This window comes from Longispora albida DSM 44784, assembly GCF_000379825.1.
GTDB lineage: Bacteria > Actinomycetota > Actinomycetes > Mycobacteriales > Micromonosporaceae > Longispora > Longispora albida.
On sequence record NZ_KB903835.1, the window covers coordinates 282,297 to 337,834 of the forward strand.

Consider the following 55,538-nt stretch of genomic DNA (forward strand, 5'->3'; position numbering starts at 1 on the left):
AGGCCGACTACGTGCTGGCCTCGACCTCGCTCGGCATCCGCAAGCCACGGATCGTGCTGTCCCACATCGTGCCCAACTCGCTGGCCCCGGTGATCGTGCAGGTCACGCTGCTGCTCGGCATCGCGATCATCGAGGCGGCCGGCCTGTCGTACCTGGGGCTGGGCAACGCGGACACCACGTTCCCCGAGTGGGGCGTGATGCTCACGGACGCCCAGCGGTACCTGTCGTCCGCGCCCCGGTTCGCCGTCTTCCCTGCGGTGGCGATCATCATCACCGCGCTCGGCTTCACCCTGCTGGGCGAGGCGTTGCGCGAGGCCCTCGACCCGAAGCTGCGGCGGTAGACCATGACTCTGCTTGATGTGCAGGACCTGTCGGTGGCGTTCGTCCGCCGGGGCGAGGCCGCCGTGCGCGCGGTCGACGGGGTCAGTTTCACCGTCGACGCCGGCCAGGTCGTCGGCCTGGTCGGCGAGTCGGGCTGCGGCAAGAGCGTGACCTCGCTGGCGATCATGGGGCTGCTGCCCCGGCGCGGCGTGGAACTCGGCGGCAAGGCGGTGTTCGACGGCACGGACCTGTTCGGCCTCGCGCCACGCGACATGCGCGACGTCCGGGGCAAGGACGTCGCCATGATCTTCCAGGACCCGCTGTCCTCGCTGAACCCGGTGATCCCGATCGGCCTCCAGGTCACGGAGGTGCTCAAACGGCACCGGGGCATGAAGGGCGACGCCGCCGGACGGGAGGCCGCCGACCTGCTCGACCGGGTCGGGATCCCCGATCCCAAGCGCAGGCTCAAGGAGTACCCGCACCAGCTCTCCGGCGGCATGCGGCAGCGGGCACTGATCGCGATGGCCGTGGCGTGCCGGCCACGCCTCCTGATCGCCGACGAGCCGACGACCGCGCTCGACGTGACGATCCAGGCCCAGATCCTCGAACTGCTCAAGGACCTGGTGCACGAGTTCGGCACCGCCCTGATCATGATCACGCACGACCTGGGCGTCGTTGCCGGGATGTGCGACACGGTCAACGTGCTCTACTCGGGACGGATCATCGAGACAGCCGCCCGGCGGCCGTTGTTCGCGGCTCCGCTGCACCCGTACACGCACGGGCTGCTCGGGTCGATTCCGCGGCTCGACGCGCTGGAGTCCGAGCCGCTGACCCCGATCCGCGGCTCGGTACGTGACGCGCTGCCCTGGGCGTCCGGCTGCGCCTTCCAGCCGAGGTGCGACCGGCCGGTGGAGGCGTGCGTCGGAGCCCCGCCCGAGCTGGACGCCACGTTCACCGGGCACGAGTACCGCTGCGTGAATCCGGTGAGGCACAGCAATGACTGACGTACAGGAGAACGGGATGCCGGAGACGCTGCTGTCCGTGCGCGGCCTCAAGGTGCACTTCCCGATCCGCCGTGGCGTGATCTTCGACCGGACGGTCGGGCACGTGTACGCGGTGGACGGCGTGGACCTCGACGTGCCACGCGGCGGCACGTACGGCCTGGTCGGCGAGTCCGGCTGCGGCAAGTCGACGCTGGGCCGGGCGCTGCTCCGGCTGAATCCGGTGACCGACGGGCAGGTCGTCTTCGACGGTGTCGACGTGGCAGCCCTGAAGGGCGAGACGCTGCGCAAGGCCCGCCGCCGGATGCAGATGATCTTCCAGGACCCGATGTCCAGCCTGGACCCCCGGCAGAACGTCGAGTCGATCCTCACCGAGGGCCTGGTCGCGCACGGGATCGGCGACTCGGCCGCCGAGCGCCGCAACCGGGTGGTGGAGACGCTCGACGCTGTCGGCCTGCCCCGCTGGGCGATGAGCCGCTACCCGCACGAGTTCTCCGGCGGGCAGCGCCAGCGGATCGGCATCGCCAGGGCCCTGGTGCTCGGGCCGGACCTGATCGTGGCCGACGAGCCGGTCTCGGCGCTGGACGTGTCGATCCAGGCCCAGGTGATCAACCTGCTGGCCGACCTCCAGCGCGAGCTCGGCCTGACCTACCTGGTCATCGCCCACGACCTGGCCGTCGTCCGGCACATCTCCGACACCGTCGGCGTGATGTACCTGGGCGGCCTGGTCGAGGAGGCCTCCTCCCGGGCCCTGTACGCCGAGCCGCTGCACCCCTACACCCGGGCGCTGATGTCCGCCGTCCCGGTACCGGACCCGGAGGTGGAGGACCGCAGGGAGCGCATCCTGCTCCGTGGCGACCTGCCGTCCCCGGCGAACCCGCCGACCGGCTGCCGCTTCCGGACCCGCTGCCCGTGGGTGCAGGCGACCCGGTGCGACACCGAGCGCCCCGCGCTGACGGAGATCAAGCCGGGGCACAAGGTGGCCTGCCACTGGACCAAGGAGATCGCCTCCGGGGAGATCACGGTCAACCGCTAACCAGCAGGGCGGTCCAGCAGCGCGACGGCCGCGGCGTGCACAGCCGCGGCTGGGTCGGCGAGTGGTACCCGGCACGCCGTGTACCACTCGTCTGCGTCCTTGTACTGCACCTTCACGGTCGCCTTGCCGTCCTCGGCGACCGTCCACAGTGTCAGCTCCCCGGTGACCACGCCGACCTCTTCGGTCATCACGCCACCCGGCCCGGCCACGATGTCAGTCTTCATGGCCTCAGCTTGGCACGAAAGTTCCGGCTACGAGGCCAGCCCGTCCAGCAGGTTCAGCTCTGTCTCGCTGAGCTGGATCGCGCCGGCCGCGACGTTGGCGAGCAGGTTCGACGGCTTGCTCGTACCGGGGATCGCCAGCACGTGCGAGCCCTGGTGCAGCGTCCACGCGAGCCGGATCTGGTGTGCCGTCACGCCGTGCCCGCGCGCGATGTCCTCGACCACGCTGGACTGCTTCTGCGCGGCACCCGATTCCTTCCCGGCCCCCGCGATCGCGAAGAACGGCACGAACGCGATGCCCTGCTCGCCGCACGAGCGCGCGAAGGCGTCGTTGCGGTCCCGCCGGAAGTCCACGCCGTACGGGTTCTGCACGCAGACGACCGGCGCGATGGCCTGGGCGGCGGCCAGCTGCTCGGCGTTCACGGCCGACACGCCGAGGTGGCGGATCAGGCCGGCTTCGCGCAGTTCCGCCAGTACAGCGAATCGGTCTTCGATCGGGACCGGGAAGCCCATCCGGAGATTGACCACGTCGAGGTGGTCGCGGCCCAGCTCACGGAGGTTGACCTCGACCTGGTGGCGGAGCTGGTCCGGCTCGGCGAAGTAGAACGAGCCGTCGGCGGCGAAGCCCGGCCCGACCTTCGTCGTGACGACCACGTCCTCGTCCCCGGCGAAGGCCTCCCGGATCAGTTCGTTGGCCGACAGGCGCGGCCCGTTGCCGATCTCCAGGACGCCGCCGGGGGAGAAGTAGAAGGAGGCGGTGTCGAAGTGGTTGACGCCCAGTTCACGGGCCTGCCGGAGCAATGAGACCGCCTCCGCCCGGTCCATTGCGCTGCCGTCGCTCCGCGTGGTGATCCGCATGGCGCCGAAGCCCATCCGGTTGACGGTGAGGTCGCCGAGTTTCCAGGTCCCTGCGGCACTTGCTGAGATGTCATGAGGCACGAGCAGACCGTAGCCAGGGCGCGGGTGACCCGCAGCCGGCTCGTCGCCCGATACCGTCCGTAGGGGATCTCTGTTAACTTTTACGTACAAGCCGAGAGCATGTCCTTGAGCGCGTCTCGCTCAGCGCTCGTCACCGACAGCGCCCAGTGCTTCTTCACCGCGATCCAGTTCACCGCGTACTCGCACCAGTAGGACCGGTTCGGCGGCTTCCACTGTGACGGGTCCTGGTCGCCTTTCGCCCTGTTCACGCTGTTGGTCACGGCGAACAGCTGCGGCCGGTCGAGGTCGTTGGCGAACTCGCCGCGCCGGTCGTTGTCCCACTCGTTCGCGCCGGACCGCCAGGCGTTCGCCAGCGGCACCATGTGGTCGATGTCCAGGTCGGACGCTGCGGTGTGCTGCTTGTCGTCGTACGGCGAGCGCCACCGGCCAGCCGTGACCTTGCAGTTCTTGTCGGTCTTGATCCCGGTGCCCTCGCGCTTCAGGACGAATTCCCTGGTGTCGCAGCCATTGGCCACAGCCGACCAGTGCGGGAACTTCTCCCTGCTGTACCCGGCCATCCCGCCGGCAGGCCGGACGGTGAGCTGCGAGAGCTGGTTCGTGGCCGCCTCGGCCCGCGAGGGCGAACCGGTGGCCGGCGGGGTGCTGCATCCCCCGAGCAGCACGAGCGTGACACCCGCGACGAGCGGGAGAATTCGGGGAGACACGCCCCAGAATGCCTTGCCGGTCGCAGACAGCGCAACCGTGCCACAATTTCCTGACGCACCCCGCTCGCTCGCCTGAGGACGGTTTTGTGCGCATCAAGGAAGCAGCCGGCCGGGGCACGCTGACCGCCACGGTCCTGGCCTCCGGTATGGCCCTGCTCGACTCCACTGTCGTCAACGTCGCCCTGCCGCACCTCGGCCGAGATCTCGGCGCCGGGCTCGACGGGCTCCAGTGGACGGTCAACGGCTACACGCTCACCCTGGCGGCGTTCGTGCTGCTCGGCGGGGCGCTGGGCGACCGGTACGGCCGTCGTCTGATCTTTCTCGTCGGCGTCGTGTGGTTCACGGTCGCCTCGGTGATGTGCGGGTTCGCCGGTTCGGTTGGCCTGCTGGTCGCTGCCCGCATCCTCCAGGGGATTGGCGCGGCGCTGCTCACTCCCGGTTCCCTGGCCCTGATCCAGTCGTCGTTCGCGCCGGAGGACCGTGGCCGCGCGATCGGCCTGTGGGCGGGGCTGGGCGGCGTGGCCGCGGCTGTCGGGCCGTTCGTCGGCGGCTGGCTGGTCGACGCGCTCAGCTGGCGCTGGGTGTTCTTCCTGAACATCCCGCTGGCCGTCGTGGTCCTGGTCTGCATCTTCCTGTACGTCCCGGAGAGCCGCACCCCCGGCAAGGCCGCCAGGTTCGACGTGCCCGGTGCCGCGATCGGTGCGATCTCACTGGGTGCGATCACCTACGCGCTGATCGACGGAAGCTGGCTGGCCGGGTTGGCCGGCGTGCTGGCCGGGATCGGCTTCGTGCTGATCGAGCGCCGCTCCACGGCACCGATGCTGCCACCGGGCCTGTTCGCGTGCCGCGACTTCGCGGTGATCAACGTGGTCACGTTCTTCGTGTACGCCGCGCTCTCCGGTGCCCTCTTCTTCCTCATCCTCTACCTGCAGATCTCGGCCGGCTATTCGGCCATCGGCGCCGGCCTCACCCTGCTGCCGTTCACGCTGATCCTGCTGGTGTTCTCGCCCCGGGCCGGGGTGCTCGGCCAGAAGATCGGTGCGCGGCTGCCCCTGATCCTCGGCCCGCTGCTCAGCGCCCTCGGCCTGCTCATGCTCCTCGGCGCCGGCCCGTCATACGTGCTGGAGGTCCTGCCAGGTGTCCTCGTCCTCGGGGCAGGCATGACCCTGCTCGTCGTGCCGTTGACGTCCTCGGTGCTCGCGGCGGCCCCGCAGGAGTTCATCGGCGTCGCGAGCGGGGTGAACAATGCCGTGGCCCGGGCGGCCGGTCTGATCGCGGTGGCCGCCCTGCCGCTGCTCGCCGGCCTCGGTAAGGACTCCTACACCGACGCGGCGGCTTTCGCCGACGGCTACCGCTCCGCGATCTGGTACTGCGTCGCGCTCATGGTGCTCGGCGCGGCGGTGACGGCCGGACTCCTGCCCGCCCGCCCCGCCGCGACCTCCCCAGATCAAACCCCAAACCCATGATGGGTTACCTGCTGCGCACAGCACCCCAGGCCGCCGGGTAAGCCCACCCAGCCCGCACAGCTGGCCCGGCCCCGGGCGACCCCGGCCCGACCCTTACCCCGCCCGGTTCACCGCGCTCGCGACAGCGCGGAGCGAAGCCGTGACGATGTTGCTGGACAGGCCCACGCCCCAGTACGTCTGGCCGTTCACCGCGCACTCCACATAGGCGGCGGCCTTCGCGTCGGCGCTGGCCGTCAGGGCGTGCTCGGCGTAGTCCAGCACGGTCACCGAGATGTCCACATCGGACAGCGCGGCGACGAGCGCGGCGATCGGGCCGTTGCCGACGCCCGAGATGGTGCCGAGGGTCGTCGACGCGGTGACCTCGACCTTGCCGTCGAGCGTCTGCGTGCCGTAGGAGTCGATCCGCAGCCTGCCCGGCGTCAGGTACTCGGCCTGGAAGATGTCCCACATCTGGCCCGGGGTGACCTCGCCGCCCTCACCGTCGGTGTGGCGCTGGACGACCCCGGAGAACTCGATCTGCAGCCTGCGCGGGAGGACGAGATGATGCTCGCTCTCCATGACGTACGCGACGCCGCCCTTGCCGGACTGCGAGTTGACCCGGATGACGGCCTCGTAGGACCTGCCGACGTCCTGCGGGTCGATCGGCAGGTACGGCACCTCCCACAGCCGGGGGTCGACAGCGGTCAGCCCCTTCTTGATCGCGTCCTGGTGCGAGCCGGAGAAGGCGGTGTAGACCAGGTCGCCGGCGTAGGGGTGCCGCTCGTGCACCGGCAGCTGGTTGCAGTACTCGACGGTCCGCTTCACCTCGTCGATCCCGGTGAAGTCGATGCACGGGTCGATGCCCTGCGAGAACATGTTCAGGCCCAGGGTCACCAGGTCCACGTTGCCGGTACGTTCGCCGTTGCCGAACAGGCAGCCCTCGACCCGGTCCGCGCCGGCCTGCAGGCCCAGCTCGGCTGCCGCCACCCCGGTACCCCGGTCGTTGTGCGGGTGCAGGCTCAGGATCAGCGACTCACGCCTCGGCAGGCGGCGGTGCATCCACTCGATCGAGTCGGCGTACACGTTCGGGGTGGCCATCTCCACCGTGGCCGGCAGGTTGATGATCATCGGACGGTCTGGCGTGGGCTGGATGACGTCGATGACGGCCGAGCAGACCTCCAGCGCGTACTCCAGCTCGGTGCCCGTGTAGGACTCCGGCGAGTACTCGTAGTAGATCTCGGTGTCCGGGGTCAGCATCTCGGCGTACTTCTGGCACAGCCGCGCGCCCGTCGTCGCGATGTCGGTGATCCCGTCCTTCTCCAGCCCGAACACGACCCGCCGCTGGAGCACGGACGTGGAGTTGTAGAAGTGGACGATGGCCTGCTTCGCCCCGCGCAGCGCCTCGAACGTCCGCTCGATCAGCGGCTCCCGGCACTGCACCAGCACCTGGATGATCACGTCGTCCGGGATCAGCCCGTCCTCGATCAGCATCCGCAGGAAGTCGAAGTCCGTCTGGCTGGCCGAGGGGAAACCGACCTCGATCTGCTTGTACCCCATCGCCACCAGCAGCTGGAACATCCGCCGCTTGCGCTCCGGCGACATCGGGTCGATCAGTGCCTGGTTACCGTCACGCAGGTCTACGGCGCACCACTGCGGCGCCTGTTCGATCCTGCGCCCGGGCCATTGCCGGTCCGGCAGCTCCACGGCGAACGGGTACGGCTGGTAGCGGCCGTAGGGCATCTGGCTGGGCTGCTGCGTGGCGAACGGGGACCGCGCGGGAAAAGGGGACATCGTGCACCTTCCGGAAGTCTGCTGGTGAGAAGAACGACCGGGCGGGCGGACCCTTGACGCAGGGACGCGCTAACTCCGCGACGGGGTGCCGGTCTGACGGGCCCTGCCGCGGCAGCTAAGAAGATGCGCGTGCCACATGACAGGCTCACCGTACGTGACGGTGACCGGCCACGACAATTCGTCTCATCGGCTGAGACATGAATAACTGTTTCCCCAGCTCAACAGCCTGAACGACCCCTCAGGCGCCGCCTAGTCGGTGATCTTCGGATGGCCGGTTCCGGCGAAGGTTAGCCAGACGGTGAGACTCTCCTCGTCAACGAGGTACCAGATCCGGCCGGCGCTGGTCACCTCGTACTGCCATTGCTCGAGTGCCCGCCCGCCGTGGTTTCCCCACTTCAGCGAACCCTTGAGGCGATGATGCCGGTCCGTAGGTGGCGTGGGCCTGGGGTTGGCGGATATCGCGTCGTAGGCCGCACGTGTGTTCTCCGGGACCTGACTACGCAGGTCCTCCCAGCCCTTGGCTGCCGCGTTGTTCGCGAATCTCGGCTCGTACTCGCCCGGGCGTGGCGGTGGCGCTGCCCGGTCACCCCGCTTCGGGCTCACTCGCCGTCACCTGGCCGCGGCACGGGGCCGAAGTCTCCGTCGAGCGGCCGGGTGAGGATCGCGAGGAGTTCAGGATCCGCGTACACCTCTGCCGTGTGCCGCCACTGGGTGAGCAGGACAGAAATGGGAGCGACGTTGTTGATCGACGCGGCGGCCTCCGCAGTGTCGACGAACTCGGCCGCGAACTCCGACTTGTCGTCGTCAGGCAGGAACCGTACCCAGTGCAGGACATCGGGCAGCACCCGAGCCACCACTTCGGCTCCCCCTTTTTCCCTGATCACGGCCGCGAGCAGACGGGCAGTCAGATCGACGACCTCGCCCTCCTGGTCAGCGCGCTCTGCCGACATCAGCACCAGGTCGAAGGCGTCGCGGCGGCGGAGCTTGAGGGCGCGCCGCCCGGCCAGCCGCCCGGTTGTCCGGACTGGCTGCTGGATGAGTTCAGTGAACGGGACTTCTTCCAGCGGGCTGCTCATGACCTCAAAGGTACCTCAAAGGTCTTCTTGATCGGTACGCCTAAGGCTTCTTCGTCGGGGTGGCTGAGGCGCCCACGGCGGCGAGTTGCATCGGGTTCGTGCCGGTCAGCGGGCCCGGGGCCGGGACGCTGGCCGGGGGTGGGGCCGGGGTGCCAGCGAGGACCAGGGTGCCGGTGCCGATCCGGGCGCCGGTCAGGGTTCCGGAGTCGGAGTAGCAGTAGACGCCCGGGTCGACGGGCGCGCCGACCGAGGCTGAGGTCGACTCGACGGAGAAACACGCGCCGGTGCTGCCAGCGAGCTGCTGCGTCGCGGAGACGGACAGCGCGGACGTCGGCTTGGTGAGCGGGGGCAGCCAGTCGGTGAAGAGGTGCTGGATGCGCGGGTCGTACTTGGCCGGCAGCGGCGACGGCAGCTTCGCGCACGTGACGGGCAGCGTGGACGGCGCGGCTGTCGCGCCCGGCGTCGCGGAACCAGTCGGCGCCGGTGCCGGGGCTGCCCCGCACTGGTACACGCCGTCCTTCAGCCCGAGCATCGAGATGTTCGCGGCTCCGCCCAGCGCTCCGCCGGGGATGTCGACGCGCCACGTGCCGTCGGCGCCGAGGCTCACCGACACCGTCCGGGCGGTCCCGCTTCTCGGCGTGTACGTGTAGTTCGCCGTGTACTTCGCGTCGAGCGCGGCGGCGGCCAGCCCGCCCAGCCGGGCCCGTGGCTCCTGCGACGGCGCGGGCTTGGTACCGGTGGCCGTCGGTTTGGCCTGCGGTGGTGTCCCCGAGCACGCCGCGAGCAGTGCGGCGGCGGTACCGAGCAGGACAAGGGTGCTGGCAGCGCGCATCCGATGATTGTGCCCGATTCCACAGCCACACTCTGGGACGCGTTCTCTGGCCACATCGCGCTCACCGGTACGCTGCTGGTCAGGATCTTCGGTTAGGAGCCATCAGTGGCACTCATCGTGCAGAAGTATGGCGGTTCCTCGGTCGCGAACGCCGAGCGGATCAAGCGGGTCGCGGAGCGGATCGTCGCCACTCGCAAGGCAGGCCACGACGTCGTCGTGGTGGTTTCCGCGATGGGCGACACGACGGACGAACTGCTCGACCTGGCCAACCAGGTCAGCCCGCTGCCCGCGGGTCGTGAGCTGGACATGCTGCTCACCGCCGGCGAGCGGATCTCGATGGCCCTGCTGGCTATGGCGATCCACAACCTGGGCTACGAGGCGAAGTCCTACACGGGCTCGCAGGCCGGCGTGATCACGACTTCGGCGCACGGCAAGGCCCGGATCATCGACGTGACGCCCGGACGGCTCCAGGCAGCCGTCGACGAGGGCGCCGTGGTGATCGTGGCCGGCTTCCAGGGCGTGTCACAGGACACCAAGGACATCACCACCCTCGGGCGTGGCGGCTCCGACACGACAGCCGTCGCGCTGGCCGCAGCCCTGCGCGCAGACGTGTGTGAGATCTACACGGACGTGGACGGCGTGTTCAGCGCCGACCCGCGGATCGTGCCGGACGCGCGGAAGCTCGACCGGATCACGTACGAGGAAATGCTGGAGATGGCGGCGACGGGCGCGAAGGTGCTGATGCTGCGCTGCGTGGAGTACGCCCGGCGGTTCAACCTGCCGATCCACGTCCGCTCGTCGTACTCGAACAAGCCCGGCACGATCGTCGCCGGGTCAATGGAGGATCTTCCCGTGGAGCAGGCACTCATCAGCGGCGTCGCGCACGACCGCAGCGAAGCCAAGATCACGATTGTCGGCGCGCCGGACGAGCCGGGCACCTCGGCCGCGATCTTCCGCGCGGTGGCCGACGCCGAGATGAACATCGACATGATCGTCCAGAACAACTCCACGGAGGGCACCGGGCGGACGGACATCTCGTTCACCCTGCCGAAGGACGACGGCCCGGCCGCGATGGCCGCCCTCCAGCGGATCCAGGAGAAGGTCGGCTTCAAGGGCCTGCTCTACGACGACCACGTCGGCAAGGTCTCCCTGGTCGGCGCCGGCATGCGCTCGCACCCGGGTGTCACGGCGATCTTCTGCGAGGCCCTGGCCAGCGCCGGGGTCAACATCGAGATCATCTCCACCTCGGAGATCCGGATCTCGGTGGTCTGCCGGGACACCGATCTCGACGCCGCGGTCCGCGCGATCCACGAGGCTTTCGAGCTCGGCGGCGAGGAAGAGGCGGTCGTCTACGCCGGGACTGGCCGGTAACAAGCGCTCGGCCGATTGCATCAGTACCGCCATCCAGTGGTATTGATGCAATCGGTGCGTCCGGCTGACCAGCCAAACCCTTCGGCGTTAGAGGTGAATCAACATGGGCAAGCTCCCCACGCTGGCCGTGGTCGGCGCTACCGGCGCCGTCGGTACCGTGATGCTGGAGCTGCTGAGCAGCCGTAAGAACGTCTGGGGTGAGATCAGGCTGGTGGCCTCGCCCCGGTCGGCCGGGCGCAAGCTGAGCTGCCGTGGCGAGCAGGTCGAGGTGCTGCCGCTGTCGGCGGAGGTCTTCGACGGGGTCGACGTCGCGATGTTCGACGTGCCGGACGAGGTCTCGCGCGAGTGGGCGCCGATCGCCGTGTCCAAGGGCGCGATCGCCGTGGACAACTCCGGGGCGTTCCGGATGGATCCCGACGTGCCGCTGGTCGTGCCGGAGATCAACCCCGACCACGTCCGGAACAGGCCGCGCGGCATCATCGCCAACGCCAACTGCACGACGCTTGCCATGATCATCGCCGTGGCCCCGCTCCACCGCGAGTTCGGGCTCCGGGAGCTGATGATCTCCTCGTACCAGGCTGCCTCCGGCGCGGGCCAGTCCGGTGTGGACACCCTGCACGACCAGCTCGCGAAGCTGGCCGGCGACCGCTCCGCCGGTACGCGGACCGGGGACGTCCGCCAGGCGATCGGCGAGGACCTCGGCCCCTTCCCTGCCCCGCTCGCCCTGAACGTCGTGCCGTGGACGGGCTCGCTCCGCGACGCCGGCTGGTCGAGCGAGGAACTCAAGCTCCGCAACGAGTCCCGCAAGATCCTGGGCCTGCCGGACCTGAAGGTGTCGGCGACCTGTGTCCGGGTACCGGTGATCACCGGCCACTCCGCTGTCGTGCACGCCATCTTCGGGTCCGAAGTGGAGGCTGGTAAGGCGCGCGAGGTGCTGGAGGCCGCACCGGGCGTCGTGGTCGTCGACGATCCGGCCGCCGGTGAGTTCCCGACGCCGACCGACGCGGTGGGCACCGACCCGACCTGGGTCGGCCGGATCCGCCGTTCGCTGGACGACCCGCGCGCCCTGGACTTCTTCCTGGTCGGCGACAATCTCCGCAAGGGCGCTGCCCTGAACACCGCCCAGATCGCTGAGCTGCTGTCGGCGGAGCTGTCGGCCCGCTAGGAGTCACGCACGTACACCGGACGCCGCCTCGTTCTTCTGACGCGGCGTCCGGTGCGTTCTCAGGTCAGAGGACTGCCCGGATGCCCGTGGTGCTGGCCGGTGTCCAACGCGTCCACGGGCCGGTGTAGGTGCCCTGGGCCGTGGGCGTGAGCGTGGTCAGAACCGCCTTGCCGTTGCCGTAGTTGTAGTAGACGCCCAGCTCGTCCAGCCCCGGGGCGGCCGAGGTGAAGCGGCCGGACGTGAGGAACTGGGTGCCGCTGCCCCAGGCCGGGTTGTCCCAGAGCACGGACGGTCCGGCGAATCCGCCGGACTTTGGGGCCAGCACGAAGGTCGCGACGTGCCCGTTGCCGTAGTCATAGAACAGGGCCAGGTCGTCGACGGAGTCCTTCGTGAAGTGGCCGGCTGTCATGAACCTGGTCCCAGTGCCCCAGCGGGGCGCGTCCCACACCTTTCCCCAGGTGTAGATCCCGCTTTTCTTGGTCCAGCTCAGCGGCCAGACCGCTACGTGGCCGTTGCCGTAGTCGTAGAGAAGAGCGATGTTGCCGCTCGTGGCATTGGTGGGGGTGTCCCGGAAGTCGCCGCCGACCACGGCCCTCGTTCCCGGACCCCAGTTCGGCAGGTCGTGCGGATCCATCGCGAACTTGCCGGACATGGTCACCACCAGCTTGAACAACGCGGCGTGCTGGTTGTCGTACTGGTAGAACAGCACCACGTTGTTCCCGCTCCAGTCACCGATACTGGTGGTGGCCATGAACCGGGTGCCGGTGCCCCAGTTCGGGGCCTCCCAGATCGCCACAGGATCAGCGAAGGTGTTGCCGGCGGTGAAGGCCAGGAAGTAGATGGCCGCACGGCCGCTGGGTTCCTCGTAGAAGAAGGCGAGTTCCGGGCTGGTGCCCGCGTTGTCGTAGTCGCCGCCCGTCACGAACTTGATCCGGTCCACCCACTGCGCGCCGCCCGTCCAGGCCGCCGGGACGACCGTGAAGCCGCCAGCACCGCCCAGCAGCAGATCCACCTGTACGCCGCTCGCGGATGTCTTCCACACCGCGACGTCGTCGAAGCTGTCGCCGTTGAAGTCGGCTTTGAACTGGCTGCCGTCCGGCTGGAACGCCGTCTGCCCCGTCAGGTTCGACGCGGCACGGGCCGGTGCGGCCGGGCTGGTCCCGGGTGTCGCGTGGGCAGTGCTCGCCGGTACCGGCGTCAGGCTCGCGACGGCGAGAGCCGCCACGGTCACGAACTTTGTCAGTCTCATCTCGATGGTCACCCCGTGTGTGATCGCGGATCGGTGGAGAGCTGGACCCGCATCGGTAGACGCTTGCTCTGCCCGAGAGGGTTGCCGGTACCAGGAAACACAATCGACCGCCAGATCCGCAGCGGAATCTGGCGGCCGATCATGGTAGATCCGGATCAGATGCCGGACCTCAGGATGGACATGTCGTGCGTGGACCACCGGGCAACCGGCGTGGTGTTACCGGGTGTGAGGCCCCACAGGGTGACGTTGCCACTGCCGTAGTTGTAGACCAGGCCGAGCTCGGAACGCCCGTCCTTGGCGGTGTAGCGGCCCGCCGTGAGGAACGCCGTGTCCCAGCCCCACTGTGGCCACGACGCCAGCGTCTCCAGGGTGCTGACCGGGTTGGTGCCGGAGGTCAGGCTGAACGAGGCGGCGGCACCGTTTCCGTAGTCGTAGAACAGCGCCAGGTCGGCCTTCTTGTCGCCGGTGAAGTCGCCGGCCTGCACGAACAACGTGCCCGGTCCCCACTGCTCAGAGCCCCAGGGGGTGACCAGCCCGCCAAGCTCGCCGCTGGCGTTCGCTGTCATGGTGAACACGGCGACGGTGCTGGACGTGTACTCGTAGAACATCGCCAGGTCGGCGCGCCCGTCGCCTGTGTAGTCCCCGGCGGCCATGAACGTCGTGCCGCCGCCCCAGAACGGGGCCCGCAACTGGGACCGCAGCCCGCCGAGCGAGCCGTCGGCGTTGCCCTGGAGCGTGAAGAGCCCGACATCGGTGGTGCTGTACTGGTAGAACATGGCCAGGTCCGTCCGGCCGTCCCCGTTGAAGTCGCCGGCGGAGACGTGCCGGGTGTCGACGCCCCAGTTCGGGGCCTCCCACCGCAGCACGGCCTCACCGAACGTGCCCTTGGCCGTGTCGAAGGTGAGCGTGTAGAACGCGACGTATCCGGTCAGCTGCTGGAAGAAGATGCCCAGCTCCGCGCGCCCGTCGCCGTTGAAGTCACCGGCCGTCAGGTGCCTGATCCGGCTGTGCCACTGCGAGGGGCCCGTCCAGGTCACCTGGTCAGGGGCGAATCCGCCGGCGCCGCCCTGGAGCAGCCGGAAGCGGAACGCGAACGAGGTCTCCTCCAGCAGGGCGACGTCGTCGTACCCGTCGCCGTTGAAGTCGGCCCTCGCCTGCCCGCCGTCCTTCTTGATCGCGGGCCGCAGGTAGAGGTCGAGCGCCGGAGCCGAGAATAGCCCCGACGTCCCGCCGGACACCTCGGGGTGATCGGCGAGCTTGACTTCCACCGTGGGCCGGTACGCGTCCGGGCGCTGGTACCGGTGGGTCTCCGGGCTCAGCTGGCCGCTGAACGGGCCGTTGCCGGCGGGCAGGTCGATGTTCCGGACGGTCGAGGTGCCGTCGCCCCAGGTGTACGTGACGACGAGCCGGGTGGCCGGCCACGCCAGGTCATAGTGGACGTCCTTCCACAGTGCCGTCATGCCGTCCGCCGAGCCGTTGTAGCCGATCTGGCCGCCGGAGACGGACAGCTGCGGGCGGCGCTCGTAGGCGCCCCGGTCGTGGTACGGCGCCTGCCCGGCCTTGCCCGGGTACTGGACGCGCTTGCCGCCCAGCACATCGGTGCCGAGCTGGCCGGGCGCGCCGCTGTCCGCCGAGTCGATCAGCTCGGCCGGCAGCGCGGACTGGCTACGGTCCCTGTCGGCCGGGCTGTTCTCGGTGAGGTCGGCCGTACCCTGACCGGTCGCCGCCTGGAAAGCGGTGACGGTCGGGTAGTTGGTGCCTGCCCACCGGTACAACGTCGGAGGGTTGCTCACAGTGCCGAAGGCGCTGTAGCTGGCCTTGGTGCCAGCCGTGCTGTCGCTCTCGACCTCGATCGAAGGCTTGGTGAGGTCGTAGGGCACCTGCACGGGCGAGTAGGGGTACTTCGGCGGGAAGTAGTTGTTGGTGATCCGGGTGTTCGCGGCAGACCCCTTCACCGCGATGCCGGCGTGGTTCCGCGAGATGGTGTTGCTGGTGATGGTGGTGTTCTGAGCGCCGTCGACGAGGATGATCGGCTGGGTGCTCTGCCACATCGAGGTCATGAGGTTGGTCGAGAGGGTGATGTCGCTGGCCCCCGCGCCAGCCTTGACCGGGTTGGTGATCTCGGTCCGCGAGACGGTGACCTTGCTGGCCCCGGTCAGGTCGAGAGCCGCGTTGATCTTGCCGGAATCGAAGTGGATCGAGCTGGTGCCGGCCAGGCGGAGCGTCTGGGCCGGCTCGTTGTAGGCCAGCGAGACGGCGAGGCCGCTGATCCGCACGTCGTGCAGCCCCGGCGCCAGGCTGACCTCGTTGCCGTTCCGGAACGACACGGAGTACTGGCTCGTGTCCAGCCTCTCGAACCGGATCGGTGCGGCCGGCGTCCCCGACCGCGTGAGCCTCATGCTGCCGTAGGGAGCGGCGTTCCCGCCGCCGATCCGGACCGTCTGTCCGGGCTGGACGATGTCCGCAGCCTTCTGGATCGTGCAGAACGGCTGGCTCGCCGTGCCCGGACCGCTGTCCGAGCAGGACTGGACCCCGCTGTTGACGTAGTAGATCCCGCCGGGCGTCTCGGCCTGGGCGGCGGCCGGTGTGAGCCCGGCCCCCGCTGCGACAGCCGCCGCGAGAAGGACCCTGTGTGTTCTCACAGTGATACCCCCGTATCGATGAGTGTTGGCTTGCGGGAGCCGACGCTACGAAACGATGGTCACGGATCGATAACGCACTATCTGTCGCCTGCTGTACTCGCGGTCCATCTACCAGGGCGAATGCGAAACGCTTACCGCCGGGCAGGCTCCCGGCGGTAAGCGTTTCGTCATAGGTCAGGCGCGCTGCGGGCCTCAGATACCCGTTTTCCCGTACTGGGCGCGGCTCGACGTCCATCGCACCCACGGCCCGTTGTAGCCGCCGGGTACCGGTGCGAGCGTCGTCATCGCCGCTGTCCCGTTGCCGTAGTTGTAGTACATACCCAGCTCGTCGCGTTCGTTCAGGGCGACGTAGTTGCCGACCGTGAGGAACTGGGTGCCGCCACCCCACGTGGGCCCGTTCCACAGCAGCGTCGGTGGGGTGTACGCCTGCCCGGTGGCGGTGAGAACGAACGCGGCGACGTGCCCGCCGCCGTAGTTGTAGAACAGCAGCAGATCGGCGACGGTGTCCCCGGCGAAGTTCCCGGCCCGCACGAACCGCGTACCCCCGCCCCACACCGGCCCGTCCCACGGCATCGCCCAGGACGTGAGGCTCAGCGCGTCCCAGTGCAGCGTCCACAGTGCTATGTGCCCGCCGCCGTAGTCGTACTGGAGAGCGATATTGCTGATGTTGGCGGAACTGGTGCCGACAGCGACCATCGCCTTAGTACCCGGGCCCCAGGACGCCAGTTCCGGACCGGCGGTCCACACGAAACCACCGCCGATATCGCTCAACAGCCGGAAGATTCCGATCCGGTTGTTGTCGTACTGGTAGAACATGACGATGTCGGCGCGGTTCTCACTGATACCGGAGAAGTATCCGGAAGCCAGGAATCGGGTACCGACGCCCCAGGACGGCGCCTCCCATTTCAGTACCGGAGCGTTGAAGGAATTGTTGCCAGTATTGAAAGTCATCGTGTAGACGGCCGAGTACCCGTCCGTCTGCTCGTAGAAGAAAGCGAGTTCGGACTTGCCGTCGCCGTTGTAGTCGCCCGCCGTCACGTGCTTGACGCGGTTCAGCCACAGCGACGAGCCGGACCACGCGGTCACGAAAGCGCCCATGCCGCCGGCGCCACCCTTGCTGAGCTGGACGAACGTGAACGCGTTCGCGACTTCCCACACAGCGATGTCGTTGAAGCCGTCGCCGTCGAAGTCGGCGTTCAGCTGACTGCCGTCCGGCTGGTACATCCCCTGGCCGGGAATGACGACGACGCATTCCTGTACCGCTCCGGCAGCGGCGGCGGCCGGGCACCTGGCTGGCCCTGACTGGGCCGGGCTTGTCAAAGACGTCAGGCTCACGGCGAAGACCGTGGCCGCGAGCGCGAGTGTGAGCGTTCTCATCAGATCCCCGTCTCATGAATCGAGCCTCGAAATCAAGCCTCCCACTGGCACAACGGAGCAGGCGTGACCGAGACGCGGTACCGAGGCCGTGTCGCGGAGAAAGAGCCCGGGGAAACAATCCGGCCCCTGTCTCCGCGCGGAGACAGGGGCCGGAATCGCTGACTATTGCTGGCTGGCTACGCGCCGGTCTTCACTCCCGGGGCCTGTGCGGTCCACCGGGTGTACGGGCCGCTGTATGCGCCGCCCTGCGCGGGGCTGAGCGTCATCAGGGTCACGGTGTAGTTGCCGTAGTCGTAGAACATGCCGAGCTCGGTGCGCTCGTCCTTGGCGGTGTAGTTGCCGGAGGTGAGGAACCGCGTGCCGCCGCCCCACACCGGGCCGTCCCAGATCGTGCCGAGTCCACTGAGGACGCCGCTCGGGCCCGACAGCAGGCTGAACGCGGTGACGTGCCCGTTGCCGTAGTCGTAGAACAGCGCCAGGTCGGCCTTCTTGTCGCCACCGAAGTTGCCGGCCTGCACGAGCTTGGTGCCGCCACCCCAGTACGGGGCGTTCCACCGGGTGGTCAGCGCCCCGCCGTCCAGAGTGAACGCCGCGACGTGCGTACCGCCGTAGTGGTAGAACAGGGCCAGCTCGGCCTTGCCGTCACCGTTGAAGTCACCGGCGGTCATGGACTGCGTGCCGGTACCCCACAGCGGAGCGTTCCACTCCTGCTTGAACGAGCCGAGCGACCCGTCGGAGTTACCCTTCAGCGTGAAGACCGCGGCATGCGAACCGCTGTACTGGTAGTACAGCGCCAGGTCCGCCCGGCCGTCGGCGTTGAAGTCACCCGAGGCGACGTACCGCGTGCCGGTGCCCCACTGCGGAGCCTCCCACTTCACCGTCGGCTCGCTGAACCGGCCGGTCGAAGCGTCGTAGCTCAGCGTGTACAGCGCGACGTAGCCGTTGGCCCGCTCGAAGAAGATGCCCAGCTCGGCCTTGCCGTCGCCGTTGAAGTCCCCGGCGGTCAGGCTCTTGATGGTCCCGTACCAGGGGCTGCCGCCCCACCAGGCATCGGTCGTCTCCTGGAAGCCGGCCGCCCCGCCCTTGAGCAGGCGAGCCTGGAACGACATCGGGATCGACTCCAGCAGCACGACGTCGTCGTACCCGTCACCGGTGAAGTCGGCCTTGATCTGGCTGCCGTCCTTCTTGTAGTCCGAGTTGCCCCACGTCGTCATCGGTGCCGAGACCCAGGCGTTGGAAGGGAGCCCGTCCGAGGGTGCGGGAGCGCCCTCGATCATCAGCTCCACCTTCGGCTGGTAGCCGCCGGGCCGGGTGAACCGGTGCCGCTGGGCCGGCAGGGAGCCGTACTGGTACTCGAGGTCGGTCAGCAGCGGCAGGTCCACCGAGGACTCGGTCGTCGTGCCGTCGCCCCAGATGTACGTGGCGGTCAGCTTCCCGCCGCCCCACTCAGCCCTGTACTGGATACGGGTCACCTCGGCGGTCATGCCGTCCGGGGTGTCGAGCATCGAGATGGCCCCCAGGGTGGTCGCGTACACGTTCGGGATGCGCTCGATGGCGCCCCGGTCGTGGTGGCTGGGGTCCGCGGCCGGCTTGCTCGGGAAGCGCAGCCGCTGCCGGCCGTACATGTCCGTGCCGAGCTGGCCGGGCGCGGTGGCGTCGGCGGAGTCGATCACCACGGCTGGCAGGCTGAACGGGTTCCTTGACCTGTTCCGGGCCCAGTTCTCCGTCAGGTCAGCGGTGCCCTGCCCGGTCGCGGCCTGGAACGCGGCGACCGTCTTGTAGTCCACGCCGGCCCACCGGTACAGCGGACCGGTCTTGTCAGCGGTACCGAAGGCGGTGTGGCTGATCTTGGTGCTCGGCGCGCTCGCGCTGTCCACGGTGACGTACGGCTTCGACAGGTCCGCGGTGGTCGACGAGTGGTAGAAGTAGTTGTTGGTCAGCCGGGTGTCCGTCGCGCCGATGATCTCCACACCGTCCGGGTGCGGCACGAACGTGTTGCTGGTGATGGTCGTCCCGCTGGCGTCACCGACCACGACGGGCTTCACCCCCGACGCGCGGAACTTGTTGGTCGACACGACCACGCCCGTGGACTTCCCGTCCACGGTGACAGTCCTGCCGATGTCGTTCCGCTGGATCGTGACCTTGCCGGAGCCGGAGACCGAGACCGGCGAGTACAGGATCGAGTCGTCGATGACGATCGACTGGGCCTGCGTGATCTTGATCGCCGAGCCGCCGCCGATGTACAGGCCAGTGACCTGGACATCGTGCACGCCGGGCTCGAAGCTGACCGGCTTGTCGGGGACGGTGTTGACGGTGAAGTAGCCGGTGGAGTCCGGCGAGTCGACGACGAACCGGATCGGCGCCTCCGCCGTGCCGGACTTCGTGAACCTCAGGCCGTTCTTCTCGACGACACTGGGCCGGATCCTGACGGTCTGCCCGGGGCCTGCGACGTCCGCGGCCTTCTGGATCGTGCAGAACGGCTGTCCCTGCGAGCCGCCGCCCTGGTCGGAGCACAGCCCGGGATCGTCGTTGACGTAGAGGGTGGTGGCTCCGGCCGGCTGCGCCTGGGCTGCCGCTGGCACCAGGCCAGTGGCGAAGACAGCAGCCACCAGAGAGATCTTGAGCGCTTTCATAGCACCTCATGCCCCGTAGTGACGTGCAAACGCCAACAGACTGTAGAGAGCCGTGATCACGGAACGGTCACGGAAAATGATCACTGAGGACAGTACCCGGACGATCGCCCTGCTTGTGGTCGTGATGTCGCGCCGCTTCGCGTGAACGGACATCAACTTTCGTCCAAACGTCTGGCCCGGGAATGAGGCCTGCGCCACAGCCGGGGCAGCCGCCGGGACAGCGGGACTGGCGGGACTCCAGGACACTGGATCTTGTGCTGATCAATCGCAACTACCGTTACCTGTGGATCGGCCAGGCCGTTTCGCTGATCGGGGACATGGTCTTCCACACCACGCTCCTGCTGTGGGTGGCGACGGTACTGCTGAAGGGCAAGTCCTACGCACCCCTCGCGAGTACGGCGGTCCTCATCGTCGCGTCGGTTTCCACCGTCCTCGTCGCGCCCGTCGCCGGCGTCTACGTCGACCGGTGGAACAAGAAGCGCACGATGCTCCGGGCCGACCTGCTGCGGGCCGGGCTGATCGCGATGCTGGCCGGTATGGCGTTCCTGCCGTCCGGTACCGTGCCCGTCCCGGTGATCCTCCTGGTCACGGGCCTGATCGTCGCGCTGACCACTGCCGTGTCGCAGTTCTTCAACCCGGCCCGCGCCGTGCTGATCGGGGACGTGGTTCCGGACGAGCAGCGGGGCCAGGCCACCGGGTACGGGCAGGCCACGGGGGCGCTGGCGACGATCGTGGGCCCGCCGATGGCCGCGCCGCTGCTGTTCGCCGCTGGTCCACAGTGGGCGCTGGCGATCAACGCGCTGTCGTTCCTGGTCTCGTACGTCGCGATCAGGGCTGTCCAGCCGCCGGTCGCCGAGGTGGTCCGCGAGCCGGAGCCCGGGTCGAGCGTGCGCAGCGAGTTCGTGGCGGGCCTGCAACTGATCCGCAGGAGCCGGGCGCTGGTCGCGATGCTGGTCGTGATGGTGCTGTGCATGCTGGGCGTCGGCTCGCTCAACGCGCTGGACGTGTACTTCGTCCAGGAGAACCTGCACGTCGACGCGCGGTGGCTCGGCCTGCTCGGTGCGGCACTGGGCGCCGGGTTCCTGATCGGCTCGCTGGCCGGGGGCAAGCTGGGCGACCGCTTCGGCCACAGCCTGGTCTACCGGTGGGGCATCGCGGTCTTCGCCGTGCTCTTCCTCTGCTACGCCCGGTCCGCCAGCCTGGTCTTCGGCATGATCGTGCTCCTGGCGCTCGGCACCGCGGTGGGCATGGTCAACACGGTCATGACCCCCATCGTGCTCAAGGTGGTGCCCCGGGAGTTCCAGGGCAGGTTCTGGGCCACCCTGATGCCCTTGAACAGCGCCGCGACGATCGGCTCGATGGGCATCGCCGGCACGGTGGCCGGTTCGCTGCCGGTGGGCTTCCGGCTGGACCTCGGCTGGATCACCTTCGGCCGGATGGATCTGGTCTTCACCGGCGGGGCGCTGCTCGCCATCGCCGGCGCCGTCTACGCCCTCTTCGCCATGCGCGACGCCGACAATGCCCAGCCGGCCGAGGAGAAATCCGAGCCCGAGCCGGCCCTGGACGGTTCCCGGGCGTGAGCGGGTGGCCTGGCACCAAAGGCCGGCCGCCTGCTCACCCAGTCAGAGCGCGGCTCTGATCGCCGAACCCGGATAGTCACTCGACCACCTGGTCCCCGGCCCGGAGTATCCGCCGCCGGTCACGGGCGTGAGCGTGAACATCCGCATCACGTTGCTGGTGTACAGGTAGAACAACCCCAGCTCGGTCCGCTCGTCCTTCACCGTGTAGTTACCGGCCGTCACGAAGGTGGTCCCGCCACCCCAGACCGGCCCGTCCCAGAGCACGGCCGGCCCGGTGAGCCTGATGTCCCCCTGCCCCTGGGCGGCGGTCATGGTGAACGCGGTGGTGTGCCCGAGGCCGTAGTCGTAGAACAGTGCGATGTCTTCTCGCGTGTCACCAGCGAAGTTGCCGGTGTGCGCGAACCTGGTCCCGGTGCCCCATCGGGGTGCGTCCCACTGCCGGGTGATCTTCGGCGTCGAGTACTTGTCACGCTGCAGGATGTACGTCCACAGCGAAACGTGGCCATCACCGTACGAGTAGAGCAACGCGATGTCGGCCTTGCCGTCGCCGTAGAACTGGCCAGCGAGCATCGCCTGGGTACCGCTGCCCCAGTGCGGCAGGTCCGGCAGGTTGAAGGTCCATCTGCTCAGCGGGCCGGTGAGGTAGTCGTGCCACAGCTGGAACACCACGACGTGGCTGGAGTCGTACTGGTAGAACAGCGCGAGATCGGTCCCACCGCTGGCGTCGAAGTTACCGGCCGCGACGAACCTGGTTCCCGTGCCCCACTCCGGAGCCTCCCAGTACAGCTTCGGCTGGCCGAACATGCCGGTGGCCGGGTCGTACACGATTCCGTACACCGCCGCGTACCCGCTGGGCTGCTCGAAGAAGAGCGCCAGGTCGCCACGCTTGTCGTTGTCGAAGTCCCCGGCGGACACGTGCTTGATCCGGCCGTGCCAGCCGGCTGGGGCGGCCCATGCCTGCCGCTTCTCGCTGAGCGTTCCGCTCGCGCTGCCCATGAGCAGCGCCAGCTGAGGCCCGTCGGTGGAGTTCTCGCTCCACAGTGCGACATCGTGGTAGCCGTCGTTGTCGAAGTCCGCCCTGAAACTGCTGCTGTCCGGCCTCAGCGGCGAGGAAGACGACTCCACCACCGGGGCGGGCACCTTGGCCGCTGTGCCGCGGCTGGGCTCCGCGCTGGCCCCAGCCGGGGCGAGGCTCGCCGCCAGCACCGCGGCGCTCAGCACCACCTTGACCATTCTCATGAGACCCCCGTCTGTCCGCGCGGGCGCATGCGGGTGCACACGCGGCACGTTCTCCAAGACGCTAGCCTCGCCGCGGATGGTTGCCGGTAGCAATGGGGAAACCGGAAACCCGGGTACGGCTACGCCTGAGCCAGCCCCGGACGGTTCCGGAGTGTGAGCACGTAGGCGCCGACTGCCGCTGCGGACAGTGAGGCGACCACGATGGCCATCGGCACGGCCGTGTGGTCGCCGGCCAGGCCGACCAGCGGGACGACGGCCGACCCGACCAGGTACTGGGTCGTGCCGAGCACCGCCGAAGCCGTCCCGGCCTGCGTACCGTGGCCGGCCAGGGCGAGCGCCGTGATGTTCGGGAAGACCAGGCCCATGCTGCCGACCACGATGATCAGGGCCGGGAGCACGACGGGCAGCCCGAGGTCGCCGAGCACCCCGGCCAGCAGGAGCAGCCCGCCGGCCAGGGTGGCACCGAGGCCTGCGCTGGCCAGGGCTGCCGGGGAGTACCGGCGCGCGAGGCGGCCGTTGACCTGCCCGGTGACGACGATGGCGAGCGCGTTGGCCGCGAAGGCGTAGCTGAACTGCTGGGGGCTGAGGCCGTACACGTTCTGCAGGACGAACGGCGAGGCGGAGATGTACCCGAAGAGCGCCGCGAAGGCGAGTGCCGCTGCCGACACGTACAAAATGAAGATCTTGTCCTTGAGGACCGTGCCGAACCCGCTGAGCGCACTGGCCCGCCTGCGGTGCGGAGGCAGGGTCTCGGGCAGGAAAACCGTGCCCAGCAGCATGGCCGCACCGATGATCGTCAATGTGACGAAGGCCAGTCGCCAGGAGCCGAAGCGCAGCAGTTCCGCGCCGATCAGCGGGGCGAGGATCGGGGCGAGCCCGCCGATCAGCATCAGCGCCGACAGCACCCGCACCGCGGCAGCGCCCTCGAACAGGTCACGGACGATCGCGCGGGCGATCACGATGCCTGCCGCCCCGGCCAGGCCCTGGACCAGCCGCAGGCCGGTGAGCATCGGCACGTTCGTGGCGAGCGCGCAGGCCAGCGAGGCCACGACGTAGACGCCGACGCCGGCCAGCAGGGGCAGTTTCCGCCCGAACCTGTCGCTCAGCGGCCCGGCGACGAGCTGGCCGAGCGCCAGGCCGGCCAGGCAGGACGTGAGGGTGAGCTGGACGTCTGCCGCTGAGGCGTCGAACTCGCTGGCCAGCTGGGGCAGCGCGGCCAGGTACATGTCCATCGACAACGGAGCGAAGGCGGACAAGGCTCCAAGCAGGACAAACAGGCGGCGCGGCATGATCGGAACGCTAGCCGCACCGCCTGCGGATGTAACCGTGTGTTACCTCACGCCGGGTGGTGGATGGGGTCGAGGACCCGCTGGAGGAAGGTCCGGGTCCTGGCCTCCTTGGGTGTACCGAAGATCTGGGCCGGCGGCCCGTCCTCCACCACCACGCCGTCGTCCATGAACAGCACCCGGGACGCCACCTCGCGGGCGAAGCCCATCTCGTGCGTGACCACCAGCATCGTCATGCCCTCGGCCGCCAGCTCCCGCATGACGGCCAGCACCTCGCCGACCAGCTCGGGGTCGAGCGCGCTGGTCGGCTCGTCGAAGAGCATCAGCTCGGGATCCATCGACAGCGCGCGGGCGATCGCCACCCGCTGCTGCTGGCCGCCCGACAGCTGCGCCGGGCGGGCGGTCGCGCGGTCGGCGAGCCCGACGCGGGCCAGGTTCTCCCGTGCGATCCGCTCGGCCTCCGGCCGGGTACGGCCGAGCACCCTCCGCTGGGCGATCACGCAGTTGTCCAGCACCGACAGGTGACCGAACAGGTTGAACTGCTGGAAGACCATGCCGATCCGGCGGCGTACCGCGTCGAGATCGCAGTCCGGGCTGGTGATCTCGGCATCATTGATCGTGATCCGGCCGCTGGTCGGGGTCTCCAGCAGGTTCACGCAGCGCAGCAGGGTGGACTTGCCGGAGCCCGACGGGCCGATCACGCACGCGACCTCGCCGGTCGGTACCTCGAGGTCGATGCCCTTCAGTACCGGGCGATCGCCGTAGCTCTTGTGGAGCCCCTCAATCCTGATCATGACTTGTGCTCCAGCCTGCGGGCCAGGTACGACAACGGCAGTGTGATCACCAGGTACAGCATGCCGCCGACCACCAGCGGCGTGGCGTTCGCCGAGCTGTTCAGGCCGTCCCGGGCGAACTTGGCCAGCTCGGTCGTGATCGCCGTCGTACCGAGCACGAACACGAGCGAGCTGTCCTTCGTCAGCATGACGACCTCGTTGGTCAGCGGTGGCACGACGAGCCGGAAGGCCTGCGGCAGCACGATCGAGAGCATCGCGCGGGTGTGGGACATGCCCAGCGTCCGTGCCGCCTCGTACTGTCCCTTGGGGACAGCCTGGATCCCGGCCCGCATCGTCTCCGCGATGTACGCGCTCGACACGATGCCCAGCCCGAGCGCGACCTGCCCGTACACCCCGCCGGGGATCTCACGCCCAGGGAAGGCGATCGGGATGCCGTACCCCACCATGAACAGCACCAGCATCGCCGGCAACCCGCGGAACAGCTCGATGTACCCGGCGGCGAACCACCGGTACGGCCCCACACTCGACAACCGCATCAGCGCCAGCACCACACCGAGGACGATGCCGAAGGCGAAGGCCAGGACGGTGTAGACGATCGTGTTGCGCAGCGCGACCGTGATGATGTCCGGGAACAGCCCCCTGGCGATCTCCGCGTTGAGGAAGTTCTCGGTGATCGTCGGCCAGTCGGCGACCCCGGCCACGACCAGCACGACCGCCGCGGCGAGGACGTACTGGCCGGTGCGGGCCATCCGCCGCTTCTGAGTCTGCGTCATGACGGCTTCCGGCCCAGCCACTTCTCGTAGATCGCCGCGTACGAGCCGTCGGCCCGCGCGGCCTTCAGCGTGTCGTTGACCGCGCCCAGCAGCTTCGGGTCGGCACCCTTCTTCACGGCGTAGGCGTACTTCTCGCCCGTGTCGAACTGCTGGATGATCGAGATCTGGTTCGGGTTCTGCCGGACGTACTCGGTCAGCACCGGCAGGTCGGCGATCGACGCGTCGACCTGCTTGGTGGCCAGCGCCTGCTGCTGGAGGCCGAAGTCGGAGTACTCGACGACCTCGAAGCCCTTCTCCACCTTGAGCTTGTTCGCGTACTGCGCGCCGGTCGTCCCGCCCTGCACCGCGACCCGCCGGCCCTTGAGCTGGTCGGCCGTCTTGATCACCTCGGCGTCGCCCGGCCGGATCACCAGGCCCTGGGTGTTGTCGAAGTACGGGTCGGAGAAGTCCATCGCCTTGCGCCGCTCGTCGTCGACGGTCAGCCCGGCCGCCGCGACGTCGCACTTGCCGGTCTTCAGGTCCAGCCCCGACTTGATGCCCTCGAACGGGGTGTCCACAACGGACACCGTGACGCCGAGCTTCTTCGCGACCAGGCCCATCACGTCCACGTCGAAGCCGGCGATCTGCCCGGCCGAGTCCTTCGACTGGAACGGCGGGTACGGCGTGTTCACGCAGACGGTCAGCTTGTCCTTCGCGACCAGCGGCACCCCGCTGGCGGTGGAACCACCGCCGCTCTTCGCGCAGCCGGTGAGGGCCAGCGCCCCCGCGGCCAGCAGTGCGATCGCGGCCGTGCGCGCCTTCCGCCTGTAAAACATTCCGGTCCTCCGTATTTTATGCAGCCTCACTCATGGTGGAGGATGGCCGTTCCCGACGCCAATGAGCGAGGCGAAGCTCACAGTGGGTCATTCTCCCTGCTCCGCGCCCCGTAGACGCCGTTATGGGTTCGTTACCGGAACGCGTGCAGCAGAACCCGGGCGCGGCGGGTGTTAACCCCGAGTCCGGCCGGACCCCACAGCAATGCCTCAGAATCCACGCTCAGGCACACAGGGGAGCTTGTACATGCGCAAGAACCTTCTCTCGCGGCGCATCGCGGGAGTCGCCGCTGGCGTCGCGCTGGCTGCTGTCGCCGGCACCGCCGCGCTGGCCACCGAGTCCGCTCCGGCCGAGTACGGCGTGAACGGGCCGGCCACCGGCGGTCCCGTCATCAGCTCCAGCCCGTCGGCCAACCCGACCGGCGGCCCGGTCTACCCGCCGTCCTCCAGCCCCACCTGGAGCCCGCAGCCCACCGGCGAGCCGAGTTCCAGCCCGACCTGGTCGCCGTACCCGACCAGCCCGCCGAGCCCGTCCACCCAGCCGACCTGGACGGCAGGCCCGCAGCCCTCGGCCTCGGCGACCTGGACCGCGCCGGCCCCAGCGCCCGCCGGCGCCTTCAAGCTCACGGTCCTCCCGCTCGAACTCAAGCGGGAGAACGGCCGGTACGACGGCCGCCTGTCGGTGACGGTGCGCAACACCAGCAATGCCGCCCACGAGGCGAACGTGCGCTTCACCGTGCCGCGCGGCTTCCGGCTGCTGGGCACCGACCCGTCCGACATCTGCATGGGCGCGTACGAGCAGGTCAACTGCATCGTGCCCGGCGGCGTCGTCAAGGCCGGCGAGACCAGGTCCTTCGCCGTGAAGGTCATGTCCTACGCCGGTTACGACGAGGCGACCCGGTACGCGATCGGCGGCAAGGCCGAGCTGACCTCTGGCAACGCCCGTGCCGAGGCCGCGTTCCCGATCGTGCTGCGCGGCAACGCGTACCAGCTGAAGAAGTACGTCCCGGCCAGCCAGCCCGACGTGGTGGTCAGCCCGGTCACCATGACGATGACCCGCAACGCCGACGGCAGCTTCGCCGGCGTGGCCAAGGTGACCGTCACCTACAAGAACGACGCCCCCAACGACGGCGCGGTCATCTCGATCGTCACCCCGGCCGGGATCGTCAACGCTGGCCCCGCGACCCCGACCGGCCCGTGCATGCCCGACTGCTCCATCACGGGCTACCAGCCGCTGGTGGCTGGCCAGACCGTGACGTACGGCGTGAAGTTCACCGCGCCGGCCGGCACCGCAGCTGGTGCGAAGACCGGCGAGGTCAGCCTGCGCAGCCACTACGCGGGCCAGGACCTCACCGACCTCACCCCGGCCGACAACAAGGCTGTGCTGACAATCACCGTCCCGTAAAACCCCTTTATCCCGTACCTGTAAGCGAATGACCGGAAGGCCGCAAGAATGCAGACGCTTGCGGCCTTCCCCGGCGGGGAGCTGAACGTGGAGAATCCCTCACTGGCGATGGGCGGCCTCGGTGCCATCGCGCTCACGGGGGTAGGGGGTTGCATCGCGGTGGAGTCCAGGCTGAGCTTTGACGACTTCTACGCTGCGCACTTCCAGAAGCTGTCCGTTCAGCTGTANGCGTTCGCCGGTGACGCCACCGAGGCGCAGGACATCGTCCAGGAGGCCTTCTGCCGGGCCTGGGCCCGCTGGGACAAAATCGTGCAGTACGACGACCCGGTAGCCTGGGTCCGCCGGGTGGCCTGGAACATCGCGAGCAGCCGGTGGCGCAAGCTCAAGACGGCGCTCAGCTTCGCCCAGAAACAACGGGCGGAGGTCGTCGAAGGGCCCAGCCCCGACCGGGTCGCGCTGGCCAGGGCGCTCGCGACCATCCCGGAGAACCAGCGCAAGGCGATCGTCCTGCACTACCTCGCCGGGATGCCCGTCGCGGAGATCGCACGGGACTGCGACGTCGCCGAGGGCACAGTCCGGTCGTGGCTGCACCGCGGCCGCGCAGCACTGCACAGCCAGCTGGCCCCGGTGGGCTGAGGGGGGTGAGACACCGTGGATGACGAGCTCCAGAACGTGTTCGCCCAGTTCGAGGCGGACCACAGAGCCACGATGACCGCAGGCGACCCCGAGGCCGTCCGCCGTACCGTGCGCGCCAGGCGGAAGCGCCGTACCCAGGTGGCCGGAGTGCTGTCCCTGGTCGTCCTGGCCACCAGCGGTTTCGCCTACACCCAGCACTCCACCGGACCCGGGCCGGGCAACGCCGACCAGCGGCCCAGCACCAGCACCGAACCCATGCAGCCGATCCCCGGCCTCCCGTCACCCGGCCAGACGTACAGCCAGGCGCAGCCAGCCACGGGCTCGCCCACCCCGGGCACCTCGCCGTCCGCGCAACCGGGCGCGAGCCGCACCCCCGGCGGCCCCGGCGGCGGAGCCGTCGTACCCGGCGGTGGCACCTCCACCGGCCGCCCGGCCGGCTCGGCCCCAGCCACCAGCACAGGCGGTACCGCCCCGGAGCCGGCCCCGTCCGACTCGACAGGGCCGAGGCAGAACCTCACGGTGGACTTCCGGGTCAGCGGGCCGTCCACAGTGAACTTCGTGCACTCCGGCGGCAAGTACCGTGGCACCTTCGACCTGGCTCTCCACAACGCCGGGCCGGACGTCAGCAGGTACGAGAGCTGGTACATCAACCTGCCCAAGGGCTTCGACATCGACTTCATGGCGAGCCCGGCCCCGGGCTTCGGCATGTGCACGCAGCGCACCCAGAACCCGGACGGCAGCGTGCTCCTCGGCTGCTCGGACTCCGGCAGCGGCTCCCCGGTCGCGGTCGGGGCCACCCGTACCCACCGGATCACGGTCGTCGCCTCCGTGGCCCCGACCGGCGCGCAGCAGACGATCGAGGGCTTCGGCATCCAGGTCCGCCCGTACGGGGCCGGCGTGGCCGACGTGACCGACCCCAACACCGGCAACAACTACGCCGGGATGACCTGCGTCCTTCCGCCCAGCTAGCCAGCGACCGCACACAGACCGGGCGCGGGGTCATCCGGATGACCCCGCGCTCCCGCGCGTCCGCGCACCCACCGGCACCCGGAAACAGGCCGGATATGGTGGCGTGATGGCCGCGCGGGGCTATCGAAGCTTCGGCTCGCCGCTCGAAGCTGCCCATTCCCTGAACAGGGCGAGGGCCTCGGACAGGTTGCCCGGCCCGCACGCGATCTGAAAGACCTCTTGCGACGTCCAGACCATCACCCAGTCGTGCTCGCTGCGGGTGGTCTGTAGCCGGGGGAACTCCCGGCCCGCCAGGTCCGTCTCCTGAAGATTGATCTTGACGGTCCAGCCGGGGTTATCCAGGGTGTCGATCGTCACGCCCCACGAGTGCTCCCAGTCGCCATCGCACTGCGAGAGATACCAGGCTTGAAGCCAGTCGAAGACGTGTCCCGGCTGATTCATAGCCGAAGATGTTACGCGGAGCAGGAGGGGCGTGGCCGGACAGATCCAGAAACGAGTCAAGGCCGGTTCCCCGTGAAGGAGAACCGGCCTTGATCTGCACTTGTCTTGGTCGGGGTAGCCGGATTTGAACCGACGGCCTCTACGTCCCGAATGACGTACGGCAACGTTCCTGATCAGGGCATGGCAGCAAACATGCAGGTCAGAGCATTGGTGTGTGTTGGCCTGGGTCGCGCTGCGTGGCCCCTTTTTTCAAGATCATCTCCCAGATTTCTCCCAGGCGGGGCCGGGCGGCCGACGTGGCGCGGGGATGTAGGGGCGCAGCGGCCCAAGAGCGTGAAACTGCCGTACTCGGACCGGGTTCGCTGCCGCCATTCCGCCGGCGCCTGGCTCGGCGCCGGTTGCTGCGGTACCGGTGTGGCTGACCGTCGCCCATGCTGTTCATGTGTGTTGGCGGCACGGCCGCGTGGGTTGGGGAGGGTTCACCGTCGTGCTGTTCGCCGCCAGGTGTGGGATTGACGTACTACCGCGTGCGGGTATCCGGCCCGGATCCGGCGGACCCTGATCGGGCGCAGATCATTGTCACGTTCTCGTAGAGGCGGAAGCGCGAGGGCGCGTTCGTGAGCGCCCAGGGGCTACTCGCCACCTTCGGTTTTCGCGGATATTGGCCACACGGACAGGCAGCCAGTGACGATCTGTGATACAGGTCACTGCGCGAGTTTTCTGGAACCTCAGGCAACCTCTGTTGCCCCCAGGTGACCTCCAGTGACTCATCTGCTCAAGTTATCCACAGGGTTTTCCACAAGCACAGCAGGCGCTTTTTGCTGTCGTGACGTAACCCTGTTCTAGTCTGTGCGCGGGCAGATGAACGGCGAGAGTCGATGAAGAACGGCTCCCGGGCGGCAACCCGGAAGCCGTTCATGTGCCCTAGATCCAGCAAGTGGCAACCCGAGGAACTGAGGTGCACATGAGCAGGGTACGGCGTCAAACAAGAGACGTGCAGGGGCGCGGCAGGGACGACAGGCTGCCTGTCCGATGGTGTCTGATTCTAGTGGTGTCAGGAAGCGCCGGTGTTGCCGTTGGCGTAGCCGCCGGCCCGGTCGCGGGGGTGAGCATGGCGATCGGGGTCGCAGGCCTGCTCCACAAGGTCCTGGGCAACTAGCCGCTGCCGGGCCGCCCTGCCAAGAAGCCGTGGTCCGGCCGACGGGGCGTGCGAGCGGATGAACAGGCGCGGGGATACGCAGAACGTTTCCCCGCGCCTTCGTCGTTCCCATGGGCGCGAGTTACACGTCGTAGGTGCCACCGGGGTTCATCGCGGTGACGGCTGGGGAGAGCATGCCTGAGGATCCGCCGGTCTACCGCCCCAAGCGTGGCGTCTTGTGCCGATCTTGGGAAACTGGCGCTAACGGGCGCGAGTTCAGGTAGGTGGGCCGCCGAAAGGGCAAAACCAGGCGATCAGCCGGCGGAAACTGGGAGGGTGGGTGGCCTGTGGTTTTGGCACCCGGACCTGCCCCGGGTGGACGCAACATGGGTTAACGCGATTGCGGCCGTTGCCGCAGCCGTGGCTGCCTTTGCTGCCTTCAGCGCAGCGCGGAAGGCAGCGGACTCGAGCCGAGAGCTTGCTCAAATTGAGCGAGATCGCTGGCATGCGGAGCTAACCCCCGAGTTCGAAATCTCCGTACAGCCAGCACTTGGGCTGTCGCTCTCGCTGCGAGTGGTGCTGGTGGGACCGGCTTTCCTTGATCATTTAGATGAGGTGGTCATCAGTATTCGCGATGACCAACATCGAGTTGAGGCTCTTGAGGAAGTCCGAGAGCCCACCACTAAAGAGCAGAGCGAAGATCGGGTTTTCGGGCCAGAACACTTCATCAGGCACGTTCCGCAGTCGCGGGCGTGCCCGACAGGGAAGCTTGTTGGCCGCACGGGAGATCCCTTTCGGGCTCTACTAGGCGATGAACAGCAACTCACTCTTGCTCCAACCTCAGCCCCTTCGTGGTGGTCAAATCTGTCACGCGATAGGTGGGACAAGGTGTACAGGAGGCGGCCGATCAAACTAACCCTGCGATGCACGCTCGCTGGTCATTCACCTTGGATCGTGCAGCATGAGATTCCGTGGGAAGAGTTCGTCGACCATCGGGTTGCCCCCGCCAGCCATACCGTAGACGAGAAGAGCAGGGGATAGCTCGAACCCTACTGACCAGGGAGTACGTGTAAACATGCAGGTCAGGGTGTTGGTAGGTGTTGACCTTGGGCTGTCTTGATGGCCACCCTTTTCAAGATCGTCTCCCAGATTCCTCCCAGGCCGGCAGTGGGATCGGGCAGCGGCGGTTAGGGGTGGATGCGGGAATCCATAGTTGATCAATCTCGTGAGCCTCTGGGCGCCAGTTCGACCTCCGAGTGGGCGGTCTTACGCGCATGCCTACTACAAAGTCGACGCAGTCTGGCACTGACGGCCAGTCAGCAACAAGAACGGCTGAAACACTCCCAGCAGTGTTTCAGCCGCTTTTTGTGTTTCAGGGGCGATCGCTGGCGCATGACCCCGAGGGCCAGCATCCTTTGCCCTTTTTGTCTTAAACAGAGTGGTGGGGAGTTTTAGCGGGGACCGAATCTGGCTCGTGTCCCCAACGTGTCCCCCGAGTTTTGCCAGTTCAGGGGCAGTTGGGGGACATGGGGGACATGGGGGACACCAGGCATGTCCCCCTGGGTGTCCCCTGAGCGGATGTGGTTCCGCCGGGGTGTCGCGGAGCCCACCGGGCAGTCAAGGCCAGCGGGCTAGCCTTGATAGATGATCAAGGCGGAGGATGAGGGTCCGCAGTGGCCGATGGCCGGACCCGCCGCGCCTGGCCATGGATTGCCCGCCGCTGTCCCGGCACCCGCTGCGGCGGTACCGGCCGCCCCGCCACCGGCGCGGCGTCGTCCCCATCGTGGCCTGGTGTGGCTGGTGGCCGCTGGTGGTGTGCTGGTGGTGTGCGGGGTGACGGGTGGTCTGGTGGTGCGGACGGTCGGGGAGGGCGCCCCGTCGTGCTGCCCGACTCCTGGCTACGCGACGACGCAGTACCTGGTGTGGGTGACGAGTTCTGACCCTGCTGACGCTGACCGGGCACGGATCAACGTGGCCTGCTCAGCCAGGGAACACCGCGCGGCGTACACGGTGGTGCAGGCGATGCTCCAACGCGGAGCTGAGAAGGGGCGCATGGAGATAGGCGGGCAGGGAGACCTCCAACCGGGCCGGGGCGGCGGGCGGCTGCCGTTCTACATCTGGGTCGAGGGCGCGGCCGGATGGCGCGGGCAGTCCTGGGGGTGGGCGGTCCTGCGGGTCGATGACGGCGACTGGTGCCTGGCTGGAATCGAGCCGTCGGAAACTGAGCTGTTCATGCCGTAGCCGGACGCTACGTGCCTGGTGCGTGCATGTCTGGCGGACCCGCAGAGCTACCGTCCGGGCATGGCGGCCTGGCGTGTGGTGTGGCAGCGGTACCCCGGCACGGGCGGTACCCGCGAGATCATCGTGCACACCGTCGCCGAGCTACGCCGCGCACGCGAGATCGCCCTAGCCGACCCGCACACCGTGGCAGTGCGCTACTACCGCCGCTACGACGACCGCCCCCGCGTAGACGACGCATGCCCAAGAGGCCATCCGCTGCCCAGGGCTCAGGTGCACACCCAGTGGTGCCGCTGCGGCCTGGTGCACGTCCGAACCGGACTCTGCAGCACCTGCCGAAACAGCGAGCCAGTGTGGGAGCCAGCTTTCGGCCGGGGCTGCGGGCCACTCCCAGCCGACCCGCAGCGCACCAGCCACGGAGTACCGCCGTGAGTCTCTACCGCTGTGCTTCCGCCAGCTCAAGGAGAACAACCGCAACGGGGCGCATGCTCGTTACGGTGTGGGCTGCTCCGGCCTGGTTAAGGGCGTGGATCTTCCGGGGTTTGTTGGCGTAGCCCAGTACCGGCACGCCAGCAGCGATCCCGCTTTCCACGTCAGTCACGGTGTCCCCGATCAGCAGGCACGTCGATGGCTCGCTTTGAAGCGCGCGAGCAGCGTTCAGGAGCGGCGCTGGGCTTGGCTTCATTCGGTCGGGTGCTGCGTAGGCTCGGCCGATGATTGCCGCAAAGTGCCCGATGAGGCGGTGTGCAGTGAGGTACGCGGCAATGGCTGCCTCGGAGTTGTTGCTGACAATGGCCACGGGCTTACGCGCTTGGCGCGCTGCGACGATTACCTCACGGCCGTACGGCGTTGGCTCGGCTGTACGCACTGCCTGAACCTCAGCGGCGCACAGAGCATCCTCTACCGCGCGCGTCAACCGGGCAGTGCCTTGCCGCTGAGTCCAGCGGAGGACTTCCAGCGGGTCCGACTCAGTCTCGACGGCGCTGACGTCGACACGCTCGGCGTGCAGCACTTCGCGGAGCACGGCGGCGACTTTCGGCGCAGGGTAACCGGCGAATACGCTGCACACTGGCCCATCGAAGTCGAGCAACAGGGGACCGTGCCCGGAGATCAGTTCCGCAACATCTGGGCCGCTCGTCATGCTTCGTACTCTCGTGCGATCGTGTCCCAGACGGAGTCGAACCACTGGCCAGCGCCCTCTACAAACTGGGTGCCGTGCGATGCGCCGTCCTCATTGACGGTGTAGTGGAACAGCGGGACGTCTTTGCCTAGCAGGTCATAGATCGCGGTCGGTTCACCCTGGATGGACACCGTACGTTCGATTACGGGATAGAACCCGAACCAAGCCTCTTCGCCGTTCAGGATGTACATCTTGAACAGCGGAGCAGCACTGTGGATACGCACAATGGCCTGCGCAGAGCGGACTAGGCCGAGATCCGCAAGTTCTGCTACTTGATCAATGATGCCGTCAGCCGCCCGCCGGGTGATCCGGGCGGCTCGCTGACGCACGGCGGGATCGTCCGCCTGAGTTGCCGCCAAGGCCGGGAGCGCCATAGGCACGTTCATGTCGGAGATCAAGACTCGAATCAGGATGCTCTCCGGCGTCAGGTCACCGGAACGCACCTTGTCCAGTACTTCCGCGATCGCATCGCGCAGCGTCTCACCGGAGAAGCCCGCGAAGTCGATCGTCACGTGAGGCCGCTCGAAAGCTGCTTCGATGTGTGGCCTCAACTCGACGGGCCGTTGCGTCTTGGCCCGGACGTACACGCCGCTTCCCTGCTTCGCGATCACCAGGCGCTCAGCCTTGAGCAGGTCTACCGCCCGGCGTGCCGTCTCTTTCGCGACGCCGAAGTAGTCAGACAGCGCGGGCTGCGACGGCACCCGAGCGCCGGGTGCCAACTTTTGAGTCAGGATGGCCGCACGCAGGCGGTTTGCGATCTCACGCGAGCCCAGCTTGGGGGCCGTTGGGTCCACTTCCCCGAGGTAATCAAGGTTCTCTGCCACGAGTACAGGCTACAGGCTCCCTAGCCAAGTTGGGAAAATCTTGGCAGGCCCCTTGACCTACCTAGGGAACCTCGCCTACCTTGATTCCAGGCAACCTCCCTAGGTAAGTCGGAGGGGTTGAAGTAGCTGGTCAGTGGCTTGGAAGGCCCGATGAGGGCGCGCCTGCGCTGGCTGTGCGGCTGGTCTTTGAGAACTCCATAGAGGTGCACGGTTACCGGTTCTCGCGGTGGTCGTGTGCAGGTCTGCCCGCTGGGTCATCCGGCTTGGCGGTTTGGATCTCGGCTGCGGCGTCTTGGTCGTGGCCGGTCAACGCAAGGCGGGAAGGAGGGCCTGTTGTGGGCTCGAATTTTGCCGCGTGTGTGCGGCTGACGATCAAGAGCAAGTCGACGTGGCGTCGCTGCTCGGAGTGCTCGGTGACGTCCGGGCTGCCGGGTGATGAGACGCGCTGTACCTCGTGCCGCAAGGCGGCACACATCCGCCGTGCGGCCTGACGGCCCGGCGGAACACAAGACCTTCCACAGACGGCGGGAGGGCCAGCGGCGGCTACCGCTGGCCCTCGTTTCGGGTCGTCACTACATCGACTGGAGCTGGACCCATGATGAGTATCCCCCTGCGCTACCCGGGTGCTGACCCGGACGGCGCGGTTGAGGTGGACGTGCTGGACCTGCTGGCCGGGCCGGGCGTGGCTGAGCTGGCAGAGATCGAGGCGGAGTGGCCGGAGCTTGAGCTTGGGCTTGAGCTGACTGGTTTGGAACTGGCGCGGATCGACCGGCCCGCAACGGAGCTGGACTTCCGGCGTGAGCGGCGTCTGGTGCGCCAGATTCTCGCGATGCGCAAGGCACGGCTTGCTGCCGCTGCCGGGCACCTGGTGCTGCGGGCGGTGGCGGCATGAGCGAGCCGGTGACCTACACGCACCCCGACGTTTTCACGACCGGTGTCGAGCAGGGCTGGGCCGAGCGTGAGACCAACCCGGCCGCGATCGACTGGCCCGCACGGCAGGCCGTGGCCGCTATCCCGTTCGAGGTGGTTGACGGCCGTCCGGTGAACCCGTGCGCGTCGACAGGCATCCGCTACGGCCGCAACAACCTCGGCCTGTGGGGCGAAAACCTCATGGCCGATGCCCTCGTAACAGCCCGGTACGACGGCGGGCTTTACGTGCTGATGGTTGAGCGCGCTGACGGTCACGGCTGGGCTGTGCCGGGCGGCGCTGTCGACCCGGGCGAGACGGGCCTGGACGGCGCGATCCGCGAGCTGGAGGAAGAGACCGGACTGACGGTCGATCCTCTGTTGTGGACGGTGAGCGAGGCGCGGTACGTGCCGGACCCGCGCGGGTCGGATGAGGCGTGGGCGGTGACGGTGGCCGCGTCGGCGTTCCTGGGGACGGTGCTGAACCTGCCTGCCGTGCGGGGCTGCGATGACGCGCGGCGTGCGGAGTGGGTACGCGCGGACAGCAGGGCGGCCCTGGAAGAGGACCTGGCGCAGCGGTTCGGCGGGCAGATCTTCGCCGCGCACGTCGACCTGGTCGACGCGATCTGGCAGGAACAGCAGCCGGTGGCGGCAGTGGCGGGTGTGCCGGTGCTGGTGCGCCAGGCCGGGCCGTGCGAGACGGGCGGGCTGCACCAGGTGGCGCGGGGCGAATCGTCGGTCCTGGTCCTGACGGCCGGGGGTCAGCGGACGGCTGACAACGGCGTGGAAGTGGCCCTGTCGGGCTGCGAGGGCTGCGGGGCGGTGCTGCTGGAAGTCGGCTCGTTCTGGACCGGCAGCCCGTTCGTGGTCCTGGAGATCGGCGGGGCGGGGCTGGAGGCCCGGCCGTGAGCCGGTCGGCACGCTACCGGGCGGCGTTCAACGACCCGGAAGGGCTGCGGCACCAGGGCGTGCCCACGTTCCCGTGGCAGTCGGCACCGGACGGCTACGCCACCCGGCGGCAGCTCCGTGCCGCTGGGCTGCGGCCGGGAGGCCAGCCGATCGCCGCGCAGGTCCTCTGGCGCGGCATCGGCGGGACCCGGGCCGCGTACCTCTACCGGCTCGACCTGGCGCTCCCGAAGAGGACCGCCACGGCCGCGCAGCTCGCCTCACTGGGGCGGGCTATGGCCGTGCGCAGGACGTGCACGACGTGCCGGATCGAGCGCCCGTACTGCATTCCCCGGTCACTGGGTGAGTGCCTGAGCTGCGCCGAAGGAGACGAGCAGCGATGAATTCAGAAGAGACACGCGAGGCCACGCTGGCGATGATCCGGTCCGCGATGGACGGCGGATGCCCGTTCCCCGTGTCCATGCACGTGTCCGAAGACGGCCTGTACGTGGTGCTCCAGACGGCCACGGTCACGGGGGTCAGGAAGTGGGCTGCGGCGCTGTGGCTGCGCGAGCCTGAGTCGATCGTCTACCAGCGCGAAGACCACACCTGGCGTCGTCTGACACGCACGGGGCCTGCCGTTTTCGCGGGTGTGTGCTGGTCCGTCAGTTCCTACCAGTCAGTGAGCGAGCAGGAGGCAGGGCTGTGATGAAGAAAATCGGTGGCTGGCTGTTCGTGGTCCTGGTCGCGCTGTTCGTGTTCAAAGACCCGGCCGGTGCTGCGGAGTGGGTCAAGACCATCTTTGGCGGGCTGGGTGAGTTCGCGGGGGCGTTCGTCAAGGACGACAAGTGAGCGCCCCGGCACCGGCACGGGGTAGCGCGTACCCGGTTCCGGTGGAGGACTTGCTGGGCGCGGCGCTGGACATGGCCCTGGAAGCCGGGGAAGTGCCGTCGCGGAACCGGCTCATGGCGGAGCTGCGGATCGGTGCGGCCAAAGCGAGCCAGGTCCGCGACGCGCTGACCGCGACGGGCACGGACTGGGCGGTGGCCGGGCGGCTGCTGGCCGACGCGCCCGATGAACGGGCGGCGGCCGTGCGGGGACGGCTCCTGGATGAGCTGACCGCAGCCCCCAGCCCGCCCGAGCCGGAGCCGGTACGGCACCTGCACGCGGTACCCGACACCGAGACGGAAGCCGTGGCGTACCCGGGTACCGGCCCGGACCACGACCCGCAACCCGGGCTGCCCGAACCCGCCGTGCCAGAGCCGGTGCCCGGCGGGGATGCGCTGGTCACGGTAGCCGCGTACCCGGGTACGCCGCCGGCCCGGCCGGTGCGGCGGGTGCGGTCGTGGCCGCTGCTGCTGCTGGCTCTCCCGGCGTTCGTGGCGATCTGGTCCGGGTGGGTCGGGCTGGGTGAGCTGGCCGGGTTCGGCATCGTGCACCCCCTGCCCGGCATCGCCGACAAGGTAGCGATCAACACGGCAATAACGCTGCCGATCGGCATGGAGATCTACGCCGCGTACGCGCTGCGCGTGTGGCTCTCCGGCAGCGTTCCGCAGAGGGCGCGCAGGTTCGCGCGGTGGTCTGCGATCGGGTCGCTGCTGCTCGGCGCTGCCGGGCAGGTCGCCTACCACCTCATGGCCGCATCCGGCGTCACAGCCGCACCGTGGCCGATCACGACAGCGGTCGCGTGCCTGCCGGTCGCGGTACTCGGCATGGGCGCGGCACTCGCACACCTCATCAAGCACGACGACGACACGAAGGACGTGATCTGAGATGGCGCAGGAATCGTGGATTGAGGTCCTGGTCAGCATCGCTGAGCACTGCCTCAAGCAGGGAGATGACCCAGAAGTGGTGCTGCACGGGCTCATTCGCATGCTCCGCAAGGGCGACACCGGCACAGGGCGGCAGGCCGTGAACGTGACTCAGACGCTCGGCAACGTCGGCCCTGGGTCGGTGGTGATCGGCCACATCGGACAGCAGTAGGCGCGGCAGCCCGGCCGGTCTGGCGGCATCCCCGGTTCGACTCCGGGGCGGGCACGGAGGCAGGCCGCTGGGGCTTGCCTGATCTCAAGGGAGTTTTCGGATGAGCAAGCGTCACGAGACCGCCGACACCACCGCGTTCACCGACAAGGCCGTTTTCAACTACGGCTGGATGTGCGACTGCGGCAAGCGGGAGAGCGCAGCGACCTCGGGCTACGAAACCCTCGCGCAGTCGCAGGCTGCGGCTGAGGCACACAAGCGGCGCAGGTAGCCCTGCGGCATGCGCAGCGGCCCGGCTGGCAGGCACACCCCGTTCGAGCCGGGGGCGGGCGCGACGGGGTCAGTCATCAGGGCCGACCCGGTTTCCGAAGGAGACACAGGCTATGGCGAAGGCAAAGGACCCCTACTCGAACCCGTTTCGCGTCATCTTCTCGCGGCAGTGCAACTACTGCAACGGCACGGGTCAGAAAAGCCAGCTTGCAGGCGGCACCGACATCTTGAAGAACGGCAAGCCGGTCGCTTTCTCTCACTACAAGACCATGCAGACGTGCCCGCTCTGCAACGGCACGGGCAAAAAGTAACCGTGCCCGGAGCACGGCCCCATAGGCGTAGGAACCTGGCCGTGCTCCGGCCCTCTGACAACACAGGATGCGGCAGAAGGAGTTCCAGTGAAGCATGAACGAGACGACGGGGAACACGAGCTGTTCGACCGTCTGGAACGCGAGATGACGCAAGACGGTGGCGCGGCGGCCGGTGTGACGGATCTGGACGCGGAGCGTGCGCGGCGGCGCAGTGGCCCGGCGGATCAGCATTTTGAGGTCTCGCTGGACGACGACGAGGACGACGGCGGGCCGGAGCGCGGCGGGGGCCTGGTCGTGGAGCCGGTGGCGGTGGCGGGCCGCCGTGAGGTGATTCCGTCGGAGTGGCGGGGCTGGGCGAACATCCGCGCGACGGTCCGGTACTGGCTGGCGTATGCCGGGCATGTGGCGGCGTTCCACGCGGTCCGCTTGCCCTGGTACGCCGCGCAGGCGTTGTTCTGGGCGGTGGTGGGTGTGTTCCGGGTGGCGGGCCGTCAGATTCGCTGGTGGTGGGTGGCTGAGCAGCACAGCCTGCGGCAGGCTGCCGCCGACGCGAATGATCCGGGGACGTGGCTGAAGCTCCACAAGGAGACCCGGTCTACGCGGATGTGGCGGTTCATCGTGCTGGGCGGTGAGGTTCTGCTGCTCGTGCTGGTCCTGCCGGTGGCGTGGGCGGTGGCTCCGTGGTGGGCGCGGGTAGCGGGGGTGGTCGCCGCGGTGGCTTTCCTCGCGCGTGCGGGCCGTCCGGCGGACCGGCGGATCGTGTCTGCGGCGGTGGTGACAGCGAGGCTGCGGAGGCTGAGCCCGGATATCGTGCTGCGCGCGTACTACGCGGCGGGGCTGGGAAACCCGGACCGCGCTGACAAGGTGGTGCAGTTCGGTTCGACGATGCAGCGTGACGCGTCGGGTACCGGGTCGCAGGTGGTGATTGACCTGCCGTACGGCCGGACGTTCGATGACGCGGTGAAGAACCGGGGCGCGATCGCCTCGGGACTGGACGTGTCGGTCAATCAGGTGTTCCTCACCAGGGATGCGACCTCGCATCGCAGGCACCTGCTGTGGGTGGCAGACCGTGATCCGCTGGCGATCCCGGCGGGCAAGACGCCGCTGCTGGACTGCAAACGGCGCTCGATCTGGAAGGCCGCGCCGTTCGGGCTGGATGAGCGGGGCAGGGCGGTGGAACTGTCCCTGATGTGGATCAGCGTGCTGATCGGCGCTCAGCCGCGTAAAGGCAAGACGTTCTCGGCACGGCTCCTGGCGCTGTACGCCGCACTCGATCCGTTCGTGCGGCTGTTCATCGCAGACGGCAAGTCGTCTCCGGACTGGCGGAAGTTCGCCCTGGTCGCAGAGGACATGGTGTACGGCACCCATCCGACCCGCGATGACGCCGACCCGGTGACGCACATGCGTCTCATGCTGCGGGCGGTCAAGGCGCACATTCTCCGGGTGAACGAGATCCTGTCCGGGCTGCCAGTGGATCTGTGCCCTGAGGGCAAGCTGACGGCGGAGCTGGCGCGTGATCCGAAGTGCCCGGACCTGCGGGTAGTGCTGCTCGTGCTGGAAGAGTTCCAGGTGTACTACGAGCTGGACGACAAGGACGCATCAAGCGAGATCGCCTCGCTGCTGTCGTACATCATGGCCGTCGGCCCGTCCTCGGGCGTGGTGCTGCTGTCGGCGTCGCAGAAGCCTTCCGGGGTGGGTGGCGCGTCGAACATCGGGCAGTTGTTTACCCGGTTCCGCGACAACCACGCCGCGCGGTTCGCGCTCAAGTGCGGCAACCGCAACGTGTCCGAGGCGATCCTGGGCGGGGACGCCTACGCCGAGGGCATCGACGCGTCCACGCTGCCGACCGGCAAGCCGTACCTGGGTGTCGGCTACCTGTACGGGCTGACCGACGACACGCCGACTGTGCGGACCTACCTGGCCGATCACGCCGACGCGGAAAAGATCCTGATCGCAGCCCGCAAGCACCGTGAGACAGCGGGCACCCTGGCCGGGATGGCAGCCGGTGAAGTCACCGTGCGTGAAACCCGCGATGTGCTCGCGGATGTCGCATCGGTGTTCGCGGCGGGGGAGACGGGGTTGCAGTGGCCGGTCATCGCGGCCCGGCTGGCAGAAGCCATCCCGGAGCACTACGCGGACCTGTCCGCCGACGCGATCTCGGCCCAGTGCCGCTCGATTGGTGTACGCAGCGTCAACGTCAAGTCCGGCGGTGAGGTTCTCAAGGGAGCCAAGCTGGCCGACGTCCGGGCCGCGATCGAGGGCCGGGACGCCGCCTGAACGGTAGCGGCCCTCCCGCTACCGGTAGCGGCTGCGCTACCCCAGCCGCTACCCGCCCAGCCAGCTAGTATTTCCGCTGGTAGCGGGTAGCGGCCGGACCCCTTCCAGCCTGGAAACCGCCCTGGAGGGCAAACCATGACCATTCTCGCCGCTACCCCCTCTGCCCTCAGTCCATCGATGATCGTCGCTGGCATGGTTCTAGTGACCGTCACGTTCGGTTACGCGCTGTCGTGCTGGCTCGCGCCGTTCGCACGCTGCCGCCGCTGCGCCGGGGCCGGCACGCGCAAGTCACTACTCGGCCACCGAAAACCCTGCCGGTCGTGTGACGCGACCGGATGGCGGCTACGCGCCGGACGCCGCATCGCGAACACGCTCCGTGATCTACGCGACGCCAGCCGATGACCCGCCACGCACCCGCAAGGAGGTACCCCATGAACAACCAGAACGCGCTGCTGAACGCAGCACTTACTGCCGCTGCCCGGGGCTGGGCGGTGTTCCCGCTCGTGCCGGGCAGCAAGCGCCCGGCGTTCCCCGGCCACACCAAGGACGACTGCACGCTCAGCGAGTACCGGTGCCGTTCGGCTGGGCGGCACGTCGGGTGGGAGGAACGCGCGACCACCGATCCTGGCCGTGTCCGGCGGGCGTGGGCCTCGGTGCCGTACAACATCGGGATTGCGTGCGGGCCGTCCGGGCTGGTCGTTGTTGACTGCGATCTCCCGAAGGAACTCACGGGTGAGGGTAACCCGGCGCAGTGGCCGTGTGAGTGGGCGGCCGAGATGTGCACGTGCGGCGCTGACGTGCTCGCTGTCGTCGCGGAGCGGGCTGGGCACACGTGGCCATCGGAGACGTTCATCGTGCGGACTGGCGGGGGCGGGGAGCACCACTACTACCGCCACCCCGGCGGCGGCCCGGCGCTGCGGAACACGCAGGGGGAGCTGGGCTGGCTGGTCGACACCCGCGCTCACGGCGGCTACGTCGTCGCCCCCGGTTCCATCGTGGACCGGCGGCCCTACGCGATCGAATGGGACACCGGCCCGGCCCCGCTGCCGGGCTGGCTGGCCGGGCTGCTCGAACCGGCCCCGCTGCCCCCTCAGGAACCGGTTGTAGTCCAGCTCCGGCCTGACCGTCGCGGCAGGTACCTGCAAGCCGCGATCGACGCCAGTGTCTCGGCCGTGGTGAAGTCCGGCGACGGGCAGCACAACGCGGCCCTGTACAGGGCGGCGGTGTCTCTCGGGCAGCTCGTGGCCGGGGGAGAACTCACCGAGGCTGAGGTCATCTACGCCCTGAGCCAGGCAGCCGCGCGTATCAGGCACGGGCAGGGCGGTGAGGCCCGGCGCACGATCCGTTCGGGGCTGAGGGCTGGGGCGGCACGGCCTAGGAGCGTGGCCGCATGAGCGCGCATCGGTGGGTCTGGCGTGGCCGGTACAACGCGCACTGCCAGATGTGCGGGACGTGGGCGCAGCGCCGCCCGTCGCCGTACGAACGGCGCTGGTTCACCGAATGGCGGCTGCCAGACGGCACCTGGCGCGACAACTACAACGGTGAGCCCGCACCGTCCTGCACGAGGGGAGGAACGTCATGACCGGCGAACACGAACGAGCGCACCTGCGGGCCGTGCCCAGCCCGGAACCGGCTGAAACACTGCCGCGTGAGCTGCCCCGTCAGCGCGTGTGGTGGACAGCATGCGATCTGATGGCCCAGGAGTTCGAAGAGCCCAAGTGGGCTGTGCCTGGCGTGTTCTGCGAGGGAGTGACCCTGCTGTGCGGGCCGCCGAAGGTCGGCAAGTCGTGGCTCAGCCTGGACCTGGCGCTGACCGTCGCGTCCGGCGGCACGGCGTTCGGGCGTATCCCGGTAGAGGCGGGGCCGGTGCTGTACCTGGCGCTGGAAGACACGGCACGCCGGTTGCAGGACCGCATGCGGACCCTGCTGGCTGGCGGCAGCGCACCGGAAAACCTCACGCTCCTGACCGCGTGCCCGGCTCTCGACATGGGCGGCCACGACATGATCACCGGCTGGCTCGACGCCAACCCCGGTGCGCGCATGATCGTGGTCGACGTGCTCACCAAGGTGCGGGCGGAGGCGTCGCAGGGCGCGACGGCATACCAGGCCGACTACGCCGCCCTGGCGCCGCTGCTGCGGATCAGCCACGACTACTCGATAACGGTCGTCGTCATCCACCACGTCCGCAAACAGGGTTCGGATGACTTCCTGGCGACGGTCTCCGGCACCAACGGCCTGGCCGGTGCCGCAGACGCCACGATGGTTCTCGCACGCTCACGCGGTACCGCAGACGGCGTGCTGCACATGACCGGCCGCGACATCGAAGAGGCCGAGCACGCACTCGCGTTCTCGAAAGAGACCGGCCGCTGGACCATGCTCGACGGCCCGGCAGAGCTGCACACCACCACCGACACCCGCTCGGCGATCCTCGCGTGGCTGCACGCCAACCCCGGCAACGGACCACGCGCGATCGCGGCCGGAACCGGCCTGGCCGAATCCAACGTCAAGAAGACATGCCAGCGGATGGCGGCAGACGGGCTGCTGTCCGCTGACGCTAAAAGCCGCTACACCGCGATCGGCCAGCGGCACCAGGAGCAGGGGGACACGGCGGGGGACATCCCCGGTGTCCCCCATGTCCCCCGTGTCTCCCTACTACCCCTGAGCTGGGAAAACTCGGGGGACACGCAGGGGGACACTCAGCCCGGGACGCCCCCGGTGGCACCCGGCAGCCCGGCACCGTGAAAGCCACTCTGAGGGCCGGGGTAGCACCTAACCCCGGCCCGCCCGAGATCTTGGCTCCACGGCCCTCTCAGACCCCCTCTGAAACGGCCACTGTGGAGCCGCAACAGCAAGTCAACACAAAGGACAGTGAAGCACGGAAAGGCGCTCAGGGAGCCATACAGGGGCCGCGCGGCCTGCCAGGGGAGGGGTGCAGTTATGAAGTCGAGGGATTCTGAGCCCAGCGGGGCTCGCGGAAGTAGCCTGTTGAGCCGCATCACGCTCTACAGCCCGGCGGAGGTTGCTAAGGCTCTTCGGTGTTCAGAGTGGTGGGTGAAGGAGCAAGCACGCAAGCGCCGGATTCCATTCACCTGGCTCGGCGGAAGCTACCAGTTCACCGAGGAACACGTAGTCGAAATCATCCGCGTGTTTGAGAAGACACCGGCCAGCATGACGCCTGCACCATCGGCCGCGCGGCGGGTCCCGCAGCAGCGGAAGGCATTGCCTGCGGGGTCCGCGCTACTGGTGGCCAGGGTGCCACGCCGTGCGCAGCGCGCCGGAGAGCCAGGCTCGTAATTGGACTGTGTGTTTTTCAGCCGCCCGGCCTTTTGCCGGGCGGCTTTCCTTCGTCTGGAGAGGTGGTGACGCCGCATGGCGTACGCAGAGAACCGCACGGGTTACTGGCGTGGCCGGTACAAGATTGAAGCGGGGAATTACGGCACGGTCAAAGACGAGGCGGGCGCGACGATCCGCTTTCGTACCAAGCGAGAGGCCGAGCAGGCAGCAGAGGAAGAAGAGGCCAAGGTCCGCAAGCGCACCTGGCGTGACCCTGCTCTGGGCCAGGAAAAGTTCAGCTCGTACGTCAACGAGTGGTACGCAGGTCAGGATCTCGCCGTATCGACCATGCAGACCTACCGGCGCAATATTGAGACGCACCTGCTCCCGGCGTTCGGTGGCCGGGCGCTGGCTGACATCAAACGTTCCGATATCGACGCGTGGGAGAAGGCCGAGCGGGCGCTGGGCTACGCGGAATCCACCATTAAGACCTGGCGGGCAACACTGCACCTGATCCTGTCGGACGCGCTCCATGACAAGCTGATCACTGCTAACCCGGTGACCAAACGGCGGGGTCGCGGCAGGCGTGCTGGCCGCTCAAGCCGTCGTGGGCCAGAAAAGGCTGTGACCAGCGCTCTGGGGATTGTCCTGATCGCTGAACGGGCCGCCCTGCTGTCGGGCCGTGATGATGAGTTTGTGGCCATCGTGACCAAGGGGTTTACCGGCATGCGGTGGGGTGAGCTGGTCGGCCTGGAGAAGGAGTATGTCCGGGCGCGGGAGCTGCGGGTGGAGTGGCAGCTTTACGAGCTGGACACGGGGGAACTGCACCGCTGCCCGCCCAAGGACGATTCCATGCGGACCGTCGACCTGCCGGAGTGGCACGGCAAGCTCCTGGCTGACCACATCGCGCACGCCGCGCCCCAGCCGTGCGCCTGCCACGGGCGCACGTACGTGTTCAGGGGCCACCGGCCCGCCAACGGGGCGGCCAGCCAGCCGGGGGCCAAGATTGTGGACGTGGCCCGGCGGGCGGGGGTGTCCACGGGCACGGTGTCCAACGTGCTGAACCGGCCGGACACGGTCCCGGAAGTCACGCGGGCCAAGGTGCAGTCGGCCATCTCGGATCTTGGCTACGTGCGCAGCGCGCGGGCGGGAGAGCTGGCGGCGCACTGGCGGCGGTCTGGCTTTGCGAGCTGGCTATTTCACCCGGCGGCCACGGGCCAGTATCCGTCGCAGGGCCAGCCGCGACCGGTGCCGGTCCTGGGTGAGCCCTGGCCCGGAGTGCCTGCGAGGGGGCGGGGCGCGGCCCTGCGTGCTGATGCCTGCTGGCTGCCGGTTGCTCCCAGGCTGACGCCGCACGGCCTCCGGCACACTCACAAGACGCTCATGGACGGTCTCGGTATCCCCGCTCAGCTCAAGGACGAGCGGATGGGGCACCTGGACGGTTCGGTGCAGGCTCGCTACTCGCACATCACTGCCGAGATGAGAGAAGGGCTCATGACCGGCTTGACTGGACTGTGGCACGCCGCGCTGGCCGAGCGCCGGTCGCTGAGCCCGGGCTCTCCGGTGGGTGCACTTGACCGGCTGCTGCGCGGGAAGATTCCCGGCTTCTGACGGCCGGTTTTCAAGATCCTCTCCCAGGATTCTCCCAGAACAGATCTTGAAACGAATCAGGGCCGGTTCCCCGTGAAGGAGAACCGGCCCTGACCTGCACTTATCTTGGTCGGGGTAGCCGGATTTGAACCGACGGCCTCTACGTCCCGAACGTAGCGCGCTACCAAACTGCGCCATACCCCGAAGCGTGCCGGGAAATAGTAGCGCAGCCCCCAGGGGCTAGGCCAATCGGGTTACTACCTGGGGACGAGGGTCAGGATCGTGGCCTCCGGCGGGCAGGCGAACCGGAAGGGCGTATAAGGATTCGTGCCCAGCCCGGCCGACACGTGCAGCCAGGCGGCGTGCTCGCCGGCCGCGTACCAGTGCAGGCCCTTGGCCATCGAGCGCGGCAGGTCGCAGTTGGTGACGAGCGCGCCGACCCCCGGCAGGCAGACCTGGCCGCCGTGTGTGTGCCCGGCCATCATCAGGTCGTAGCCGTCGGCGGCCATCCGGTCGAGTACCCGGGGCTCCGGGGAGTGGGTGACGGCGATCCGGACGTCGGCTTCCGGGTCGGCGGGGCCTGCGACGGCGTCGTAGTCGTCGAGGTGGATGTGCGGGTCGTCCACGCCGGCGAACGCGATCTGCTTGCCGCCTGCCTTCAGCGTGGCCTTGGCGTTGTTGAGGTCGGCCCAGCCCGCCGAGGTGAGCGCCGCCCGCAGCTCCTCGGCCGGGAGGTCGGCGCCCTGTTTGTAGACCCGGTTCGGGTTGAAGTACATGAACGGGTTCTTCGGGACCGGGCCGCGGTAGTCGTTGGAGCCGAAGACGAACGCGCCGGGGAAGTCGAGCAGTGGCTCGATCGCCCGCAGCACGCCGGGCAGCGACTCGGGATGGGCCATGTTGTCGCCGGTCAGCAGGACCAGGTCAGGGTCGAGGGCCGCGAGTGAGGCCACCCAGTCCTGCTTGCCGCGCTGGCCGGGCGTCATGTGCAGGTCGGTGACCTGCAGGACCCGGAGTGGCTCGGCGTCGGCTGCCAGGACCGGCACGTCCACCCGGCGCAGCGTGTACCGCACGCGCTCGACGAAGGTGCCATAGGCGACGCAGGCGGCGCCGGCGAGGCCGATCGCGCCCGCCAGACGAAATACAGTGCGTGTCCGCATGACGCCTAGCGTAGTTTTCCCGGTATGGCGACTCTCAAGGACCGGCTGGAAACCGACATGCGTTCCGCGATGAAGGAGCGCGACGAGCTGCGTACGGGCACCCTGCGCATGACCCTGACCGCGATCAGGAACGCCGAGGTGGCAGGCAAGACCGCCCGTGAGCTGTCCGACGACGAGGTGCTGGCCGTGGTCGCGAAGGAGGCGAAGAAGCGCAGGGAGTCAGCGCTCGCCTTCACCGAGGGCAACCGGCCGGAGCTGGCGGAGCGGGAGCTGGCCGAGGAGCAGATCCTGACCGTGTACCTGCCGGTGCCGCTCACCGACGACGAACTCGCCGGGATCGTCGCCGAGGCGCTGGCCGCCGGGAGCTTCGAGGGGCCGAAGGCGCTGGGGCAGGCCATGAAGGCCGCTCAGGCTGCCGTCGCCGGTCGCGCGGAGGGCGGCAGGGTCGCAGCTGAGGTACGCCGCCAGCTGGGCTGAGCAAGACCCGCTCACAGTGAACGGAAGGGCCGGGAGGATCATCCTCCCGGCCCTTCTCACGCGTACTGGCTAGCGGTCGTTGCCCCACGGCCACGGCAGCCCGATCCCGCCGATGCCGCCACCACCGCCTCCGCCACCGGTACCGCCGCCTCCGGTGCCGCCTCGGCCGTTTCCGTTTCCGTTGCCGTTACCGCCACCTGGGCCGCCGCCGTTCTGGGTCGGCGTGGCTGGCGGGGTGGCAGCGGGGCCTGCGCTCAGGACCAGGGTGATCGTCGAGCCCTTCGGAGCCTGGCCGGTCGGCGAGGTCTCAGCGACCGTGCCCGCCGGGCAGGCCGAGGCGGACGCCGAGCCGCCGACCTCTGCCGCGAACCCGGCCCGCTGAAGGATGCCGACAGCCTCGCCGACCGTCTTGCAGGTCACCGACGGGACCGGCTTCTGGTCGCCGTAGGCCATGAGCTGCGTCGGGGGTACGAAATCCTTGACGGGTTTGTCGCTGTGGTAGGCGGTCAGCGCGGCGATGGACGCGGCGTTGACCTCCTCGTGCATCTCGGTGGCGCTGCGGTTGTGCGTGTCCGGGTCGGCGGCGATCGCGGCCAGCGAGAGCTGCGGGGTCGTGGCGACCAGCGAGGCACTGGTGTTGTCCGACGTACCGGTCTTGCCTGCCACCGGCCGGTTCAGCTTCTGCTTGACCTCCTGCGCGGTGCCGCCGTCGCACTTCTTGAAGTACGACTGGTCGCCCAGCGGGCACCGGGCGGCGTCGATGGCGGCGTTGGCCACCTCGGGCTTGATCGCCTGGGTGCAGCGCGGGTTGGCGGTGTCGAGCTTGTTGCCGCCCAGGTCCTTGATCTCCAGCACCGGGGTGGGCTCGCAGCGCAGCCCGCCGGCCGCGAGGGTGGCGTAGGCGTTGGCCAGGTCCAGCGGGGTGGTGTCGCTGACGCCGAGGCTGAAGGCGCCCCAGTTCTTCGCGTGCTCCGGCTTGGCCAGGTTCTGGTCGCCCTCGGTGCGGAACTTGATCCCCAGGTCCTGGGCCATCTTGACCGCGCGGTCGGCGCCGACCTTCTCCTGAAGCGGGATGAAGAACGTGTTGACCGAGCGGCCGAAACCGTTCCACATCGTCCGGTTGCCGTTCATCCAGCCGGGGTTGGCGTTGACCGGGCAGTAGTGCCGGGAGTTGCCGTCAGAGGAGACGGCACCACAGGACGCCTTGCTGCTGCGGTCGATCCAGTAGCCCGACTCGTACGGGCTCTTCGCGTTGATCGTGTACGCCAGCGGATACCCGGCGTCGAGCGCGGCGGCCAGCGGGAAGATCTTGAACGTCGAGCCAGCCTGGTACCCGGTGATGTCGCCACCGCCGCTGATCAGCTTGTTGGTGGTGTTCGGGTAGGTACCCTTCTGGCCCTTGCGGTCGGGGTTGGTGCTCGCGCCGTTGCCGGTCTGGTCGAGGCTGTACGTCCGGTTGACGGCCATCGCCTTGACCCGCCCGGTACCCGGCTCGATCGCCGCCATCGGGATCGCGAACGAGTTGGTGTTCTTGATCTGGGCGGCGAGACCGTCCACTGCGGCCTTCTGGAGGCCGAGGTCCAGCGAGGTGGTGATGGTGTAGCCGCCGCGCTTGAGCCGGTCCTCGCGCTCGCCGGGGCTGGTCCCGAAGGCTGGCTGTTCCTTCCACCAGGTGATCAGGTAGTCGCAGAAGAAGCCGGCGTCGTTCGGCTTGGTGTTGACGCAGCCACCGCGCGGCTCGCTGGGCTCGATCTTCTTGACGTCCTTGTTCGCCTCGTCGGCCTGGGCCTGCGTGACGAACTTCTGCTTCACCATCTGGTCGAGGACGTACGTGCGCCGCTCGAACGCGATCTTCCGGCCCTCCTTGGTGGAGGGATCCGACTCGCTCGGCGACTTCACCAGGCCGGCGATCAGCGAGGCCTCGGCGAGAGTCAGCTTGTCCGGCGTCTTGCCGAAGTAGACCTGGGCCGCGGCGTGGATGCCGTAGGCGCCGTGGCCGAAGTAGGAGATGTTCAGGTAGCGCTCGAGGATCTGCTGCTTGGTGAGCTTCTTCTCCAGCGCCATCGCGTACCGGATCTCGCGGAGCTTGCGCGCCGGGGTCTGCACGGTCGCGGCCAGCACCTCCTGCGGCGTGGTCGCGTTGTACTGGAGCGACTGCCGGACGTACTGCATCGTCAGCGTCGACGCGCCCTGCTGCTCGCCGTCGTCGCCGCTGTTGTTGTTCGCGACGAAGGCACGGAGCACACCCTTGGGGTCGACACCCTTGTGCTCGTAGAACCGGGTGTCCTCGGCCGCGATGATCGCCTTCTGCATCACGTCGGCGACGCCGGTGATCGGGACGTCCCGCCGGTTCTCGTCGTAGAGCATCGCGAGCTGCGTCTTGGCGTCGCTCGCGTACACGTACGTGATCTGGGGGGCCGGCGGGTCCTTGAGCTCGCTCGGCAGCTTCTCGAAGGCCTCGGCTCCCGACTTGGCCGCAAGGCCGGACACCGCGACGGCGGGGAACGCCGCAGCGGCCACGACAACGCCGGCGAGGACCCCGCAGATCAGCAGAGAGGTGGCGTTGGAGAGCAGGCTGTGATCACGGTCTCGCATCCAGTGCACCGCCTCAGAGTACGTGACGCGCCAATATGGCCGGCACCCCAGCAAGGGCCGGCCTGAACAGAGATAAGACGCGTCACAACGCTGCCCGGTTGCACCTTTGGCGGAATCCATCCTGGCTCCGGCACATCGACCGATCAAGGGGTTACGGCTGTGTAAGGAGAAAATTACTGTCCGATTTACTCGACAACGTTGCGTAATCGACTCACTACGGAGCATGATGATCGCGCAGGGACAGACAGCTCGGGGGTGAGCAGTTCAGCTCGGGGGTCAGTAGGTACGGCCGAAGTACTTCAGATGGTTGAAGCAGCCCGGACAGGGGGTACCGGACTGCTTGGGGGGACCAGACGAGGGGGGACCAGAGCATATGAGTCTTGTTGTGGATTGGGCGAGTTCCGCCGCCTGTCGCGCCGGGGATCCCGACGCACTGTTCGTCCAGGGGGCCGAGCAGAACGTGGCGAAGCGGGTGTGCCGTACCTGCCCGGTGCGGTACGAGTGCCTGGCTGACGCGCTGGACAACCGGATCGAGTTCGGGGTCTGGGGCGGCATGACCGAACGCGAGCGCCGCGCGCTGTTGCGCAGGCACCCGCAGGTGACGAACTGGCGGAGGCTGTTCGAGAGCGCCCTCAAGGACCGGGAACTGGCGAAGATCTGCTGAGGCAGATGACTACGACGTCACTCGCCGGAGGCCGTCGAGATCGTGGACGTCCTCCGGCTGAGCTGGCACCTCGAACACCGGTACCCCGGGGCGGGCGGCGAGGAACTGCTCGGCGATCCGCCGCTCCCGCGCCACCCGGCGGCTCAGGTCGGCGTGGACCCGCAGTACCCCGGCCGTGACGCTGCCGGCCACGGTCTCGGCGCCGGCCAGCGCCCGCTCGACCGACAGGTCCGGCACGGCCAGCCGGTGCATCCGGTTGAGCACCAGCCCGGCGAGCGGCATCTTGTCCTCGGCGAGGCGGCCGGCGAAGTACGCGGCCTCCCGGATCGCGTCCGGCTCGGGCGCCGCCACGACCAGGAACGACGTCTCCCGCGCCTGGAGCACCCTGTAGGTCTGCTCGGCGCGCTCACGGAACCCGCCGAACATCGAGTCCAGCGCGGTCACGAAGCCGGACACGTCGGTGAGCAGCTGGCCGCCGAGAATCTTCGTGAACGCCTTCGTCACCACGCCGAACGAGGCCGTGACCAGCGTGAACACGCTTCTGCCCCCGGCGCGGGCCGGGGCGAGCAGCATGCGCAGCATCCGGCCGTCGAGGAAGCGGGCCAGCCGCTGCGGCGCGTCGAGGAAGTCCAGCGCCGAACGCGACGGAGGGGTGTCGACGACGATCAGGTCCCACTCGTCGGTCGCGCGGAGCTGGCCGAGCTTCTCCATCGCCATGTACTCCTGCGTACCGGCGAAGGTCGAGCTCATGGCCTGGTAGAACGGGTTGGCGAAGATCTCCTTCGCCCGTTTCGGGTCGGTGTGCGCGAGCACGACCTCGTCGAAGGTCCGCTTCATGTCGAGCATCATGGCGTAGAGCTCGCCGTCGGCGCCCTCCACCTTGCGCGGGGTGTTGTCCAGTTCGGACAGTCCCATCGACTGGGCCAGGCGGCGGGCCGGGTCGATGGTCAGCACGACGGCGCGCCTGCCGTGCTTCTCCGCCGCGCGCAGGGCCAGCGCCGCAGCCGTGGTGGTCTTGCCGACGCCGCCGGCCCCGCAGCAGACCACGATCCGGGTCTTCGGGTCGCCGAGCAGCGCGTCGATGTCGAGTGCCGAGGTCACAGCTTCTCCCGGAGGATGGCGGCCAGCTCGTACAGCCCGGACAGGTCCACGCCGTCGGGCAGCAGTGGCAGCTCGATCAGCGGCTGGTCGAGCTTCTGGAGGTCCTCGCGCAGCCCGGCCTCCATCGCCACGCGTACGAGATGGAGTTTGGCCTCTTCCAGCAGGCCAGTGATCGTGGCCTTGTCGGCAGGGAGGCCAGCGGCGGCCAGCCCTCGTTTCAGCTCGGCCTGGGTGAGCTTGACCCCGGCCAGTGCCTCGTCCCGGGTCGCGTTGACGATCACGGAACCGATCGGCATGTCCAGTGCCTCCAGCTCGGCGATCGCGTCCCTGGCCTCCTGGACGGGCATCTCCTCCAGCAGGGTCACGACGTGGATCGCGGCCAGCGGCGAGCGCAGCACTGCGGCCACACCCTCGCTCTGCGTCTTGATCGGCCCGACCTTGGCCAGCTTGGCCGCCTCGGCTGTCACGTTCAGGAACCGCCCGATCCGGCCGGTCGGCGGCGCGTCGACGACGACGGCGTCGTAGACCCGCTTGCCGCCCTCCGTGCGGGTCGTCGCTTCCTTGATCTTGCCGGTGAGCAGGATGTCCCGCAGGCCGGGCGCGATGGTCGTCGCGAAGTCGAACGCGCCGAACTTCTGCAGCGCGCGTCCTGCCCGCCCCAGCCGGTAGAACATGTCCAGATATTCCAGCAGGGCTTCCTCGACGTCGACAGCGAGCGCCCGCACCTCACCGCCGTCGGGGCCCGTGGCGATCTTTCTTTCCGTGTACGGCAGGGGAGCCGTGTCGAACAGCTGCGCGATCCCCTGGCGCCCCTCCACCTCCACCAGCAGCACCCGCTTCCCGGCGCCGGCCAGCGCGAGGGCGAGAGCCGCGGCGACGGTGGTCTTGCCGGTACCGCCCTTGCCCGTGACGATGTGCAGCCGGGGCTGGTTGCCGGTCATGCCGGTCATGAGGGCAGCCGCTTGAGGCCGCACACCCGCCAGCCGCCGTTGGACACTGTGGTGATCTCCAGCTTCTGTGAGCTGTACGTCTGCCCGTCGTTCCCGGCCAGGGTGAGGCTCGTCGTGAACACCACCTCGGTGCGCTCCTTGGACTTCTCGGCAGCCGTCCACTCGAACGCCGCAGCCGGGTGCTTCTTCAGCAGGCTGTTCGCCTCGTTGATCCCCCGGTCCACGATGGCCGGGTCCAGCTCCGGGCACAGCAGCCCGGCTGCCTTGTCCGTGTCCTGGTCGACGAACACGCCGCCAAGGAACCCGTCGACAGCTCCGCGCGCGCTCTCCGCCCCGTGACCCTCCAGCGTCGACACCAGCACGAACGCGCCGGCACCCCCGCCGGCACAGAGCAGGAGGAGCACGCCGGACGCGATGCCGGCGATCAGTCCGCTGCGAGAACGCATGTACCCCTCCGCGTGGTGACGCCCCGACCCAGCGTAGTGCTAGTTTTCGGACCATGCAGAAGTGGGAGTACGCGACTGTGCCGCTTTTGGTGCACGCGACCAAGCAGATCCTCGACAACTGGGGCCAGGACGGGTGGGAACTCGTGAGCGTGATCCCCGGCCCGAGCGGCCCGGAGCAGCTCGTCGCCTACCTCAAGCGGCCGGTGGAGAAATCATGAGCGACCCGTACGCCAAGATCGTCGAACTCGGCTACAAGCTGCCGAGCGTCGTCCCGCCCGTGGCCGCCTACGTGCCGGCCATCCGGTCCGGCAACCACGTCTACGTGTCGGGCCAGCTCCCGATGGTCGAGGGCGCGCTGGCCGAGACCGGCAAGGTCGGCTCGGACGTGAGCCCGGAGCGCGCCAAGGAGCTCGCCGCGATCTGCGCGCTGAACGCCCTGGCCGCCGTCGACTCGGTCATCAACCTGAACGAGGTCGTCCGGATCGTGAAGGTCGGCGGCTTCGTGGCCTCCGCCGAGGGCTTCACCGGCCAGCCTGCCGTGATCAACGGCGCGTCTGAGCTGTTCGGCGCGGTGTTCGGCGAGGCTGGCCGGCACGCGCGTGCCGCGGTCGGCGTCGCGGAGCTGCCGCTCGGCGCCCCGGTCGAGGTCGACGTGATCGTCGAGGTCCGCTAGTTTCCTCGCTTTTCCCGGCCCGGATCGCTGCGATCCGGGCCGTTTTGCGGGTGTTGGCCCGCGAACTTTGCCTGAATTTGTAGGATTCACAGATGGGGTCTGCCTGGTTCGCGTACGCAGCCGGGATCACCGGCACCCTCGCGAACCTCCTCCTCGCGGCCTTCTACCTCTTCCACCGCAACTGGCTCGGTGCGCTGAACGACCTCACCGGCTCGCTGTCCACCCTGCTCATGATCCCGGTCGCGCTCACGCTGGGCGGCCGGGTGGAGACCCCGATCGCGCTCGCGGCGCTGGCCGTCCTCACGGTCGGCGGGCCGCTGCTCGTCTTCGGCCTCATCTCGTTCGAGCGGCAGGTGCCGTTCATGCTCGGCGCGTTCCTGGTGCTGTCCGTCTGGCTGATCCTCGTCAACCGGCAGCCCCGGGCCGGCCTGCCGTCCTGGGTGGCCACCCTGGGTCTGTCCTGCGGCGTCGCGGCCCTCGCCAGCGCGGCCGTCGCCGGCCTCGCCCTCACCACCCGGGCTGGCTCCCGCCTGCGGACCGTACTGCTCGTGATCGGCGGGGTGCCGGGGATGCTGGTGTGGGCGGCCGTCCCGATCTGGTTCCTGCTGGTCGGCTGGTACTGGACCTGATCCTGACCTTTGCTTGTGTCCTTGATCTGACCTGAGGTGGCCCGCTGAGGGCGGCGAGGCGAAACCCCGCAACGCGCGCATCGTCGCCCTCAGCGGGTCGGCACCACCCCAAGTCGGCAGTATCCTCGTGGCATGAGTGGTGGGGGGCGTATGTCTGGGTCCGCTGGCGCGCTGCTGGATGCGCTGCCGGGCTGGGCCACGCTGTACCGTGCGCCCAACCCCGGCCCGATGACGTT

Annotated in this window: 54 protein-coding genes, 1 tRNA gene and 1 pseudogene (2 of these 56 cut by a window edge); 31 read left to right on the top strand and 25 right to left on the bottom strand. The window is 68.6% G+C overall.

From position 1 onward, the window contains the following. The 3 genes in view from A3G1_RS0124630 to A3G1_RS36705 are tightly spaced (at most 16 nt apart) and all read left to right on the top strand, a layout consistent with a single transcriptional unit that may run on beyond the window. Positions 1 to 341: the 3' end of an ABC transporter permease gene (locus A3G1_RS0124630; RefSeq protein WP_018352166.1), read on the top strand. 610 nt of this gene lie to the left of the window's left edge; 341 of the gene's 951 nt are visible here — the last part of the coding sequence; its start codon lies beyond the left edge, outside the window; the stop codon is at positions 339 to 341. Between the two features lie 3 nt (positions 342 to 344). Then, a complete protein-coding gene (locus A3G1_RS36700) occupies positions 345 to 1,325 on the top strand; it encodes an oligopeptide/dipeptide ABC transporter ATP-binding protein (RefSeq protein WP_040479501.1) in 981 nt (326 codons plus the stop codon). A 16-nt stretch (positions 1,326 to 1,341) separates the two neighbouring features. Next, the gene (locus tag A3G1_RS36705; RefSeq protein WP_018352168.1) at positions 1,342 to 2,358 is read left to right on the top strand and encodes an ABC transporter ATP-binding protein; all 1,017 of its coding nucleotides are present in this window, start codon (positions 1,342 to 1,344) and stop codon (positions 2,356 to 2,358) included. Here A3G1_RS36705 and A3G1_RS0124645 read toward each other — a convergent pair. The 3 genes and pseudogenes from A3G1_RS0124645 to A3G1_RS0124655 form a co-directional block, all read right to left on the bottom strand. Continuing rightward, positions 2,355 to 2,576: pseudogene (locus tag A3G1_RS0124645) on the bottom strand (hypothetical protein); the annotation flags it as partial. The gene A3G1_RS36705 and the pseudogene A3G1_RS0124645 sit on opposite strands and share 4 nt — an antisense overlap. 33 nt (positions 2,577 to 2,609) lie before the next feature. Continuing rightward, the gene (locus tag A3G1_RS0124650) at positions 2,610 to 3,452 is read right to left on the bottom strand and encodes an aldo/keto reductase (RefSeq protein WP_018352170.1); all 843 of its coding nucleotides are present in this window, start codon (positions 3,450 to 3,452) and stop codon (positions 2,610 to 2,612) included. Positions 3,453 to 3,598: 146 nt separating this feature from the next. Beyond that, positions 3,599 to 4,222 (bottom strand): HNH endonuclease family protein, encoded by a 624-nt coding sequence (locus tag A3G1_RS0124655; protein WP_040479504.1) that lies wholly within the window; start codon positions 4,220 to 4,222, stop codon positions 3,599 to 3,601. A gap of 86 nt (positions 4,223 to 4,308) precedes the next feature. Here A3G1_RS0124655 and A3G1_RS36710 point away from each other — a divergent pair, with 86 nt between their 5' ends. Further along, positions 4,309 to 5,688 carry an MFS transporter gene (locus tag A3G1_RS36710; RefSeq protein ID WP_018352172.1) on the top strand — a complete coding sequence of 460 codons (1,380 nt, stop codon included), beginning with the start codon at positions 4,309 to 4,311 and terminating at the stop codon, positions 5,686 to 5,688. Between the two features lie 93 nt (positions 5,689 to 5,781). Here the strand turns inward: A3G1_RS36710 and leuA are convergent, their stop codons facing one another. From leuA to A3G1_RS36715, 4 genes are all read right to left on the bottom strand, one after another. Further along, positions 5,782 to 7,458: a 2-isopropylmalate synthase gene (gene leuA / locus A3G1_RS0124665; RefSeq protein ID WP_018352173.1), complete on the bottom strand. Its 1,677-nt coding sequence runs from the start codon at positions 7,456 to 7,458 to the stop codon at positions 5,782 to 5,784. Between the two features lie 249 nt (positions 7,459 to 7,707). Continuing rightward, the gene (locus tag A3G1_RS0124670) at positions 7,708 to 8,061 is read right to left on the bottom strand and encodes a hypothetical protein (RefSeq protein ID WP_018352174.1); all 354 of its coding nucleotides are present in this window, start codon (positions 8,059 to 8,061) and stop codon (positions 7,708 to 7,710) included. Next, positions 8,058 to 8,534 carry a hypothetical protein gene (locus tag A3G1_RS0124675; protein WP_018352175.1) on the bottom strand — a complete coding sequence of 159 codons (477 nt, stop codon included), beginning with the start codon at positions 8,532 to 8,534 and terminating at the stop codon, positions 8,058 to 8,060. Before A3G1_RS0124675 ends, A3G1_RS0124670 begins: the two co-directional genes overlap by 4 nt. 40 nt (positions 8,535 to 8,574) lie before the next feature. After that, positions 8,575 to 9,366: a hypothetical protein gene (locus A3G1_RS36715; protein ID WP_018352176.1), complete on the bottom strand. Its 792-nt coding sequence runs from the start codon at positions 9,364 to 9,366 to the stop codon at positions 8,575 to 8,577. 105 nt (positions 9,367 to 9,471) lie between these two features. Here A3G1_RS36715 and A3G1_RS0124690 point away from each other — a divergent pair, with 105 nt between their 5' ends. Further along, the gene (locus tag A3G1_RS0124690) at positions 9,472 to 10,737 is read left to right on the top strand and encodes an aspartate kinase (RefSeq protein ID WP_018352178.1); all 1,266 of its coding nucleotides are present in this window, start codon (positions 9,472 to 9,474) and stop codon (positions 10,735 to 10,737) included. Between the two features lie 103 nt (positions 10,738 to 10,840). Beyond that, the gene (locus tag A3G1_RS0124695; RefSeq protein ID WP_018352179.1) at positions 10,841 to 11,902 is read left to right on the top strand and encodes an aspartate-semialdehyde dehydrogenase; all 1,062 of its coding nucleotides are present in this window, start codon (positions 10,841 to 10,843) and stop codon (positions 11,900 to 11,902) included. A gap of 64 nt (positions 11,903 to 11,966) precedes the next feature. On the opposite strand, the gene A3G1_RS0124700 is transcribed toward A3G1_RS0124695, so the two are convergent. From A3G1_RS0124700 to A3G1_RS0124715, 4 genes are all read right to left on the bottom strand, one after another. Beyond that, the gene (locus A3G1_RS0124700) at positions 11,967 to 13,151 is read right to left on the bottom strand and encodes a hypothetical protein (protein WP_083937106.1); all 1,185 of its coding nucleotides are present in this window, start codon (positions 13,149 to 13,151) and stop codon (positions 11,967 to 11,969) included. Positions 13,152 to 13,306: 155 nt separating this feature from the next. Further along, positions 13,307 to 15,793, bottom strand: coding sequence for an FG-GAP-like repeat-containing protein (locus tag A3G1_RS0124705; protein WP_018352181.1), 2,487 nt, complete (start codon positions 15,791 to 15,793; stop codon positions 13,307 to 13,309). 192 nt (positions 15,794 to 15,985) lie between these two features. Further along, entirely contained in the window at positions 15,986 to 17,170 is a 1,185-nt protein-coding gene (locus A3G1_RS0124710; RefSeq protein WP_083937089.1) for an FG-GAP repeat domain-containing protein, read from the bottom strand. Positions 17,171 to 17,346: 176 nt separating this feature from the next. After that, positions 17,347 to 19,779, bottom strand: coding sequence for an FG-GAP-like repeat-containing protein (locus tag A3G1_RS0124715; RefSeq protein WP_169437612.1), 2,433 nt, complete (start codon positions 19,777 to 19,779; stop codon positions 17,347 to 17,349). Positions 19,780 to 20,057: 278 nt separating this feature from the next. On the opposite strand from A3G1_RS0124715, the gene A3G1_RS36720 reads away from it, so the two are divergent. Beyond that, the gene (locus tag A3G1_RS36720) at positions 20,058 to 21,383 is read left to right on the top strand and encodes an MFS transporter (RefSeq protein ID WP_018352185.1); all 1,326 of its coding nucleotides are present in this window, start codon (positions 20,058 to 20,060) and stop codon (positions 21,381 to 21,383) included. Positions 21,384 to 21,425: 42 nt separating this feature from the next. Here A3G1_RS36720 and A3G1_RS0124730 read toward each other — a convergent pair whose 3' ends face one another. The 5 genes from A3G1_RS0124730 to A3G1_RS0124750 form a co-directional block, all read right to left on the bottom strand. Further along, positions 21,426 to 22,622, bottom strand: a complete 1,197-nt coding sequence (locus A3G1_RS0124730) for an FG-GAP repeat domain-containing protein (protein WP_083937091.1) — start codon at positions 22,620 to 22,622, stop codon at positions 21,426 to 21,428. A gap of 119 nt (positions 22,623 to 22,741) precedes the next feature. Beyond that, positions 22,742 to 23,911: a multidrug effflux MFS transporter gene (locus A3G1_RS36725; RefSeq protein ID WP_051110648.1), complete on the bottom strand. Its 1,170-nt coding sequence runs from the start codon at positions 23,909 to 23,911 to the stop codon at positions 22,742 to 22,744. A 47-nt stretch (positions 23,912 to 23,958) separates the two neighbouring features. Next, complete coding sequence (locus A3G1_RS0124740; RefSeq protein ID WP_018352188.1) at positions 23,959 to 24,702, bottom strand: amino acid ABC transporter ATP-binding protein; 744 nt, start codon at positions 24,700 to 24,702, stop codon at positions 23,959 to 23,961. Next, a complete protein-coding gene (locus tag A3G1_RS0124745) occupies positions 24,699 to 25,475 on the bottom strand; it encodes an amino acid ABC transporter permease (RefSeq protein ID WP_018352189.1) in 777 nt (258 codons plus the stop codon). The genes A3G1_RS0124740 and A3G1_RS0124745 overlap by 4 nt, the downstream gene beginning before the upstream one ends. Continuing rightward, positions 25,472 to 26,290, bottom strand: coding sequence for a basic amino acid ABC transporter substrate-binding protein (locus A3G1_RS0124750; RefSeq protein WP_018352190.1), 819 nt, complete (start codon positions 26,288 to 26,290; stop codon positions 25,472 to 25,474). The genes A3G1_RS0124745 and A3G1_RS0124750 overlap by 4 nt, the downstream gene beginning before the upstream one ends. 244 nt (positions 26,291 to 26,534) lie before the next feature. Here A3G1_RS0124750 and A3G1_RS0124755 point away from each other — a divergent pair, with 244 nt between their 5' ends. The 3 genes from A3G1_RS0124755 to A3G1_RS0124765 all read left to right on the top strand — a co-directional run bounded on the left by A3G1_RS0124755 (position 26,535) and on the right by A3G1_RS0124765 (position 29,297). After that, positions 26,535 to 27,692 carry a hypothetical protein gene (locus A3G1_RS0124755; RefSeq protein ID WP_026212481.1) on the top strand — a complete coding sequence of 386 codons (1,158 nt, stop codon included), beginning with the start codon at positions 26,535 to 26,537 and terminating at the stop codon, positions 27,690 to 27,692. 48 nt (positions 27,693 to 27,740) lie between these two features. Next, positions 27,741 to 28,328, top strand: a complete 588-nt coding sequence (locus A3G1_RS0124760; protein ID WP_018352191.1) for an RNA polymerase sigma factor — start codon at positions 27,741 to 27,743, stop codon at positions 28,326 to 28,328. 15 nt (positions 28,329 to 28,343) lie between these two features. Then, positions 28,344 to 29,297 (top strand): hypothetical protein, encoded by a 954-nt coding sequence (locus A3G1_RS0124765; RefSeq protein ID WP_026212482.1) that lies wholly within the window; start codon positions 28,344 to 28,346, stop codon positions 29,295 to 29,297. A gap of 120 nt (positions 29,298 to 29,417) precedes the next feature. On the opposite strand, the gene A3G1_RS0124770 is transcribed toward A3G1_RS0124765, so the two are convergent. Next, positions 29,418 to 29,738 (bottom strand): immunity 53 family protein, encoded by a 321-nt coding sequence (locus A3G1_RS0124770; RefSeq protein WP_018352192.1) that lies wholly within the window; start codon positions 29,736 to 29,738, stop codon positions 29,418 to 29,420. 2,782 nt (positions 29,739 to 32,520) lie between these two features. On the opposite strand from A3G1_RS0124770, the gene A3G1_RS0124780 reads away from it, so the two are divergent. Beyond that, the gene (locus tag A3G1_RS0124780) at positions 32,521 to 33,117 is read left to right on the top strand and encodes a hypothetical protein (RefSeq protein ID WP_157641375.1); all 597 of its coding nucleotides are present in this window, start codon (positions 32,521 to 32,523) and stop codon (positions 33,115 to 33,117) included. Positions 33,118 to 33,550: 433 nt separating this feature from the next. On the opposite strand, the gene A3G1_RS0124785 is transcribed toward A3G1_RS0124780, so the two are convergent. Further along, on the bottom strand, positions 33,551 to 34,255 hold the full coding sequence (locus A3G1_RS0124785) for an HAD family hydrolase (RefSeq protein WP_018352195.1): 705 nt from the start codon (positions 34,253 to 34,255) through the stop codon (positions 33,551 to 33,553). Continuing rightward, positions 34,252 to 35,118: a winged helix-turn-helix domain-containing protein gene (locus tag A3G1_RS0124790; protein ID WP_018352196.1), complete on the bottom strand. Its 867-nt coding sequence runs from the start codon at positions 35,116 to 35,118 to the stop codon at positions 34,252 to 34,254. The genes A3G1_RS0124785 and A3G1_RS0124790 overlap by 4 nt, the downstream gene beginning before the upstream one ends. 595 nt (positions 35,119 to 35,713) lie before the next feature. Here A3G1_RS0124790 and A3G1_RS36730 point away from each other — a divergent pair. The 14 genes from A3G1_RS36730 (at position 35,714) to A3G1_RS0124855 (ending at position 46,631) form a co-directional block, all read left to right on the top strand. Next, positions 35,714 to 36,010, top strand: a complete 297-nt coding sequence (locus A3G1_RS36730; protein WP_018352197.1) for a DUF6284 family protein — start codon at positions 35,714 to 35,716, stop codon at positions 36,008 to 36,010. Further along, a complete protein-coding gene (locus A3G1_RS36735; protein WP_018352198.1) occupies positions 36,007 to 36,933 on the top strand; it encodes an NUDIX domain-containing protein in 927 nt (308 codons plus the stop codon). The genes A3G1_RS36730 and A3G1_RS36735 overlap by 4 nt, the downstream gene beginning before the upstream one ends. Continuing rightward, entirely contained in the window at positions 36,930 to 37,313 is a 384-nt protein-coding gene (locus A3G1_RS0124805) for an RRQRL motif-containing zinc-binding protein (protein ID WP_018352199.1), read from the top strand. Before A3G1_RS36735 ends, A3G1_RS0124805 begins: the two co-directional genes overlap by 4 nt. After that, a complete protein-coding gene (locus tag A3G1_RS0124810) occupies positions 37,310 to 37,618 on the top strand; it encodes a hypothetical protein (RefSeq protein WP_018352200.1) in 309 nt (102 codons plus the stop codon). Before A3G1_RS0124805 ends, A3G1_RS0124810 begins: the two co-directional genes overlap by 4 nt. Continuing rightward, positions 37,618 to 37,761 carry a hypothetical protein gene (locus A3G1_RS40820; RefSeq protein WP_018352201.1) on the top strand — a complete coding sequence of 48 codons (144 nt, stop codon included), beginning with the start codon at positions 37,618 to 37,620 and terminating at the stop codon, positions 37,759 to 37,761. The genes A3G1_RS0124810 and A3G1_RS40820 overlap by 1 nt, the downstream gene beginning before the upstream one ends. Positions 37,762 to 37,802: 41 nt before the next feature. Further along, positions 37,803 to 38,681: a hypothetical protein gene (locus A3G1_RS0124820; protein ID WP_018352202.1), complete on the top strand. Its 879-nt coding sequence runs from the start codon at positions 37,803 to 37,805 to the stop codon at positions 38,679 to 38,681. Between the two features lies 1 nt (position 38,682). Then, positions 38,683 to 38,892 carry a hypothetical protein gene (locus A3G1_RS0124825; RefSeq protein ID WP_018352203.1) on the top strand — a complete coding sequence of 70 codons (210 nt, stop codon included), beginning with the start codon at positions 38,683 to 38,685 and terminating at the stop codon, positions 38,890 to 38,892. Between the two features lie 100 nt (positions 38,893 to 38,992). Beyond that, complete coding sequence (locus A3G1_RS40825; RefSeq protein WP_018352204.1) at positions 38,993 to 39,160, top strand: hypothetical protein; 168 nt, start codon at positions 38,993 to 38,995, stop codon at positions 39,158 to 39,160. A gap of 112 nt (positions 39,161 to 39,272) precedes the next feature. Then, positions 39,273 to 39,470 (top strand): hypothetical protein, encoded by a 198-nt coding sequence (locus A3G1_RS0124835; RefSeq protein WP_018352205.1) that lies wholly within the window; start codon positions 39,273 to 39,275, stop codon positions 39,468 to 39,470. 87 nt (positions 39,471 to 39,557) lie between these two features. Beyond that, positions 39,558 to 41,747 (top strand): hypothetical protein, encoded by a 2,190-nt coding sequence (locus tag A3G1_RS0124840; protein WP_018352206.1) that lies wholly within the window; start codon positions 39,558 to 39,560, stop codon positions 41,745 to 41,747. A gap of 431 nt (positions 41,748 to 42,178) precedes the next feature. Beyond that, positions 42,179 to 43,141: a bifunctional DNA primase/polymerase gene (locus A3G1_RS0124845; RefSeq protein WP_018352207.1), complete on the top strand. Its 963-nt coding sequence runs from the start codon at positions 42,179 to 42,181 to the stop codon at positions 43,139 to 43,141. After that, a complete protein-coding gene (locus tag A3G1_RS40830; RefSeq protein ID WP_157641376.1) occupies positions 43,138 to 43,329 on the top strand; it encodes a hypothetical protein in 192 nt (63 codons plus the stop codon). The genes A3G1_RS0124845 and A3G1_RS40830 overlap by 4 nt, the downstream gene beginning before the upstream one ends. Then, the gene (locus tag A3G1_RS0124850) at positions 43,326 to 44,489 is read left to right on the top strand and encodes an AAA family ATPase (protein WP_018352208.1); all 1,164 of its coding nucleotides are present in this window, start codon (positions 43,326 to 43,328) and stop codon (positions 44,487 to 44,489) included. The genes A3G1_RS40830 and A3G1_RS0124850 overlap by 4 nt, the downstream gene beginning before the upstream one ends. A 627-nt stretch (positions 44,490 to 45,116) precedes the next feature. Beyond that, positions 45,117 to 46,631, top strand: a complete 1,515-nt coding sequence (locus A3G1_RS0124855; protein ID WP_018352209.1) for a LacI family DNA-binding transcriptional regulator — start codon at positions 45,117 to 45,119, stop codon at positions 46,629 to 46,631. A 106-nt stretch (positions 46,632 to 46,737) separates the two neighbouring features. Here A3G1_RS0124855 and A3G1_RS0124860 read toward each other — a convergent pair. Then, positions 46,738 to 46,814: transfer RNA gene (locus A3G1_RS0124860), tRNA-Pro, on the bottom strand. Positions 46,815 to 46,867: 53 nt separating this feature from the next. Further along, positions 46,868 to 47,767, bottom strand: a complete 900-nt coding sequence (locus A3G1_RS0124865; protein ID WP_018352210.1) for a metallophosphoesterase — start codon at positions 47,765 to 47,767, stop codon at positions 46,868 to 46,870. Positions 47,768 to 47,791: 24 nt separating this feature from the next. Here A3G1_RS0124865 and A3G1_RS0124870 point away from each other — a divergent pair, with 24 nt between their 5' ends. After that, positions 47,792 to 48,244 (top strand): GatB/YqeY domain-containing protein, encoded by a 453-nt coding sequence (locus A3G1_RS0124870; RefSeq protein ID WP_018352211.1) that lies wholly within the window; start codon positions 47,792 to 47,794, stop codon positions 48,242 to 48,244. Positions 48,245 to 48,313: 69 nt separating this feature from the next. On the opposite strand, the gene A3G1_RS36740 is transcribed toward A3G1_RS0124870, so the two are convergent. Further along, positions 48,314 to 50,839: a penicillin-binding protein gene (locus A3G1_RS36740; protein WP_018352212.1), complete on the bottom strand. Its 2,526-nt coding sequence runs from the start codon at positions 50,837 to 50,839 to the stop codon at positions 48,314 to 48,316. Positions 50,840 to 51,212: 373 nt separating this feature from the next. On the opposite strand from A3G1_RS36740, the gene A3G1_RS0124880 reads away from it, so the two are divergent. Next, positions 51,213 to 51,503, top strand: a complete 291-nt coding sequence (locus tag A3G1_RS0124880; protein WP_026212485.1) for a WhiB family transcriptional regulator — start codon at positions 51,213 to 51,215, stop codon at positions 51,501 to 51,503. Positions 51,504 to 51,512: 9 nt separating this feature from the next. Here the strand turns inward: A3G1_RS0124880 and bagB are convergent, their stop codons facing one another. The 3 genes from bagB to A3G1_RS0124895 are packed head-to-tail and all read right to left on the bottom strand — an operon-like array spanning position 51,513 to position 54,000. Then, a complete protein-coding gene (bagB, locus tag A3G1_RS0124885) occupies positions 51,513 to 52,604 on the bottom strand; it encodes an ArsA family ATPase (protein WP_018352214.1) in 1,092 nt (363 codons plus the stop codon). Then, complete coding sequence (gene bagA, locus A3G1_RS0124890; protein WP_018352215.1) at positions 52,601 to 53,554, bottom strand: ATPase BagA; 954 nt, start codon at positions 53,552 to 53,554, stop codon at positions 52,601 to 52,603. The genes bagB and bagA overlap by 4 nt, the downstream gene beginning before the upstream one ends. Further along, the gene (locus A3G1_RS0124895; protein ID WP_018352216.1) at positions 53,551 to 54,000 is read right to left on the bottom strand and encodes a hypothetical protein; all 450 of its coding nucleotides are present in this window, start codon (positions 53,998 to 54,000) and stop codon (positions 53,551 to 53,553) included. Before A3G1_RS0124895 ends, bagA begins: the two co-directional genes overlap by 4 nt. A gap of 53 nt (positions 54,001 to 54,053) precedes the next feature. On the opposite strand from A3G1_RS0124895, the gene sp36 reads away from it, so the two are divergent. From sp36 to A3G1_RS0124915, 4 genes are all read left to right on the top strand, one after another. Next, positions 54,054 to 54,218, top strand: a complete 165-nt coding sequence (sp36, locus tag A3G1_RS40165) for a Sp36 family protein (protein ID WP_018352217.1) — start codon at positions 54,054 to 54,056, stop codon at positions 54,216 to 54,218. Beyond that, the gene (locus tag A3G1_RS0124905) at positions 54,215 to 54,673 is read left to right on the top strand and encodes a RidA family protein (RefSeq protein ID WP_018352218.1); all 459 of its coding nucleotides are present in this window, start codon (positions 54,215 to 54,217) and stop codon (positions 54,671 to 54,673) included. The genes sp36 and A3G1_RS0124905 overlap by 4 nt, the downstream gene beginning before the upstream one ends. A gap of 92 nt (positions 54,674 to 54,765) precedes the next feature. Next, the gene (locus A3G1_RS0124910; RefSeq protein ID WP_018352219.1) at positions 54,766 to 55,302 is read left to right on the top strand and encodes a hypothetical protein; all 537 of its coding nucleotides are present in this window, start codon (positions 54,766 to 54,768) and stop codon (positions 55,300 to 55,302) included. A gap of 150 nt (positions 55,303 to 55,452) precedes the next feature. After that, positions 55,453 to 55,538, top strand: the 5' portion of a protein-coding gene (locus A3G1_RS0124915) for an MBL fold metallo-hydrolase (RefSeq protein WP_018352220.1). 649 nt of this gene lie beyond the right edge of the window; the window shows 86 of its 735 coding nt (coding positions 1-86); it begins with the start codon at positions 55,453 to 55,455; the stop codon falls past the right edge of the window.

Excerpts from the sequence above, each read along its gene's own strand:
- A3G1_RS36700 (WP_040479501.1), top strand. The coding sequence starts at position 345 with ATGACTCTGCTTGATGTGCAGGACCTGTCGGTGGCGTTCGTCCGCCGG.
- A3G1_RS36705 (WP_018352168.1), top strand. The coding sequence starts at position 1,342 with ATGCCGGAGACGCTGCTGTCCGTGCGCGGCCTCAAGGTGCACTTCCCG.
- A3G1_RS0124650 (WP_018352170.1), bottom strand. The coding sequence starts at position 3,452 with ATGGGCTTCGGCGCCATGCGGATCACCACGCGGAGCGACGGCAGCGCA.
- leuA (WP_018352173.1), bottom strand. The coding sequence starts at position 7,458 with ATGTCCCCTTTTCCCGCGCGGTCCCCGTTCGCCACGCAGCAGCCCAGC.
- A3G1_RS0124675 (WP_018352175.1), bottom strand. The coding sequence starts at position 8,534 with ATGAGCAGCCCGCTGGAAGAAGTCCCGTTCACTGAACTCATCCAGCAG.
- A3G1_RS36715 (WP_018352176.1), bottom strand. The coding sequence starts at position 9,366 with ATGCGCGCTGCCAGCACCCTTGTCCTGCTCGGTACCGCCGCCGCACTG.
- A3G1_RS0124695 (WP_018352179.1), top strand. The coding sequence starts at position 10,841 with ATGGGCAAGCTCCCCACGCTGGCCGTGGTCGGCGCTACCGGCGCCGTC.
- A3G1_RS0124700 (WP_083937106.1), bottom strand. The coding sequence starts at position 13,151 with ATGAGACTGACAAAGTTCGTGACCGTGGCGGCTCTCGCCGTCGCGAGC.
- A3G1_RS0124710 (WP_083937089.1), bottom strand. The coding sequence starts at position 17,170 with ATGAGAACGCTCACACTCGCGCTCGCGGCCACGGTCTTCGCCGTGAGC.
- A3G1_RS0124730 (WP_083937091.1), bottom strand. The coding sequence starts at position 22,622 with ATGAGAATGGTCAAGGTGGTGCTGAGCGCCGCGGTGCTGGCGGCGAGC.
- A3G1_RS36725 (WP_051110648.1), bottom strand. The coding sequence starts at position 23,911 with ATGCCGCGCCGCCTGTTTGTCCTGCTTGGAGCCTTGTCCGCCTTCGCT.
- A3G1_RS0124740 (WP_018352188.1), bottom strand. The coding sequence starts at position 24,702 with ATGATCAGGATTGAGGGGCTCCACAAGAGCTACGGCGATCGCCCGGTA.
- A3G1_RS0124745 (WP_018352189.1), bottom strand. The coding sequence starts at position 25,475 with ATGACGCAGACTCAGAAGCGGCGGATGGCCCGCACCGGCCAGTACGTC.
- A3G1_RS0124750 (WP_018352190.1), bottom strand. The coding sequence starts at position 26,290 with ATGTTTTACAGGCGGAAGGCGCGCACGGCCGCGATCGCACTGCTGGCC.
- A3G1_RS0124755 (WP_026212481.1), top strand. The coding sequence starts at position 26,535 with ATGCGCAAGAACCTTCTCTCGCGGCGCATCGCGGGAGTCGCCGCTGGC.
- A3G1_RS0124770 (WP_018352192.1), bottom strand. The coding sequence starts at position 29,738 with ATGAATCAGCCGGGACACGTCTTCGACTGGCTTCAAGCCTGGTATCTC.
- A3G1_RS0124780 (WP_157641375.1), top strand. The coding sequence starts at position 32,521 with ATGATCAAGGCGGAGGATGAGGGTCCGCAGTGGCCGATGGCCGGACCC.
- A3G1_RS0124785 (WP_018352195.1), bottom strand. The coding sequence starts at position 34,255 with ATGACGAGCGGCCCAGATGTTGCGGAACTGATCTCCGGGCACGGTCCC.
- A3G1_RS36730 (WP_018352197.1), top strand. The coding sequence starts at position 35,714 with ATGATGAGTATCCCCCTGCGCTACCCGGGTGCTGACCCGGACGGCGCG.
- A3G1_RS36735 (WP_018352198.1), top strand. The coding sequence starts at position 36,007 with ATGAGCGAGCCGGTGACCTACACGCACCCCGACGTTTTCACGACCGGT.
- A3G1_RS0124810 (WP_018352200.1), top strand. The coding sequence starts at position 37,310 with ATGAATTCAGAAGAGACACGCGAGGCCACGCTGGCGATGATCCGGTCC.
- A3G1_RS40820 (WP_018352201.1), top strand. The coding sequence starts at position 37,618 with ATGAAGAAAATCGGTGGCTGGCTGTTCGTGGTCCTGGTCGCGCTGTTC.
- A3G1_RS0124825 (WP_018352203.1), top strand. The coding sequence starts at position 38,683 with ATGGCGCAGGAATCGTGGATTGAGGTCCTGGTCAGCATCGCTGAGCAC.
- A3G1_RS40825 (WP_018352204.1), top strand. The coding sequence starts at position 38,993 with ATGAGCAAGCGTCACGAGACCGCCGACACCACCGCGTTCACCGACAAG.
- A3G1_RS0124835 (WP_018352205.1), top strand. The coding sequence starts at position 39,273 with ATGGCGAAGGCAAAGGACCCCTACTCGAACCCGTTTCGCGTCATCTTC.
- A3G1_RS0124845 (WP_018352207.1), top strand. The coding sequence starts at position 42,179 with ATGAACAACCAGAACGCGCTGCTGAACGCAGCACTTACTGCCGCTGCC.
- A3G1_RS40830 (WP_157641376.1), top strand. The coding sequence starts at position 43,138 with ATGAGCGCGCATCGGTGGGTCTGGCGTGGCCGGTACAACGCGCACTGC.
- A3G1_RS0124850 (WP_018352208.1), top strand. The coding sequence starts at position 43,326 with ATGACCGGCGAACACGAACGAGCGCACCTGCGGGCCGTGCCCAGCCCG.
- A3G1_RS0124855 (WP_018352209.1), top strand. The coding sequence starts at position 45,117 with ATGGCGTACGCAGAGAACCGCACGGGTTACTGGCGTGGCCGGTACAAG.
- A3G1_RS0124865 (WP_018352210.1), bottom strand. The coding sequence starts at position 47,767 with ATGCGGACACGCACTGTATTTCGTCTGGCGGGCGCGATCGGCCTCGCC.
- A3G1_RS0124870 (WP_018352211.1), top strand. The coding sequence starts at position 47,792 with ATGGCGACTCTCAAGGACCGGCTGGAAACCGACATGCGTTCCGCGATG.
- A3G1_RS36740 (WP_018352212.1), bottom strand. The coding sequence starts at position 50,839 with ATGCGAGACCGTGATCACAGCCTGCTCTCCAACGCCACCTCTCTGCTG.
- A3G1_RS0124880 (WP_026212485.1), top strand. The coding sequence starts at position 51,213 with ATGAGTCTTGTTGTGGATTGGGCGAGTTCCGCCGCCTGTCGCGCCGGG.
- bagA (WP_018352215.1), bottom strand. The coding sequence starts at position 53,554 with ATGACCGGCATGACCGGCAACCAGCCCCGGCTGCACATCGTCACGGGC.
- A3G1_RS0124895 (WP_018352216.1), bottom strand. The coding sequence starts at position 54,000 with ATGCGTTCTCGCAGCGGACTGATCGCCGGCATCGCGTCCGGCGTGCTC.
- sp36 (WP_018352217.1), top strand. The coding sequence starts at position 54,054 with ATGCAGAAGTGGGAGTACGCGACTGTGCCGCTTTTGGTGCACGCGACC.
- A3G1_RS0124905 (WP_018352218.1), top strand. The coding sequence starts at position 54,215 with ATGAGCGACCCGTACGCCAAGATCGTCGAACTCGGCTACAAGCTGCCG.
- A3G1_RS0124910 (WP_018352219.1), top strand. The coding sequence starts at position 54,766 with ATGGGGTCTGCCTGGTTCGCGTACGCAGCCGGGATCACCGGCACCCTC.